Origin of the sequence: Pseudomonas sp. UBA7530, from assembly GCF_002479365.1 — a bacterium.
Taxonomy (GTDB): domain Bacteria; phylum Pseudomonadota; class Gammaproteobacteria; order Pseudomonadales; family Pseudomonadaceae; genus Aquipseudomonas.
On record NZ_DLMS01000001.1, the window covers coordinates 624,805 to 682,475 of the forward strand.

53 protein-coding genes (2 of these 53 only partly in view) are annotated in these 57,671 nt (G+C 63.3%); 23 read left to right on the plus strand and 30 right to left on the minus strand.

Features of this window, described 5'->3' with window-relative positions:
• Positions 1–891: the 3' portion of a guanine deaminase gene (gene guaD / locus B2U07_RS02985; RefSeq protein ID WP_275544740.1), read on the plus strand. Its footprint begins 414 nt before the window's first position; only the last 891 of its 1,305 coding nucleotides appear in the window; its start codon lies beyond the left edge, outside the window; the stop codon is at positions 889–891.
• A 352-nt stretch (positions 892–1,243) separates the two neighbouring features.
• Here guaD and B2U07_RS02990 read toward each other — a convergent pair whose 3' ends face one another.
• Positions 1,244–2,011, minus strand: coding sequence for a GntR family transcriptional regulator (locus tag B2U07_RS02990; protein ID WP_275544738.1), 768 nt, complete (start codon positions 2,009–2,011; stop codon positions 1,244–1,246).
• A 589-nt stretch (positions 2,012–2,600) separates the two neighbouring features.
• On the opposite strand from B2U07_RS02990, the gene B2U07_RS02995 reads away from it, so the two are divergent.
• Complete coding sequence (locus tag B2U07_RS02995) at positions 2,601–3,941, plus strand: NCS2 family permease (protein WP_197858250.1); 1,341 nt, start codon at positions 2,601–2,603, stop codon at positions 3,939–3,941.
• Between the two features lie 467 nt (positions 3,942–4,408).
• Here the strand turns inward: B2U07_RS02995 and uraH are convergent, their stop codons facing one another.
• Positions 4,409–4,762 carry a hydroxyisourate hydrolase gene (uraH, locus tag B2U07_RS03000; RefSeq protein ID WP_197858249.1) on the minus strand — a complete coding sequence of 118 codons (354 nt, stop codon included), beginning with the start codon at positions 4,760–4,762 and terminating at the stop codon, positions 4,409–4,411.
• Positions 4,763–5,164: 402 nt separating this feature from the next.
• Here uraH and puuE point away from each other — a divergent pair, with 402 nt between their 5' ends.
• The 7 genes from puuE (at position 5,165) to B2U07_RS03035 (ending at position 13,172) form a co-directional block, all read left to right on the plus strand.
• Complete coding sequence (gene puuE, locus B2U07_RS03005) at positions 5,165–6,091, plus strand: allantoinase PuuE (RefSeq protein ID WP_275544737.1); 927 nt, start codon at positions 5,165–5,167, stop codon at positions 6,089–6,091.
• A gap of 11 nt (positions 6,092–6,102) precedes the next feature.
• On the plus strand, positions 6,103–6,618 hold the full coding sequence (uraD, locus tag B2U07_RS03010; protein ID WP_275544736.1) for a 2-oxo-4-hydroxy-4-carboxy-5-ureidoimidazoline decarboxylase: 516 nt from the start codon (positions 6,103–6,105) through the stop codon (positions 6,616–6,618).
• Positions 6,619–6,662: 44 nt separating this feature from the next.
• Complete coding sequence (locus B2U07_RS03015) at positions 6,663–7,166, plus strand: ureidoglycolate lyase (protein WP_275544735.1); 504 nt, start codon at positions 6,663–6,665, stop codon at positions 7,164–7,166.
• Between the two features lie 47 nt (positions 7,167–7,213).
• Entirely contained in the window at positions 7,214–8,551 is a 1,338-nt protein-coding gene (locus tag B2U07_RS03020; RefSeq protein WP_275544734.1) for a urate hydroxylase PuuD, read from the plus strand.
• A gap of 236 nt (positions 8,552–8,787) precedes the next feature.
• Positions 8,788–10,305: a nucleobase:cation symporter-2 family protein gene (locus B2U07_RS03025; RefSeq protein ID WP_419096306.1), complete on the plus strand. Its 1,518-nt coding sequence runs from the start codon at positions 8,788–8,790 to the stop codon at positions 10,303–10,305.
• Positions 10,306–10,388: 83 nt separating this feature from the next.
• Positions 10,389–11,249: an outer membrane protein OmpK gene (locus tag B2U07_RS03030; protein WP_275544732.1), complete on the plus strand. Its 861-nt coding sequence runs from the start codon at positions 10,389–10,391 to the stop codon at positions 11,247–11,249.
• A 456-nt stretch (positions 11,250–11,705) separates the two neighbouring features.
• Positions 11,706–13,172, plus strand: coding sequence for an NCS1 family nucleobase:cation symporter-1 (locus tag B2U07_RS03035; RefSeq protein ID WP_275544731.1), 1,467 nt, complete (start codon positions 11,706–11,708; stop codon positions 13,170–13,172).
• Between the two features lie 4 nt (positions 13,173–13,176).
• Here B2U07_RS03035 and B2U07_RS03040 read toward each other — a convergent pair whose 3' ends face one another.
• Both B2U07_RS03040 and moaA read right to left on the minus strand, forming a co-directional pair.
• The gene (locus tag B2U07_RS03040; protein WP_296275714.1) at positions 13,177–14,016 is read right to left on the minus strand and encodes a substrate-binding periplasmic protein; all 840 of its coding nucleotides are present in this window, start codon (positions 14,014–14,016) and stop codon (positions 13,177–13,179) included.
• A 43-nt stretch (positions 14,017–14,059) separates the two neighbouring features.
• The gene (gene moaA / locus B2U07_RS03045) at positions 14,060–15,055 is read right to left on the minus strand and encodes a GTP 3',8-cyclase MoaA (protein ID WP_275544729.1); all 996 of its coding nucleotides are present in this window, start codon (positions 15,053–15,055) and stop codon (positions 14,060–14,062) included.
• 210 nt (positions 15,056–15,265) lie between these two features.
• On the opposite strand from moaA, the gene B2U07_RS03050 reads away from it, so the two are divergent.
• Positions 15,266–15,910, plus strand: a complete 645-nt coding sequence (locus tag B2U07_RS03050; RefSeq protein WP_275544728.1) for a TetR/AcrR family transcriptional regulator — start codon at positions 15,266–15,268, stop codon at positions 15,908–15,910.
• 146 nt (positions 15,911–16,056) lie between these two features.
• Here the strand turns inward: B2U07_RS03050 and B2U07_RS03055 are convergent, their stop codons facing one another.
• Both B2U07_RS03055 and B2U07_RS03060 read right to left on the minus strand, forming a co-directional pair.
• Positions 16,057–16,491 (minus strand): GlcG/HbpS family heme-binding protein, encoded by a 435-nt coding sequence (locus B2U07_RS03055; protein WP_275544727.1) that lies wholly within the window; start codon positions 16,489–16,491, stop codon positions 16,057–16,059.
• A gap of 182 nt (positions 16,492–16,673) precedes the next feature.
• Positions 16,674–17,588 (minus strand): LysR family transcriptional regulator, encoded by a 915-nt coding sequence (locus B2U07_RS03060; protein WP_013715037.1) that lies wholly within the window; start codon positions 17,586–17,588, stop codon positions 16,674–16,676.
• Positions 17,589–17,699: 111 nt separating this feature from the next.
• Here B2U07_RS03060 and gcl point away from each other — a divergent pair, with 111 nt between their 5' ends.
• From gcl to B2U07_RS03100, 8 genes are all read left to right on the plus strand, one after another.
• Entirely contained in the window at positions 17,700–19,475 is a 1,776-nt protein-coding gene (gcl, locus tag B2U07_RS03065; RefSeq protein WP_296275718.1) for a glyoxylate carboligase, read from the plus strand.
• A gap of 114 nt (positions 19,476–19,589) precedes the next feature.
• On the plus strand, positions 19,590–20,372 hold the full coding sequence (gene hyi / locus B2U07_RS03070) for a hydroxypyruvate isomerase (protein ID WP_275544725.1): 783 nt from the start codon (positions 19,590–19,592) through the stop codon (positions 20,370–20,372).
• Between the two features lie 57 nt (positions 20,373–20,429).
• The gene (locus tag B2U07_RS03075; protein WP_343252182.1) at positions 20,430–21,398 is read left to right on the plus strand and encodes a 2-hydroxy-3-oxopropionate reductase; all 969 of its coding nucleotides are present in this window, start codon (positions 20,430–20,432) and stop codon (positions 21,396–21,398) included.
• A 414-nt stretch (positions 21,399–21,812) separates the two neighbouring features.
• Entirely contained in the window at positions 21,813–23,126 is a 1,314-nt protein-coding gene (locus B2U07_RS03080) for a glycerate kinase type-2 family protein (RefSeq protein ID WP_275544723.1), read from the plus strand.
• Between the two features lie 82 nt (positions 23,127–23,208).
• Positions 23,209–24,624, plus strand: coding sequence for a pyruvate kinase (gene pyk / locus B2U07_RS03085; RefSeq protein ID WP_275545333.1), 1,416 nt, complete (start codon positions 23,209–23,211; stop codon positions 24,622–24,624).
• Between the two features lie 261 nt (positions 24,625–24,885).
• Positions 24,886–25,785: an urea transporter gene (locus tag B2U07_RS03090; RefSeq protein ID WP_275544722.1), complete on the plus strand. Its 900-nt coding sequence runs from the start codon at positions 24,886–24,888 to the stop codon at positions 25,783–25,785.
• A 116-nt stretch (positions 25,786–25,901) separates the two neighbouring features.
• Positions 25,902–27,503, plus strand: a complete 1,602-nt coding sequence (locus tag B2U07_RS03095) for a hypothetical protein (protein ID WP_275544721.1) — start codon at positions 25,902–25,904, stop codon at positions 27,501–27,503.
• Positions 27,504–27,735: 232 nt separating this feature from the next.
• Positions 27,736–28,761 carry a DNA topoisomerase IB gene (locus B2U07_RS03100; protein WP_197858231.1) on the plus strand — a complete coding sequence of 342 codons (1,026 nt, stop codon included), beginning with the start codon at positions 27,736–27,738 and terminating at the stop codon, positions 28,759–28,761.
• A gap of 894 nt (positions 28,762–29,655) precedes the next feature.
• On the opposite strand, the gene B2U07_RS03105 is transcribed toward B2U07_RS03100, so the two are convergent.
• Genes B2U07_RS03105 through B2U07_RS03115 form a run of 3 tightly spaced genes read right to left on the minus strand, consistent with a single transcriptional unit; the run spans position 29,656 to position 35,253 of the window.
• Positions 29,656–31,131, minus strand: coding sequence for an efflux transporter outer membrane subunit (locus B2U07_RS03105; protein WP_296275723.1), 1,476 nt, complete (start codon positions 31,129–31,131; stop codon positions 29,656–29,658).
• Positions 31,128–34,172, minus strand: a complete 3,045-nt coding sequence (locus B2U07_RS03110) for an efflux RND transporter permease subunit (protein ID WP_296275725.1) — start codon at positions 34,170–34,172, stop codon at positions 31,128–31,130. Before B2U07_RS03110 ends, B2U07_RS03105 begins: the two co-directional genes overlap by 4 nt.
• Positions 34,173–34,176: 4 nt before the next feature.
• Positions 34,177–35,253 (minus strand): efflux RND transporter periplasmic adaptor subunit, encoded by a 1,077-nt coding sequence (locus B2U07_RS03115; RefSeq protein ID WP_296275727.1) that lies wholly within the window; start codon positions 35,251–35,253, stop codon positions 34,177–34,179.
• Between the two features lie 488 nt (positions 35,254–35,741).
• Between B2U07_RS03115 and B2U07_RS03120 the strand changes: the two genes are divergently transcribed.
• Positions 35,742–36,413, plus strand: coding sequence for an AraC family transcriptional regulator (locus B2U07_RS03120; RefSeq protein WP_296275729.1), 672 nt, complete (start codon positions 35,742–35,744; stop codon positions 36,411–36,413).
• On the opposite strand, the gene B2U07_RS03125 is transcribed toward B2U07_RS03120, so the two are convergent.
• The gene (locus B2U07_RS03125; RefSeq protein ID WP_296275731.1) at positions 36,402–37,301 is read right to left on the minus strand and encodes a sterol desaturase family protein; all 900 of its coding nucleotides are present in this window, start codon (positions 37,299–37,301) and stop codon (positions 36,402–36,404) included. The two genes, B2U07_RS03120 and B2U07_RS03125, sit on opposite strands and share 12 nt — an antisense overlap.
• 251 nt (positions 37,302–37,552) lie before the next feature.
• On the opposite strand from B2U07_RS03125, the gene B2U07_RS03130 reads away from it, so the two are divergent.
• Together B2U07_RS03130 and B2U07_RS03135 are read left to right on the plus strand one after the other, a co-directional pair.
• Positions 37,553–38,419: an ion transporter gene (locus B2U07_RS03130; protein ID WP_296275733.1), complete on the plus strand. Its 867-nt coding sequence runs from the start codon at positions 37,553–37,555 to the stop codon at positions 38,417–38,419.
• A gap of 83 nt (positions 38,420–38,502) precedes the next feature.
• Positions 38,503–39,960, plus strand: coding sequence for an SLC13 family permease (locus B2U07_RS03135; protein ID WP_296275735.1), 1,458 nt, complete (start codon positions 38,503–38,505; stop codon positions 39,958–39,960).
• A gap of 310 nt (positions 39,961–40,270) precedes the next feature.
• Here B2U07_RS03135 and B2U07_RS03140 read toward each other — a convergent pair whose 3' ends face one another.
• From B2U07_RS03140 to ccmA, 12 genes are all read right to left on the minus strand, one after another.
• Positions 40,271–40,810, minus strand: a complete 540-nt coding sequence (locus tag B2U07_RS03140; protein ID WP_296275737.1) for a hypothetical protein — start codon at positions 40,808–40,810, stop codon at positions 40,271–40,273.
• 170 nt (positions 40,811–40,980) lie between these two features.
• The gene (locus tag B2U07_RS03145; protein ID WP_296275739.1) at positions 40,981–41,361 is read right to left on the minus strand and encodes a hypothetical protein; all 381 of its coding nucleotides are present in this window, start codon (positions 41,359–41,361) and stop codon (positions 40,981–40,983) included.
• Positions 41,362–41,536: 175 nt separating this feature from the next.
• Positions 41,537–41,902, minus strand: a complete 366-nt coding sequence (locus B2U07_RS03150) for a hypothetical protein (RefSeq protein ID WP_296275741.1) — start codon at positions 41,900–41,902, stop codon at positions 41,537–41,539.
• On the minus strand, positions 41,899–43,110 hold the full coding sequence (gene ccmI, locus B2U07_RS03155; RefSeq protein ID WP_296275743.1) for a c-type cytochrome biogenesis protein CcmI: 1,212 nt from the start codon (positions 43,108–43,110) through the stop codon (positions 41,899–41,901). The genes B2U07_RS03150 and ccmI overlap by 4 nt, the downstream gene beginning before the upstream one ends.
• Positions 43,107–43,595 (minus strand): cytochrome c-type biogenesis protein, encoded by a 489-nt coding sequence (locus tag B2U07_RS03160; protein ID WP_013715017.1) that lies wholly within the window; start codon positions 43,593–43,595, stop codon positions 43,107–43,109. Before B2U07_RS03160 ends, ccmI begins: the two co-directional genes overlap by 4 nt.
• Positions 43,592–44,131, minus strand: a complete 540-nt coding sequence (locus B2U07_RS03165; RefSeq protein ID WP_296275746.1) for a DsbE family thiol:disulfide interchange protein — start codon at positions 44,129–44,131, stop codon at positions 43,592–43,594. The genes B2U07_RS03160 and B2U07_RS03165 overlap by 4 nt, the downstream gene beginning before the upstream one ends.
• Positions 44,128–46,101, minus strand: coding sequence for a heme lyase CcmF/NrfE family subunit (locus tag B2U07_RS03170; protein WP_296275748.1), 1,974 nt, complete (start codon positions 46,099–46,101; stop codon positions 44,128–44,130). Before B2U07_RS03170 ends, B2U07_RS03165 begins: the two co-directional genes overlap by 4 nt.
• Complete coding sequence (gene ccmE, locus B2U07_RS03175) at positions 46,098–46,589, minus strand: cytochrome c maturation protein CcmE (RefSeq protein WP_296275751.1); 492 nt, start codon at positions 46,587–46,589, stop codon at positions 46,098–46,100. The genes B2U07_RS03170 and ccmE overlap by 4 nt, the downstream gene beginning before the upstream one ends.
• On the minus strand, positions 46,586–46,762 hold the full coding sequence (ccmD, locus tag B2U07_RS03180; protein WP_079783423.1) for a heme exporter protein CcmD: 177 nt from the start codon (positions 46,760–46,762) through the stop codon (positions 46,586–46,588). The genes ccmE and ccmD overlap by 4 nt, the downstream gene beginning before the upstream one ends.
• Positions 46,759–47,514, minus strand: coding sequence for a heme ABC transporter permease (locus B2U07_RS03185; RefSeq protein WP_197858217.1), 756 nt, complete (start codon positions 47,512–47,514; stop codon positions 46,759–46,761). Before B2U07_RS03185 ends, ccmD begins: the two co-directional genes overlap by 4 nt.
• 60 nt (positions 47,515–47,574) lie before the next feature.
• On the minus strand, positions 47,575–48,246 hold the full coding sequence (gene ccmB, locus B2U07_RS03190; RefSeq protein ID WP_013715011.1) for a heme exporter protein CcmB: 672 nt from the start codon (positions 48,244–48,246) through the stop codon (positions 47,575–47,577).
• A complete protein-coding gene (gene ccmA, locus B2U07_RS03195) occupies positions 48,243–48,887 on the minus strand; it encodes a cytochrome c biogenesis heme-transporting ATPase CcmA (RefSeq protein WP_296275753.1) in 645 nt (214 codons plus the stop codon). The genes ccmB and ccmA overlap by 4 nt, the downstream gene beginning before the upstream one ends.
• A gap of 229 nt (positions 48,888–49,116) precedes the next feature.
• Here ccmA and B2U07_RS03200 point away from each other — a divergent pair, with 229 nt between their 5' ends.
• Together B2U07_RS03200 and B2U07_RS03205 are read left to right on the plus strand one after the other, a co-directional pair.
• Complete coding sequence (locus B2U07_RS03200; protein WP_296275755.1) at positions 49,117–50,646, plus strand: flagellar hook-length control protein FliK; 1,530 nt, start codon at positions 49,117–49,119, stop codon at positions 50,644–50,646.
• Positions 50,643–50,984 (plus strand): EscU/YscU/HrcU family type III secretion system export apparatus switch protein, encoded by a 342-nt coding sequence (locus B2U07_RS03205; RefSeq protein WP_296275757.1) that lies wholly within the window; start codon positions 50,643–50,645, stop codon positions 50,982–50,984. The genes B2U07_RS03200 and B2U07_RS03205 overlap by 4 nt, the downstream gene beginning before the upstream one ends.
• A gap of 103 nt (positions 50,985–51,087) precedes the next feature.
• Here B2U07_RS03205 and B2U07_RS03210 read toward each other — a convergent pair whose 3' ends face one another.
• The 8 genes from B2U07_RS03210 to B2U07_RS03245 form a co-directional block, all read right to left on the minus strand.
• On the minus strand, positions 51,088–51,510 hold the full coding sequence (locus B2U07_RS03210; protein ID WP_296275759.1) for a DUF2802 domain-containing protein: 423 nt from the start codon (positions 51,508–51,510) through the stop codon (positions 51,088–51,090).
• 3 nt (positions 51,511–51,513) lie between these two features.
• Positions 51,514–51,993, minus strand: coding sequence for a chemotaxis protein CheW (locus tag B2U07_RS03215; protein ID WP_003243242.1), 480 nt, complete (start codon positions 51,991–51,993; stop codon positions 51,514–51,516).
• 95 nt (positions 51,994–52,088) lie between these two features.
• Positions 52,089–52,913, minus strand: a complete 825-nt coding sequence (locus tag B2U07_RS03220; RefSeq protein WP_296275760.1) for a CheW domain-containing protein — start codon at positions 52,911–52,913, stop codon at positions 52,089–52,091.
• Between the two features lie 86 nt (positions 52,914–52,999).
• Complete coding sequence (locus B2U07_RS03225; protein ID WP_275544703.1) at positions 53,000–53,788, minus strand: ParA family protein; 789 nt, start codon at positions 53,786–53,788, stop codon at positions 53,000–53,002.
• 82 nt (positions 53,789–53,870) lie between these two features.
• On the minus strand, positions 53,871–54,680 hold the full coding sequence (gene motD / locus B2U07_RS03230; protein ID WP_296275762.1) for a flagellar motor protein MotD: 810 nt from the start codon (positions 54,678–54,680) through the stop codon (positions 53,871–53,873).
• Between the two features lie 12 nt (positions 54,681–54,692).
• Positions 54,693–55,433 (minus strand): flagellar motor protein, encoded by a 741-nt coding sequence (locus B2U07_RS03235; RefSeq protein WP_013715003.1) that lies wholly within the window; start codon positions 55,431–55,433, stop codon positions 54,693–54,695.
• 25 nt (positions 55,434–55,458) lie between these two features.
• On the minus strand, positions 55,459–56,586 hold the full coding sequence (locus B2U07_RS03240; protein ID WP_275544701.1) for a protein-glutamate methylesterase/protein-glutamine glutaminase: 1,128 nt from the start codon (positions 56,584–56,586) through the stop codon (positions 55,459–55,461).
• Between the two features lie 45 nt (positions 56,587–56,631).
• Positions 56,632–57,671, minus strand: partial view of a chemotaxis protein CheA gene (locus tag B2U07_RS03245; RefSeq protein WP_296275764.1) — the final stretch only. Its footprint extends 1,189 nt past the window's final position; 1,040 of the gene's 2,229 nt are visible here — the last part of the coding sequence; its start codon lies beyond the right edge, outside the window; it ends in the stop codon at positions 56,632–56,634.

A 57,671-nucleotide genomic window follows, 5' to 3' on the forward strand; every position in this document is an offset into this window, starting at 1 on the left:
GTGCACCCGCAGTCGGTGGATGCTTTCTTCGAGCAGGCCGACAAGCTCAACGTGCGCATGATCGCCGGCAAGGTGCTGATGGATCGCAACGCCCCGGACTACCTGACCGACACAGCCGAAACCGGCTACTCCGAGAGCAAGGCCCTGATCGAGCGCTGGCACGGCAAGGGCCGCCTGCACTATGCCGTCACCCCGCGCTTCGCCCCGACCAGTACGCCGGAGCAACTGGAGCTGGCCGGCAAGCTGCTGGGCGAGTACCCGGACCTGTACATGCACACCCACCTGTCCGAGAACCGCAAAGAAATCGAATGGGTCAAGGAACTGTTCCCCGAGCGCAAGGGCTACCTCGACGTTTACGACCACCACAAGCTGATCGGCCCGCGCGCAGTATTCGCCCATGGCGTGCACCTGTGCGACGACGAGTGCAGGCGCCTCGCCGAAACCGGCTCGGCCGTGGCCTTCTGCCCGACGTCCAACCTGTTCCTCGGCAGTGGCCTGTTCGACTTGAACAAGCTCGAAGCTCATGGCGTGCGCGTCGGCCTGGGTACCGACGTCGGCGCCGGCACCAGCTTCAGCCAGCTGCAATCGCTGAACGAGGCGTACAAGGTGATGCAGCTGCAGGGCAAGAAGCTCGACCCGTTCAAGTCGCTGTACCTGGCCACCCTGGGCGGCGCCAATGCGCTGTATTTGGACGACAAGCTGGGCAACTTCCTGCCCGGCAAGGACGCCGACTTCCTGGTGCTCGACTACAACGCCACGCCGCTGATCAGCTACCGCATGCAGCAGGCCAGGAGCCTGGAAGAACGCCTGTTCGCCCTGACCATGCTCGGCGACGACCGCGCCGTGAAAGAGACCTTCGCCGCCGGCGTCTCGGTGCACCAGCGCAGCTGAGGCCGATGATCTGCGCACCCTTGTAGGAGCGGATTTATCCGCGATCAGGCTGTAAGCCATGCTCGGCAGCATCGCGAATAAATTCGCTCCTACAGATTTGAGCGGGACTTTCACCAAGAGGCACGATCGCGTAGAAGCCGGCTTGCCGGCGATCAACTCAGCACGGATCACCGAGGCGAGGGCCTTACCGCTCTCGTAGGAGCGGATTTATCCGCGATCAGGCTGTAAGCCATGCTCGACAGCATCGCGAATGAATTCGCTCCTACAAATGCGCCTCGCCTCAGCTACATCGTCTCCACAACGAAAAAACCCCGATGCGCGAACATCGGGGCTTTCATTTCAGAGTGGCGAATCAGCGATTGGCAGCGTTGCGGCCGGGCTTCTTCTTCGTCTGCAACAGATGCGAGAACACCGCGTGCAGGTCGTCCGAGGCGCTTTCCTCGTCCAGGTTCAGCTTGCTGTCGATATGGTCCATGTGATGCATCATCAGGTGCACAGCACGCTCGGTATCGCGCGCCTCGATGGCGTCGATCAGCTGATTGTGTTCGTCGTAGGAGCAATGCGAACGGCTGCCGCTTTCGTACTGGGCAATGATCAGCGAAGTCTGCGACACCAGGCTGCGCTGGAAGCTGACCAGCGGCGCATTACGTGCGGCTTCGGCCAGTTTCAGGTGGAACTCGCCGGACAGACGGATACCCGCACCACGATCTCCACGGGAGAAGCTGTCCTGTTCGTCCTTGACCATCTGCCGTAGCTCAGCGAGCTGTTCAGCGGTGGCGTGCTCGACGGCCAGCTCGGTGATGGCACGCTCGACCAGACGACGTGCATAGAAAATCTGCCGGGCCTCTTCAACGCTAGGGCTGGCCACCACCGCACCGCGATTCGGCCGCAGCAGCACCACGCCCTCATGGGCCAGGCGCGACAAGGCGCGACGAATGATGGTGCGGCTGACGCCGAAGATCTCACCCAGCGCCTCTTCGCTCAGCTTGGTGCCGGGCGCCAGGCGTTGCTCAAGAATCGCATCGAAAATGTGGGCATATACGACATCGTCCTGAGTCCCGCTGCGGCTGCTTTTACCCGCGCGCGGCTGCTTCTTCAGAGGCTGCAATTGATCGTTCATTCTGGCTCGCGTCAATGAGAGTCGGCGACAGTGCGACTCTACTGTGTTCTACCCGGTAGCTGACAAGCACCGAGCGAAAAAACATCAGAAAAGAATGGAGGCAATTGTACACAAGTCAATCCGCCACTACACCATGCGTTGTATGACGTCATAGCTGCTATCGGCCGCTCGCTGACCAGGGTGAGTGCCGAAGATCAAATTCTTTCCTTATATATAGCTGCGTTGTCAGTTCGTTAGCAGCTAAGGGTTTCCTTATCCGATGGATCGATGCGTACGCGAGTAAAAGCGTCAAACCCGCAACCCATCTATCTTATTGTTTTTAAAGAATTTAAAGCAGATTCCAGAATGATTGTCGCCTAATCCGTGCGCATCCGGGCCAGACCGTACGACTGGTGCGATTAATGCAACATTAAAAACATTAATTGCATTTTTTGTATACAACATCATAATCGCGCCTGAGTGACTTCTTGACCGCTCGGTCAACAACTTAGCCAGGAAGCACCACCAAAGACACCGCCTGCCTCAGAGAGCATTGTTCTTGCGCAACGCTCTGGGCGGTACACAACAAGAGAGATGAGGAGTACCCGCTGTGGAAAGCGTCAAACAAGAACAACACGCGAATCAACTGGCAAGGGGTGGCCTGCTCGACCGCTTCTTCAAACTGACCGAGCACCGCACCACCATAAAGACCGAACTGCTGGCGGGCCTGACGACCTTCGTCACCATGGCCTACATCATTTTCGTCAACCCCAACATCATGGCCGGCGCCGGCATCGACCATGGCGCCGCCTTCGTCGCCACCTGCATCGGCGCAGCCCTTGGCTGCTTCCTGATGGGCCTGTACGCCAACTGGCCGGTCGGTCTGGCGCCGGGCATGGGGCTGAATGCCTTCTTCACCTACACGGTCGTCGGCGAGATGGGCTACAGCTGGCAGATCGCATTGGGCGCAGTGTTCATCTCCGGTGTGCTGTTCATGATCATGAGCTTGTCGAAGATTCGCGAATGGCTGCTCAACAGCATCCCGATGAGCCTGCGCTTCGCCATGGGCGCCGGGGTCGGCCTGTTTCTCGGCCTCATCGGCCTGAAGACCGCCGGCATCGTCGTCGACAGCCCGGCGACCCTGCTGACCATGGGCTCGTTCGGCAATCCGACGGCGCTGCTCGCAGCCGTGTGCTTCCTGCTGATCGCCGTGCTCAGTCATCGCAACGTGTTTGGCGCGATCCTGTTCAGCATGCTCGGCGTGACCGCCATCGGCTGGGCCCTGGGCCTGGTGGAATATGGCGGTCTGGTGTCGATGCCGCCGAGCCTGGCGCCGACCTTCCTGGCGATGGACATCGCCGGCGCGTTCAATGTGGCGATGATCAGCGTGATCCTGGCCTTCCTGTTCGTGAACATGTTCGACACCGCCGGCACCCTGATGGGTGTGGCGCATCGCGCCAACCTGGTAGACGAAGACGGCAAGATCCACAATCTCTCCAAGGCACTGAAAGCCGACTCCACCTCCAGCGTCGTGGGCGCGATGGTTGGCTGCCCGCCGGTGACCAGTTACGTCGAGAGCGCTTCGGGCGTCGCCGCCGGGGGCCGCACCGGCCTGACCGCCATCACCGTCGGCCTGCTGTTCCTCGCCGCGATGTTCTTTGCGCCACTGGCCGGCATGATTCCCGCCTATGCCACCGCGGGCGCGCTGATCTACGTGGCGATGCTGATGATGAGCGGCATGGCGCACATCGACTGGAAGGATCACACCGACACCATTCCGGCCATCGTCACAGTGGTGATGATGCCGCTGACCTTCTCCATCGCCAACGGCATCGCCCTGGGCTTTCTCACCTACGCCACGCTCAAGCTGCTCACCGGCCAGCGCGACAAGGTATCGCTGAGCCTGTACGTGCTGTGCGTCATCTTCATCGCCAAGTTCGCCTTCCTCTGACGACAAGCTCGAGGCGATGATCAAAAGCTCATCGCCGTAGCAGTCATTCAGAACAAAAGCTTCGCGGACAAGTCCGCTCCCACAGAACACAAACAGTGCTTTTGTGGGAGCGGACTTGTCCGCGAAGATCTTTGGTAGCAGCAGCCCGATCCGGCAAAAACGCAGCGCCCCTGTAAAAGTAGCCGCAGCATTTCTGTTGACTGACAGCTATCAGTCCCAAATTTGTATTGGAACTAGGTCAACGTGCATCGGTAGGGGCCGCACGCAGCGCCATGGAGTTCACCCAACTTGGTGCCCGCAAGCACGCTCCGCCCCCTGGGCGTCACCTGACCACACAACAACATCGGACAGGTCTTAGCCTTGGCAAAAACATTCGCGCAAAAAAAAGCCCGCAGTGTGAGCGGGCGTAAGGACTCAAACGAGTCTGAGGGTGACAAGCATTCGTCTGGCGGACGGCCCGCCAATCATCAGCTACCGCGGTAGGTGGAGTAGCTGTAGGGAGAAATCAGCAGCGGCACGTGGTAATGCTCCTGACCGGCATCGATGCCGAAGCGCAGCACGACCACATCGAGAAAGGCAGGCTCAGGCAGTTTCACGCCACGGGCGCGGTAGTAGTCGCCGGCATGGAAGTGCAGTTGATAGACGCCCGTGCGGTAATCATCGCCCTGCAGCACCGGTGCATCGCAACGGCCATCGTGGTTGGTGGTAACGGTGTTGATCAGTTCCAGCTGCGCGCCTTCGACGCGGTACAGCTCGACCTTGATGTCACTGCCTGGGCAGCCATGTGCGGCATCCAGTACGTGTGTAGTCAATCGTCCCATGGGTCTCGGATGCTCGTGGCGACCAGCGCCCGGCGAACATCACACCTCCTCTACTTTGTTGAAATCGGCTCGTCGCAGTGCACCGACGCGATGGCAGGATAGCACGCAGTCAGAATATAAAACACTTTAATCAAAAATTGTACACAATAAATCCAGTAGCCATACCCGAAACGCACCAAAGCGGTTCACTATTCACCCCATCCCCAGCTAGTAATCACGGCACAACCCGCGCGCATTGCTGGCCATCCGGTCAATTTCTCTATGGCCACGCACAGCGAAGAAAATGATGAAAAGTCGATTTACAAACAGCAATTAACTTTGTATACAATTACTCATCCCGGTCGCGTAGCCGTCGATTATCCGGCACGCAGTGACCGCAACGCTCCAGATAGGAAGACTGCAGTGAATGCTGATTACCCACGCGACCTGATCGGCTACGGCGCAAAACCACCCCATCCGCAATGGCCGGGCGACGCTCGTATCGCCCTGTCCTTCGTGCTCAATTACGAGGAAGGCGGCGAGCGCAACATTCTGCATGGCGACAAGGAATCCGAGGCTTTCCTCTCCGAGATGGTCGCCGCGCAGCCACTGCAGGGCCAGCGCAACCTGTGCATGGAGTCGCTCTACGAATACGGCAGCCGCGCCGGCGTGTGGCGCCTGCTCGATCTGTTCAGGAAGCACGACATCCCGCTGACCATCTTCGCCGTGGCCATGGCCGCGCAGCGCCATCCCGAGGTGATTCGGCAGATGGTCAACGCCGGTCACGAGATCTGCAGCCATGGCTACCGCTGGATCGACTACCAGAACATGGACGAAGCCACCGAGCGTGAGCACATGTTCGAAGCCATCCGTATCCTCACCGAGCTCACCGGTGAACGTCCGCTGGGCTGGTACACCGGCCGCCTGGGCCCGAACACCCGACGCATCGTGCGTGAGGAAGGCGGTTTCCTCTATGACTCCGATACCTACGACGACGACCTGCCCTACTGGGACCCTGCCAGCAGCGCAGACAAACCGCACCTGGTGATTCCCTACACCCTCGACACCAATGACATGCGCTTCACCCAGGTGCAGGGCTTCAACAAGGGCGACGACTTCTTCGAATACCTCAAGGATGCCTTCGACGTGCTCTATGCCGAAGGCCAGGCCGGCGCGCCGAAGATGCTGTCGATCGGCATGCACTGCCGCCTGCTTGGCCGCCCGGCGCGCCTGGCCTCGCTGGCGCGCTTCATCGACTACGTGAAAAGCCATGACAAGGTCTGGTGCGCCCGCCGCGTCGACATCGCCAGACACTGGCACGCCAACCACCCCTTCCGCGCGCCCGAATGAGAGAGCCGTCCATGAGCCGTTTCCAAACCCTGACCCCGTCCCAGCTGAGCCGCGAGGAGTTCGTCGCAGCCTTCGCCGACATCTACGAGCACTCGCCCTGGGTCGCCGAGAAAGCCTACGACCTCGGCCTGGACGCTTCGGTAGACGAGATCGACGCCCTGCACCAGCGCATGGCCGACATCCTCCTGTCCGCTAGCGCCGATGCGCAGTTGGCACTGATCAACGCCCACCCGGATCTGGCCGGCAAAGCTGCCGTACGCGGCGAACTGACTGCCTCCAGCACTGCTGAACAGTCCGGTGCCGGCATCCATGAATGCAGCGCCGAGGAGTTCGCCCGTTTCACCGAGCTCAACGACGCCTACAAGGCCAAGTTCGGCTTTCCCTTCATCAAGGCCGTCAAGGGCAGCAACCGCCACCAGATCCTGGCCGCCTTCGAGGAGCGCATTCACAACACGCCGGAGCAGGAATTCGCCACCGCCCTGGCCGAGATCAACAAGATCGCCCTCTTCCGCCTGCAGCAGCTTTAAGCCTGCAGCAGCCCCGACAATCGAACAGAACAAGTAGAACAGCCATGCGTAGCCTGACCATCGAGCCCCTGAGCAAAGAAGCCTTCGCCCCCTTCGGTGACGTGATCGAAACCGAGGGCAGCGACTTCTTCATGATCAACAACGGTTCCACCCGCCGCTATCACAAGCTGGCCACCGTGGAGACCGCACAGCCGGAGGACAAGGCCATCATCAGCATCTTCAGCGCCGAAGCACTGGAGATGCCACTGACCATCCGCATGCTGGAACGCCATCCGCTGGGCAGCCAGGCTTTCATCCCGCTGCTCGGCAACCCCTTTCTGATCGTGGTCGCGCCACTTGGCGATGTACCTGTATCAGGGTCCGTCCGTGCCTTCCTCAGCAATGGCAGGCAGGGCGTCAATTACCATCGCGGCGTCTGGCACCACCCGGTGCTGACGATCGAAAAGCGGGATGACTTCCTGGTGGTTGATCGCAGTGGTTCCGGTAACAACTGCGATGAGCATTTCTTCAATGAGGACGAGCTCCTTCTCCTCAAACCCCACCAATAAGAGAAGCCCGGGGCTGGCGTGCCTCCCCCGGGGAAGAGGTACGAATCGTGGAAGCACATTTCACCGAGTGGCTAAACCTGGGCATCCGCTGGATCCATATGATCACCGGCGTCGCCTGGATCGGCGCATCCTTCTATTTCGTCTGGCTGGAGAACAACCTCAACCGCAGCAACCCGCGCGACGGCCTGTCGGGCGACCTCTGGGCGATACACGGCGGCGGCATCTACCACCTGGAAAAGTACAAGCTGGCCCCGCCGAAAATGCCGGAGAACCTGCACTGGTTCAAATGGGAGGCCTATTTCACCTGGTTGTCGGGCGTCGCCCTGCTGCTGGTGGTGTATTACCTCAACCCCAGCCTGTACCTGGTCAAGCCGGGCGTCGAACTGTCTCCGGCGATGGGCATCGCCATCGGCCTCGGCTCCATGGCGGTCAGCTATGTGATCTACCACTTCCTCTGCGATTCGCCGCTGGGCAAACGCCCCGCCCTGCTCGGCGCCGTGCTCTTCGTGCTGATCATCGCGGCGGCCTATGGCTTCAGCCAGATTTTCAGCGGCCGCGCGGCCTACATCCATGTCGGCGCCATCATCGGCACCATCATGGTCGGCAACGTGTTTTTCACCATCATGCCGGCCCAGCGTGCACTGGTTAAGGCGATCGAAACCAACACGACGCCAGATCCGCTGCTGCCGGCCAAGGGCTTGCTGCGTTCGCGCCACAACAACTACTTCACCCTGCCGGTGCTGTTCATCATGATCAGCAACCACTTCCCGAGCACTTACGGCAGCCAGTACAACTGGGCAATCCTGGCCGGCATCGCGATCCTGGCCGTGCTGGTGCGTCACTACTTCAACACCCGCCACGACAGCAGCAAATACGTCTGGACCCTGCCGGCCGCAGCCCTGGGCATGATCTGCCTGGCTTACGTCACCAGCCCGCACAGCAAATCGGTCAGCGCACCGGCAACGGCTCAAGCCCCGGCGATCAAGTACGCTCCCGTACCTGCCACGGGACGCCCTGGCAACCCCGCCACGCCCAGCGAACCCGCTACGCAAGACGCCCAGGCCAAGACCGACGCCAGCGCGGAGTCGCCAGCGGCCGCCGATAGCGCGGCACCTGCCACCAGCAGCGACTTCGCCAAGGTCGAAAACGTGATTCACGAGCGCTGCACCGTGTGCCATTCAGCCAGCCCCAGCAGCCCGATGTTCAGCGCTGCACCGGCTGGCCTGATGCTCGATACCCCGGAGCAGATGAAGGCGCAGGCGGCCAAGATCCACGCCCAGACCGTGGCCACGCAGATCATGCCGCTGGGCAATATCACCCAAATGACTCAGGACGAGCGCGACCTGATCGGCAGCTGGATCGCCGAGGGCGCGCAGATCAACTGATTGCCACACATGTCGCGCCCGTGACTGGCGCGGCATCTTTTTACACCCATGAACCGCCGGCAGCGTGAGCTGACCGGCGGTTCATTTTTTGTGCACAATCGATAAATAAATTGTTTTTAACCATGTCCACAAGTTGCTATAGTCGGGAACATTCTGACCGAATAGACAAATTTCTATCGGGCAGGACGAGAGGTGCCGTGAAGCCTCGTGCAAGCCCATGACCGTATAAAAACAAAATGGCAGGCTACGACATGACCACAGACAGCAACACCCAAGCTCCCGCTGCGCCCGCCGGCAACAGCGACCTGATCTACCAGCTGGACGACACGCCCGCGTTCGCCCCAGCCATCTTCGCGGCGCTGCAGCATGTGCTGGCCAGCTTCGTCGGCATCATCACCCCCACACTGATCGTCGGTAGCGCTCTGGGCCTTGGCGCCCATGTACCCTATCTGGTGAGCATGGCCTTGTTCGTTTCCGGCCTTGGCACCTTCGTTCAGGCCAAACGCATCGGCCCGATCGGCTCCGGCCTGCTGTGCCTGCAAGGCACCAGCTTCGGCTTTCTCAGCGTGGTGCTCAGCGCCGGATTCATCGTCAAAGGGCGCGGCGCCAGCGAGGAGGAAATACTCGCCACGCTGTTCGGCATCTGTTTCTGCGCCGCCTTCGTCGAGATCGCCTTCAGCCAGTTCATCAACAAGCTGCGCAAGGTCATCACCCCGGTGGTGACCGGCACCATCATCTGCCTGATGGGCCTGTCGCTGATCAAGGTCGGCATGACCGACCTGGCCGGCGGCTACGGCGCACCGGATCTCGGCGCATTGCATCATTTCGCCCTCGGCGGCCTGGTGCTGGGCACTATCGTCGTGCTCAACCGCGTCTCGTCGCAGGTCCTGCGCCTGTCCGCGGTGATCATCGGACTGACGCTCGGCTTCGCCGTTGCCTGGTTCACCGGCCGTGTAGATTTCGCCAACATGGCCGATGTGCCGCTGATCAGCGTGCCGCAGCCGTTCAAGTACGGTTTCGGTTTCGACTGGATCGCCTTCGTGCCCATCGCCGTGATCTTCCTGATCACTCCGCTGGAAACCGCTGGCGACCTGACTGCCAACTCGATCATCTCCAGGCAGCCGGTCAAGGGCCCGCTGTACATGCGCCGGATCAAGTCCGGGGTACTGGCCGACGGCTGCAACTCGGCGGTCGCCGCCATGTTCAACAGCCTGCCGATGACCACCTTCAGCCAGAACAACGGGGTGATTCAGCTCACCGGCGTGGCCAGCCGTCATGTGGCCTTCTACATCGCCGGCATCCTGGTTTTGCTCGGCCTGTTCCCGGTGGTGGGCGCGGTGCTGCAACTGATGCCCAAACCGGTGCTCGGCGGCGCCACCTTGATCATGTTCGGCACCGTCGCGGTGGCCGGCATCAAGATTCTCAGCGAAGCCGGTCTGCACCGCCGTAACGTGCTGATCGTGGCCATTTCCCTGGGCCTGGGCCTGGGCGTAGCTGGCGTGCCGGAGGTGCTCTCGCACATGCCGGACGTGCTGAAGAACATCTTCGGCTCACCGATCACCATCGGAGCCTTCAGCGCCATTGTGCTGAACATTTTCCTGCCAGACGAACAGCAGGAAGTGGAAGAGGACGACTACGACCCCGAGGCGCACCTGCACACCGTGCTGCAGAACCGCCAGGACGACGATAGCGTCGACGACGGCAACCTCAAGACCCTAAGCCGCGACCTCACCCCGGACGCGCGCACCAGCTGACCCGTTAACCGCGTCATCGATTCCACTCCCGGCAGCCTGCTGCCGGGAGGCACCTGCTTGCACCTCAAAAACAAGGACAATTCATGAAACTCAAGCATCTGCCTCACTGCCTGGCCCTCTCTGCCGGACTGCTCTGCGGCCAGCAGGCGCTCGCCGGCGACCTGCTGCTCTGGCAGGACAACAGCCTGTCGTACCTGTATGGCGAGAACTTCCAGCGCATGAACTTCAATGGCGAAGAGCAGCGCACCCAGACCACCTTCACCTTCGAGCACGCCAGCGGCTGGGCCTGGGGCGACATCTTCTACTTCCTCGACTACATCCGCGCCGACAATGTGCAGACACGCGGCAGCTTCGACAATGGCACCTTCCGCCAGCACGACCGCAACACCTTCTACTACATGGAGTTCTCGCCGCGCGTCAGCCTGAGCTGGCTGACCGGGCAAAAGCTGGCTGCCGGCCCGATCAAGGACGTCTACGCCGCCTTTACCTATGAAAAAGGCGAAGGCGGCCCGGGGCCGGAGAACTACCTGTACGGCATCGGTCTGGACTGGGAACTACCCGGCTTCAATTACTTCAAGACCAACCTGTATCAGGTGAAGATCAACAACCACACCTTCTTCAAGGATGCCGACAGCAACGGCTACGCCACCCAGCTGACCGTCAGCGCGGCGTACCCTTTCAGCCTGGGCGATCAGGATTTCGTGGTCGACGGTTTCGTCGACTGGCGCTCGCCGTCGCGCGACGCCGGCACCCAGACCTCGGTCGGCTCCTCGATCCAGGTCAAGTGGGATGCGGGCAAGGCCCTGTTCGGCAAGGAGCGCCAGCTCTATGTGGGCAGCGAAATCAACATGTGGCGCGCCAAGTATGGCGTGAAACCGGTGGATGGCACGGGCGACCGCTTCGACCAGACCGCCGTGCAGGCACTGGTCAAGTATCACTTCTGACCATTGCCGCAACGCACTTGGCCAACGTCGGTAGGGACGGCGGCCAGGTAAAAGGGGGATGGGCGCTTGCGCCCCTCCCCCTTTTTCTTTAACGGGAGATCGACAAGTACCCTGGAAGTCGCACCAACCCGGCACTCAAGCACCAACCCCGGCACCGAATCGGTGCACGATTTGACTGGCGTAACCGGCTTTTCGATCAACATCTTGCAAGCACACAACTGACCAGAAGGTCAAGTTTTTGATCACAAAAATTCAGTTTTTTGTGTGCAATTTCTTCAAAAGCCATATTCAACAACGACTTTTATGTGTACAACACAAGCAGGTTCCTACCGAAACACTGTTTAAGTGGCTGTATACATGGAATCAGTCACGCAACGCATACAGGATCGGAACGAAACCTGCAGACAAATCTCCTCATAGATCGCCGCGGCGCAAGAACAAAACTGGGAGCTGTCCATGTCCAACACCGAAGACTTTCGCATCAAGCACATCGACCCCTCGCTACACAATGAGGACCTCGCCCCATTGGCTCCCGAGAAACGCACCTGGGGCTGGTTCGAGATTTTCAACGTCTGGTCGAATGACATTCAAAGCCTGTTCGGCTACACCCTGGCGGCGACGCTGTTCATTTCCTACGGCCTCAATGGCTGGGCGGTACTGGCGGGTATCGTGCTCGCCGGCTTCATCGTCATGGGCCTGGTGCAACTGACCGGCAAACCCAGCGTCAAGTACGGCATCCCCTTCCCGGTGTTCGCCCGCGCCAGCATGGGTGTACGCGGCGCCAACTTCCCCGCCTTGGTGCGCGGTATCGTCGCCATCTTCTGGTACGGCGTGCAGACCTACTTCGCCTCCACGGCGGTGGCGCTGCTGCTCAACTCGCTGCTGCAACCTCAGGACCCGGCCGTATACATGGGCCTGACCGCCATCGGCTGGCTGTCCTACGTGATCGTCTGCCTGTTCCAGGTGGCGTTGTTCGTCTGCGGCATGAGCTGGATCACCCGCTTCCTCAACTGGGCCGGGCCGCTGGTCTACGTGGTGATGATCGCGCTGATGGGCCTGATCTGGTACAAGGCCGGCCCCAGCCTGCTCAGTGAGCTGGGCAACATCTTCAGTGGCACGGGCGAGTACAAGGCCGGCCCGGTGGCCGCGTTCTTCGCGGTAGTCGGCACCATGGTCGCCTACTTCGCCGCGGTGGTGATCAACTACGGCGACTTCGCCCGCTTCGTCAAAAGCGAAAAGCAGATGACCATCGGCAACTTCCTCGGCCTGCCGGTGAGCCTGGCGTTCTTCTCGCTGATCGCCCTGGTGATCACCGCCGGCACCGTGGTGGTGTTCGGCGAGACGCTGACCAACCCCACCGATATCGTTGCGCGGGTGGACAACCTGACCCTGACCATCATCGCCGCGCTGACCTTCTTCGCCGCGACCGTGGGCATCAACCTGGTGGCCAACTTCATTCCGCCAGCCTATGACCTGGCCAACCTGGCGCCGGCGCACATCAGCGCCCGCACCGGCGGCTTCATCACTGCTGGTATCGCCTTCTTCATCGGCGCGCTGTGGGTGGCCTTCATCAGCAGCGTCGGCATCGCCGCCTTCGTCGACACCCTGGGCGCCGTGCTCGCGCCGCTGTACGGCATCATCGTCGCCGATTACTACCTGGTGCGCCGGCGCAAGCTCGACCTGCAGCAGCTGTTCAGTGCCGAGGTCGGTTCGGCCTACTACTTCGATGGCGGCTGGAACCGCAAGGCGATGCTGGCCTTTGCCATCGGCTCGGTATTTTCCGTGGCCTCGGTCTGGGCGCCTGCCCTGAGCATGCTGTCGGGCTATGCCTGGCTGCTCGGCGCCCTGCTCGGCGCGGTGCTGCACTACGGGCTGATGCACGGCCAGGCGCAGGCACTGAAGCGCGCGGGCGCCGCTGCCTGAACCGTCAGCGTGTGGACGAAGCCGGCGCCTGTGCGCCGGCTTTGGCTTTCTGGCGCTCGAGAAAATCCACCTTCCACTGCTCCAAGCCTATGTAGTCGCTGTCCAGGTTGGCTTCTACCCGATGACTTGCCTTGAGCGCCGCGACCTGAACCGAGCGCTCGGCAAGAAATTGATCGAAACGGGCGATCAGTTGCGGATGACGCTGGCTCGACAGATGGAAACTGCCGCGGGTGTGCAGCAAGCTGGGATCGAACACCAGCGCACCGGGCCGCGCGCGGACGTTGTCCAGATAATGCGTGGCCACCACCACATTGAAATAGGCGCCATCGGTGTCCTGCTTCAAGGCCTGGCGAATCATCTGGCGCAGATCGTCGCTGTAACTCAGCTGAATCTGCCCGCTGTCGATGGAATTCTCGTAGCCCCGCGGCGTCCAGCCCTGCACCATCGCCAGGCGGTGAATGCTTTCCAGCGCCTGGCCCTGGCGCTGCGGCGCGACCAGCACACCATCGACGTAATCGACCACGGCCCGGCTGTAATGCATCGCCATGCCCGCCTTTTGCGCGCCGGCCCAGTGCGGGCTGTCCGGGTACTTGAAGTCGATCTCGCCGCGCTGCAGGGCCGGAAGCAGCTGATCCACCGGCAGCGGCCTGTAGGTCAGGCTGACGCCGCTATCGGCGGCGAAGGCATCCAGCACCTCACGCGCGAAGCCACGGTATTGCCCATCGGCATCGACGCTGTAGTGCGGCGCGAAAGGCAGGTCCTCGACGCCGACCACATAGGTCTGGGCCAGGACATTCGCGCTCATCAAAACGGTAGATAGCAGACACAGTCTTACGGGCTTCATGCAGAGCCTCCTTATTGTTTTTGTGAGAAATCCGAAAGCGGATCTATCCGCCGGTCATGCTCATGAAGCGCACCACCTGAACCTGCTCGTCGGTGGCGAAGTGGTGTCGCTCGGGCTTCAGGCGCAGCGCCTCGACCAGCGCCTGGCGCAGACGCTCGCCGTCACCCGGATGGGCGCGCAGCAGACGCTTGAGATCCAATGCGTTGTCATGGCCAAGGCAGAGCACCAGCTTGCCCTCGGCAGTAACTCGCACGCGGTTGCAGTCACCGCAGAAGTTGTGACTATGCGGCGAGATAAAACCGACTCGCGTATCGCTGCCGACCACCTGCCAGTAGCGCGAGGGGCCGCCGGTTACCGTACTGCTGCGCACCAGCGAGTATCGCTGCTCGATGCGCTGGCGCACCTCGTCGCTGGAGCAGAACGTCTGTTCGCGGCTGTGGCTGACCACACTGCCCAGCGGCATCTCCTCGATGAAGCCGATATCCAGGCCACGGTCGATGGCGAACTCGACCAGATCCAGCACCTCGTCGTCGTTGCGCCCGCTCTGCACCACGCTGTTGAGCTTGATCCTGTCGAAGCCGGCTGCACGCGCCGCATCGATACCGGCCAGCACCTGGTAGAGTTTGTCACGCCGGGTGAAGGCGGCGAAGCGCTCGCGCCGCAGCGAATCCAGGCTGATGTTCAGCCGGCGCACACCGGCCGCACGCAATTGCGGCGCCAGCTCGCCGAGTTGCGAACCATTGGTGGTGATCGCCAGGTCCTCCAGCTCGTCACGCTCGCCCAGGCGCTGCAGCAGGCTGAGCAGGTTCTTGCGCACAAGCGGCTCGCCACCGGTGATGCGAATACGCCGTACGCCAAGGCCGATAAAGGCGTCGGCCACGGCGTAGAGCTCTTCCAGGCTGAGAATCTGCGCACGCGGTGCGAACTGCATGTCTTCGCTCATGCAGTAGGTGCAGCGAAAATCGCAGCGGTCGGTCACCGACAAACGCAGGTAGGTGATGCGTCGACCGAAGGGATCGACGAGCTGACTGGTATTCACGTTGGTCTCCTGCAGCGTCGCGCGCCGAGACTTTGCTCATGGAGGTAGCTGTACGGGATAAGAACAGAAAAGCGATTTTCTGTACACAAAAATTTGACCCACAAGTCAGTTAAGCGCTGCGCAGCCCGTGGCTGCTGGCTTGAGCCTCGCGCAAAGCCAGTGCTACCATGCCCGACCGCCGCTCGGCGGCAGAGGAAAACACAGGGCCTTATGACCAGCATTCGCGAGCGCAACAAAGAGCTCATCCTGCGCGCAGCCAGCGAGGAGTTCGCCGACAAGGGCTTCGCCGCCACCAAGACCAGTGACATCGCGGCCAAGGCAGGCCTGCCCAAGCCCAACGTCTACTACTACTTCAAATCCAAGGAAAACCTCTACCGCGAGGTCCTGGAAAGCATCATCGAACCGTTGCTGGCTGCCTCTGCCCCCTTCAACCAGCCGGGCCACCCGAGCGAAGTCCTGACGGCCTACATCCGCTCGAAGATCCGCATCTCCCGCGAGCTGCCGCATGCTTCCAAGGTGTTCGCCAGCGAGATCATGCACGGTGCGCCGCATTTATCACCGGAACAGACCGAACAGCTCAACGCCCAGGCCAAACACAACATCGCCTGCATCCAGCGCTGGATCGACCAGGGCCTGATGGCCAAGGTCGACCCACATCATCTGCTGTTCAGCATCTGGGCCGCGACCCAGACCTACGCCGACTTCAACTGGCAGATTTCCACCGTCACCGGCAAGGCCAACCTGGACGACGCCGACTACGAAGCCGCCGCGCAGACCATCATTCGTCTGGTGCTCAAGGGCTGCGACGTCAACCCGATGCCATCGACGGCCTCCGAACTGGTAACCAGCGCCTGACGCTTTCGAGTCAATTGCGCAGTGGGAGGCGCTTTAGCGGCGACGCTTCGATGTCCCAGTCGCGACTGAAGCCCCTCCCACAGTCGTAGCCCGGATGCAACCCAGGGCATCGCGCAGCCGCGATCAAGGCGGTGCGCAAAGCCTCCCTACGCTCCCGCATCCGCCTTCAAGCCAAGAGCTTCAAGCGCGCTGACCGCACACTGCTCATCGATGTCCGAGGTGTCGCCGGTGATGCCGACCGCGCCGATCACCTGCCCCTGCGCGTCACGGATCAACACGCCGCCAGGCGCCGGCACCAGGCTGCCCTGGGCCAGATTGTTCACCGCACCGATAAAGGCCGGGCGCTGCTGCGCATCGGCGGCGATCAGGCGCGAGCCCTTGCCCAGCGCCAGTGCACCCCAGGCTTTGCCGATGGCGATCTGCGGACGCAGCAGGCTGGCACCATCCTCGCGCTGCAGGCTGATCAGATGCCCGCCGGCATCCAGCACCGCCACCGTCAGCGGCGCAGCGCGAAGCTCACGCCCGACGGCAAGCGCGTTGTGGGTAATGCTCACGGCTGTGGACAGGTTGAGCGCATTCATAAGGATTCTCCGAAAACCGAACGGGAAGTCGCCGCACGCACCAATGACGACGTGCGACATGAGAAAGCGCCTTATGCAATAGCCGAACAGAGGGATTGTTTCAACATAAAAGAACAAAACAAATCAAAAATGTACACAATTTCAGTTTTCTTGAATAACAAGGCAAGTATCGAATTAACCGGTCAACCTCCTCGTACTTCCCAGTACCCCGGCGCGTTGTAGATGTCCTTCAGATAGTCGATGAAAAAGCGCACCTTGGCCGGCAGGTAGCGCTGCTGTGGGTATACCGCCTGGATGTCATAGGCCGGGATTTCGTAATCATCGAGCACCGTGACCAGCTCGCCGGCCTTCAACTCCGCCTGAATTTCCCAGGTTGAGCGCCAGCCGATTCCCAGCCCCTGCTTGACCCAGTCGTAGAGCAGTTCGCCGTCGTTGCAATCGAGGTTGCCGGCCACTTTCACCGCCACCTGGCGCCCGTCGCGCAGGAAGGTCCAGCCGCGCTGCTGGCCACCCTGCAGGTTGAACGCCAGGCAATTGTGCCGCGCCAGATCTTCGAGGGTGCGCGGCACGCCATGCAGTTCGAAGTAACTGGGCGCGCCACAGACCACACGGCGATTGGGGAAGAGCTTGACCGCAACGTAGTTGGGGTCGGTCACCTCGCCGATGCGGATGCCCATGTCGTAACCCTGGCGCACCAGATCGACCAGGCTGTCGGTGAAGTTGAACGACAGCTTCAGGTCCGGGTAGCGCTTGAGAAATGCCGGCGCATGCGGCGCGATATGCCGTCTGCCGAACGCGGCAGGCGCGGATACCACCAAATGCCCGCGCACCGACCTGCCCCCACGGGCCACGCTGGCATCGGCCTCGTCGAAGTCCTTGAGCAGTGCGCGGGCGCGATCGAGGTACTGCTCACCGAGGTCGGTCAGCTGCAGACCACGCGTGGAGCGATGCATCAACTTGACGCCCAGGTGGCGCTCCAGCGCGTCCAGGCGGCGCCCCATGACCACCGGGGTGACGCCTTCACTGAGCGCAGCTGCGGCGAAGCTGCCATTGTCGGCCACCAGAACGAAACTTCGGATAAGGGTATGACGGTCCATTCGGTACTCCAAGTATCGACAGAACTGAAGTATCCAACAATTCCGCCGCACCGGTACAGCGGTCATCCTTGCTCCCAAGAAGAAAAACCACTGACTCGGAGAACAATGGTCATGGCCAGAATGAGAGCAATCGAGGCAGCCGTACTGGTGATGCGTCGCGAAGGCGTCGATACCGCGTTCGGCGTCCCCGGCGCCGCCATCAACCCCCTGTATGCCTCCCTGAAGAAACTCGGTGGCATCGATCACGTCCTGGCCCGTCACGTCGAAGGCGCTTCGCACATGGCCGAGGGCTACACCCGCACCAACGCCGGCAATATCGGCGTGTGCATCGGCACCTCCGGCCCCGCCGGCACCGACATGGTCACCGGCCTGTACTCGGCCTCCGCCGACTCCATTCCAATCCTCTGCATTACCGGCCAGGCGCCGCGTGCACGCATGCACAAGGAAGACTTCCAGGCGGTCGACATCACCAGCATTGTCGGCCCGGTGACCAAATGGGCCACCACCGTGATGGAACCCGGCCAGGTGCCTCGCGCCTTCCAGCGCGCCTTCCATGAAATGCGCAGCGGCCGCCCCGGCCCGGTGCTGATCGACCTGCCGTTCGACGTGCAGATGGCCGAGATCGAGTTCGATATCGACGCCTACGAGCCGCTGCCGGTAGCCAAGCCGAGCACCAGCCGCGTCCAGGCCGAGAAGGCCATCGCCATGCTCAATGACGCCGAGCGCCCGCTGCTGGTCGCCGGTGGTGGCATCTTCAACGCCAATGCGGCGGACAAGCTGGTCGAATTCGCCGAGCTGACCGGCGTACCGGTGGTGCCGACGCTGATGGGCTGGGGCGCGATTCCGGACGATCACAAGCTGATGGTCGGCATGGTCGGCCTGCAGACCTCGCATCGCTACGGCAACGCCACCCTGCTCGCTTCCGACCTGGTGTTCGGCATCGGCAACCGCTGGGCCAACCGCCACACCGGCTCGGTGGACGTCTATACCGAGGGCCGCAAGTTCATCCATGTTGACATCGAACCGACGCAGATCGGCCGCGTGTTCAACCCGGATCTGGGCATCGTTTCCGACGCCGGTAACGCACTGAATGCCTTCCTCCAAGTGGCCCGCGAGTGGAAAGCCGCCGGCAAGCTGAAGGATCGCAGCGCCTGGGTCGAGTCGTGCCGCGAGCGTAAGCGCACCCTGCAGCGCAAGACCCACTTCGACAACGTGCCGGCCAAGCCGCAGCGCGTGTACGAGGAGATGAACGAGGCCTTCGGCAAGGACACCTGCTACGTCAGCACCATCGGTCTGTCGCAGATCGCCGGCGCGCAGTTCCTGCACGTCTACAAGCCGCGCCACTGGATCAACTGCGGCCAGGCCGGCCCGCTGGGCTGGACCATTCCGGCGGCCCTCGGCGTGGTCAAGGCCGACCCGACCCGCAACGTGGTGGCGCTGTCCGGCGACTATGACTTTCAGTTCATGATCGAAGAGCTGGCTGTCGGCGCGCAGTTCAACCTGCCTTACATCCACGTGCTGGTGAACAACTCCTACCTGGGGCTGATTCGTCAGGCGCAGCGCGGCTTCGACATCGACTACTGCGTGCAGCTGGCGTTCGAGAACATCAACGCGCCGGAGCTCAATGGGTATGGCGTCGACCACATCGCCGTGGTCGAGGGCCTGGGCTGCAAGGCGATCCGCGTGTTCGACCCGAACGAACTGCAGAACGCCTTCGCCGAAGCCAAGCGCCTGATGGCCGAACACCGTGTACCGGTGGTGGTCGAGGTGATCCTGGAGCGTGTCACCAACATCTCCATGGGCACCGAGATCAACGCCGTCAACGAGTTCGAGGAACTGGCCGAGCGCGGCGTCGACGCCCCGACCGCCATCTCGCTGCTGGATTGATCAGTACGCCGGGTGTGCCACGCGCACCCGGCCATCACGACGTAGCCCGGATGCAATCCGGGAAGACCGCAACACCGCCCCGGATTGCATCCGGGCTACGACAAGGAGCACACCATGCCCCGTTTTGCTGCCAACCTGTCCATGCTGTTCACCGAAGTGGACTTCCTGGACCGTTTCGCCGCTGCCGCCGAAGCCGGTTTCAGCGGCGTGGAATACCTCTTCCCCTATGACTTCACGGTGGAAGAGATCAAGGCCCGCCTGGACGCCAACAAACTGGAGCAGGTGCTGTTCAACCTGCCGGCCGGCGACTGGGGCAAGGGCGAGCGCGGCATCGCCTGCCACCCGAACCGCATCGAGGAGTTCCGCGCCGGCGTCGACAAGGCCATCGCCTACGCCAAGGTGCTGGGCAACAAGCAGATCAACTGCCTGGCCGGCATCCGCCCGCAGGGCGTGGATTGCGCCACCGTCGAGAAAACCTTCGTCGACAACCTGCGCTATGCCGCCGACAAGCTGGCCGGTGCCGGCATCCGCCTGGTGATGGAAGCCATCAACACCCGCGACATCCCCGGCTTCTACCTCAGCACCACCAAGCAGGCCCTGGACATCCGCGACAAGGTCGGCAGCACCAACCTGTACCTGCAGTACGACATCTACCACATGCAGATCATGGAAGGTGACCTGGCCCGCACCGTGGAAAACAACCTGGCCGCCATCAACCACGTGCAACTGGCCGACAACCCGGGCCGCAACGAGCCGGGCACTGGCGAGATCAACTACCGCTTCCTCTTCGAGCACCTGGATCGCATCGGCTACCAGGGCTGGATCGGCTGTGAATACAAGCCGGCCACCACCACCGCTGCCGGCCTCGGCTGGATGAAGGCGCATAACGTGATCTGACGGCTGCACCTGTAGGAGCGGATTCATCCGCGAAAGCGGCAGTGAACCCACCACTGCATTCGCGGGCAAGCCCGCTCCCACAGGCCTGCGTCGCCCCCAACATCGAGACAGACAAATACAAAGAGGCAAATTCTCATGGCAAAAATCGGATTTATCGGCACCGGCATCATGGGCAAACCCATGGCCCAGAACCTGCAGAAAGCCGGTCACACCCTGTTCCTTTCCGAGCATCACGACCCGGCTCCGGCCGACCTCGTGGCTGCCGGGGCTGTCGCGCTGGCCAACCCGCAGGAAGTCGCGCAGGAAGCCGAATTCATCATCGTCATGGTGCCGGACACCCCACAGGTCGAAGACGTGCTGTTCCGCGCAGACGGCGTTGCCAGCGGTGTTGGCAGCGGCAAGGTCGTGATCGACATGAGCTCGATCTCGCCCTCCGCCACCAAGGCCTTCGCCGAGAAGATCAAGGCCACCGGCGCTGCCTACCTGGACGCCCCGGTGTCCGGCGGTGAAGTCGGCGCCAAGGCCGCGACGCTGTCGATCATGGTCGGCGGCTGCCCGAACGCCTTCGAACGCGCGCTGCCGCTGTTCCAGGCCATGGGCAAGAACATCACCCTCGTCGGCGGCAATGGCGACGGCCAGACTGCCAAGGTGGCCAACCAGATCATCGTCGCCCTGAACATCCAGGCAGTGGCCGAAGCGCTGCTGTTCGCTGCCAGAAACGGTGCCGACCCGGCCAAGGTGCGCGAGGCGCTGTCCGGTGGTTTCGCCGGCTCGAAGATCCTCGAAGTGCACGGCGAGCGCATGATCAAGGGCACCTTCGACCCGGGCTTCCGCATCAGCCTGCACCAGAAGGACCTCAACCTGGCGCTGTCCGGCGCTCGCGAGCTGGGCCTGAACCTGCCCAACACCGCCAATGCCCAGCAAGTGTTCAGCACCTGCGCGGCCCTCGGCGGCAGCGGCTGGGACCACTCTGGCCTGATCAAGGGCCTGGAGCATATGGCCAACTTCAATATCCGCGGCGAGTAACAGAGCGCCCTCTCCCCCGGCCCCTCTCCCGCATGCGGGAGAGGGGAGACAAGCGGCTCGGCGTTGCACGGAGTTTTGGGGTACGCCAAACCAGTCCCCCTCTCACTTGTGGGAGTGAGGGACAAGCAGCTTGGTGTTGCACGGATTTCGGCGTACGCCAAACCAGTCCCCTCTCCCACTTGTGGGAGTGAGGGACAAGCAGCTCGGCGTTGCACGGAGTTTCGGCGTACGCCGGACCAGTCCCCTCTCCCATTTATGGGAGAGGGTTAGGGAGAGGGGCTTTGCTTCTGGCCCACCCTTTCGACCTTCCTGGCAGGAGGTGTCACGGCCCGATTGCCAGGTTGGTCGATTCCATTCCCCAGATGCTGCGCGCGGCATCTGCGGACTGGAATCGATCCGCAAGAGACCACCACCATGACCTTCGACCCGCAAAGCCTGCTGCGTGACCTGTTCGCCACCGCCATCGCTGCTGCCCATCCGCGCCAGGTACTGGCCGATCATCTGCCTGCCGACCGTAGCGGCCGCGTCATCGTCATCGGCGCTGGCAAGGCCGCCGCGGCCATGGCCGAGGTGATCGAGCAACAGTGGCAGGGCGAGGTCAGCGGCCTGGTGGTGACCCGCTACGAGCACGGCGCCGATTGCAGGAAGATCGAAGTGGTGGAGGCCGCGCACCCGGTGCCGGACGATGCCGGCGAGCGCGTCGCCCGCCGCGTGCTGGAGCTGGTGTCGAACCTGTCCGAAGACGACCGGGTGATTTTCCTGCTTTCTGGCGGCGGCTCTTCGCTGCTGGCGCTGCCGGCAGAGGGCATCAGCCTTAAGGACAAGCAGGCGATCAACAAGGCGCTGCTCAAATCCGGCGCCACCATTGGCGAGATGAACTGTGTGCGCAAGCACCTCTCGGCGATCAAGGGCGGCCGCCTGGCCAAGGCCTGCTGGCCAGCCACGGTCTACACCTACGCCATCTCCGACGTGCCCGGCGACGAAGCAACGGTGATCGCCTCCGGCCCCACCGTGGGCGATCCGACCACCTCGGTCGACGCCCTGGCGATTCTCGCCCGTTATCAAATCGACATTCCCGCCAACGTGCGCGCCTGGCTGCAGGACCCGCGCTCGGAAACGGTCAAGCCGGGCGACCCGGTGCTCGCCCGTAGCCACTTCCAGCTGATCGCCACCCCGCAACAGTCGCTCGACGCGGCTGCGGCCAAAGCCGAAGCCGCCGGTCTGCCGGTGCTGATTCTTGGCGATCTGGAAGGCGAGTCGCGCGACGTGGCCAAGGTGCATGCCGGCATCGCCCGCCAGGTGCAGTTGCACGGCCAGCCGATCAAGCCGCCATGCGTGATCCTTTCCGGCGGCGAAACCACCGTCACCGTGCGCGGCAACGGCCGTGGCGGACGCAACGCCGAATTCCTCCTCAGCCTCACCGAGAGCCTCAAGGGCCTGCCCGGCATCTACGCGCTGGCCGGCGACACCGACGGCATCGACGGTTCCGAAGACAACGCCGGCGCCATCATGACGCCCTACAGCTACGCCCGTGCCGGCATCAAGGGTCTGAGCGCCCGAGACGAACTGGACAACAACAACGGCTATGGCTACTTCGCCGCCCTCGACGAGCTGATCGTCACCGGCCCGACCCGTACCAACGTCAACGACTTCCGCGCCATTCTGATCCTGGGAACATCGGAAACTGCAGGTGAAGAACCACTGGGCGCCTCCCTGAAGGACGGGTGAAAACCGCCAGAGCGCTGGTGGCGGGTTGCACCCGCCCTACGCCGCAACGCCATCGACAAAACTCATGACCAAGGCCTGCCAGATGACTCCCGACAAGAAAGTAAAGATCCTCGCCACCCTCGGCCCGGCGATCCGCGACGCCGCGCATATCCGCCAGCTGGTGGAAGCCGGGGTCAACCTGTTTCGCCTCAACTTCAGCCACGGCGAGCACGCCGACCACGCCCAGCGCTACCAGTGGGTACGCGAGGTAGAGCGCGAGCTGAACCAGCCCATCGGCATCCTCATGGACCTGCAGGGGCCGAAACTGCGCGTCGGCCGCTTTGCCGAAGGCAAGGTGCAACTGGTCAACGGCCAGAGCCTGCGCCTGGATCTGGACACCACACCCGGTGACGCCAACCGGGTCAACCTGCCCCACCCGGAAATCATCGAAGCCCTGCAGCCGGGCATGAGCCTGCTACTGGACGACGGCCGCCTGCGCCTGAAAGTGACCGGCAAGCAGGCCGATGCCGTAGTCACCGAAGTGGTAGCCGGCGGCGAGCTGTCCGACCGCAAGGGCGTCAACGTACCCGAGGCGGTGCTGCAACTGTCGCCGCTGACCGAGAAGGATCGCCGCGACCTGGCCTTCGGGCTGGAGCTGGGCGTGGACTGGGTGGCGCTGTCGTTCGTGCAGCGCCCGGAAGACATCGTCGAGGCTCGTGAGCTGATCGGCGGCAAGGCCTTCCTGATGGCCAAGATAGAGAAGCCCTCGGCGGTGCAGCATCTCGAAGAAATCGCCCGTCTGTGCGACGCCATCATGGTGGCGCGCGGCGATCTGGGCGTGGAGGTGCCGGCCGAGAACGTGCCGCGTATCCAGAAGGACATCGTGCGCACCTGCCGCCAGCTCGGCCGCCCGGTGGTGGTCGCCACGCAGATGCTCGAATCCATGCGTTTCTCCCCGGCGCCGACCCGCGCCGAGGTCACCGATGTGGCCAATGCCGTGGCCGAAGGCGCCGATGCAGTCATGCTGTCGGCCGAGACGGCCTCCGGCGACTACCCACTGGAAACCGTGCAGATGATGAGCAAGATCATCCGCCAGGTGGAAAATGGCCCGGACTACCAGACTCAACTCGACGTCGGTCGCCCGCAGGCCGAAGCCACCGCCAGCGACGCCATCAGCTGCGCCATCCGCCGTATCAGCTCGATCCTGCCGGTGGCGGCCCTGGTCAACTACAGCGAGTCCGGTGCCAGCAGCCTGCGCGCCTCACGCGAGCGACCGAAGGCGCCGATCCTCAGCCTGACGCCAAGCCTGACCACCGCCCGCCGTCTCACCGTGGCTTGGGGCATCTACTCGGTGGTCAACGAGCGCCTGCGCAGGGTCGAAGAGGTCACCAGCACCGCGCTGGAGATCGCCCAGGCCCAGGGCATGGCCAAGCGCGGTGAAACCGTAGTGATCACCGCCGGCGAACCCTTCGGCCAACCCGGCAGCACCAACAGCCTGAGGATCGAGACGCTGCATTGAGCCGGTGATTCTCGACGCAATAAAGAACCGTAGCCGGATGAAATCCGGGGAAAGCTCGACTCCTGATTCCCGGATTTCACCCGGGCTACGCGCTGTATTGATTCGTAGGGTGTCGCGGGGCCGCCTAGGCCGTGCACACCTTGCTTCCTTTGGCGGTGCGCACAGCGCGCCCTACATGGCTCCTCCAAGCGACACGAACAACTCCCCTCTCCCGCTTGCGGGAGAGGGGCTGGGGGAGAGGGATCTCTTGGCACACACATCATGCCTCCACTACCCACCTCACACCCTGCCCTGCAAAGCCTGCGCGCCCTGCTCTGCGGCTTCGCCCAGATTTTCCTGCAACAGCACCCAGGCTCCGGCGCGCTGGTGGCGCTCGCCATCCTCAGTGGCGCTCCCGAGCTGCTGCCCGGCGCGCTGCTCGGTGGCCTCAGCGCGATGCTGGTCGCGCAACGCCGCGGCTACCCGCAAGCGGACATCGCCATCGGCCTGTATGGCTACAACGGCATTCTGCTCGGCCTGCTGCTGAGCCTGAAACTGCCATGGACGCCGTTGCTGCCCGTGCTGGTCATCGCCAGCGCTGCCCTGTCCAGCCTGCTGCTGGCGCCCTGGATGCGGCGCATGCGCCGGCAGGGCTGGCTGCCCGCCTTCACCCTTCCCTTCGTACTGCTCGGCTGGCTGCTGCTGGCGTTGTTCGCCCCGGCCGATCAGCCACTTTCAGTTCCATCGCACTCAGCTGAGTTCGACGCTGTACAACTGCTGCAGGCCATTTTGCGCGGCCTCGGCCAGGTGATCTTCCTCGACTCGCCACTGGCCGGCCTGTGCCTGCTGATCGGTCTGCGCCTGGCCGATGGCCGCACGGCGCTCTGGGCGCTACTAGGCTCCAGCAGCGGCCTTGCCCCGGCGATAGCGCATGGCTGGCCCAGCGATGCCGCCCTGGCCGGACTCTATGGCTACAACGCCACCCTCGCCGCCATCGCCCTGGCCCAGGTCTATCGCTGCCCATTGGTCCCCGCAGCGGGAATCCTGCTGGCCCTGGTCCTGCAACCGGCGTTCAGCGCACTGGGCCTACCAGCGCTGACCATGCCGTTCATCCTCGCCTGCTGGCTAGTCAAAGCCTGCGCGCTGAGCTGGCAACGGGCAGTAAGGAACGGGGTCTCATGACGCAGCGCTGAAACGCGATACACAGCAGATGAACTCAGGCCAGGGATAGCGCTCAGAGTCTTCAGCCGCCAGGTTTATCGGCGGCCAGACAAAAGTAAGCACAGGGAGCGTTGCCCATGATCTTGGAAAACAAATCAAGCGGATTGTCCGCTTTCGCGCTTGCACTATTGGCCGGCTCGCTATCGCCAGCAGCGAGCGCTACGGACGCCGAATTCAACGCCACGCTTTCCGAGGCGGCCACTCGAGTGGTGACGGCGAGAACGGTCAAGGAACTTTGCGACGAACGCAGCCCGCAAAGCGAAAGCGCGCGTCGAGATGCCCTGGCAAGCTGGAGCAATCGCAACGACATCGCCGACTACGACCAGGTCATAAGCGAACTGGTGCGCAATAGCGAAGCGTTTCGCAAGGAAATGGAAGGCAACCTCACGCGTGCCCGTACCCAGATCGCCTCCCCGCTCGCCGCGGACCCCGCGCCCTGTGCGGACCTGGCAATATTCCTCGCTGACGAGAAGTACGCCATCAAACCCCTCGTGCGCAAGCTGCGCCGCTTGGCAGGCAATTACGGGCTGGACCTGGCGCGAGCACCAGCGGACTCAGCGCAAGCTAACCTGCAGGTCAGGGGGTTGGCGCACCTGACGGTGCTGGCCGACGCCGAAATGGCCAGCGTCGGCTCCTACGAGGGGGCGCTTGAGGATCGCGACCTGCGCAAGGCACGTGAAGACCGCCTGGAAACCTATCTGCAGAACCAGGGCGCGGTCGCCGGTTACGGCCGTGTGGTTGCCGACAATCGCCTGCGCGAGTGGCGCGGGGCTCGCCAATCGCGCTTCTCGCTGTCCTGCCGCAGCTTCAAGGACGACACGCACAAAACGCGGATGAACGAGGCGCTTGGCCAGGACCGCGTCGTCATCGGCCAGGTACGCAACGTCATCGATGGCAAGAATGCCGAGATCTCGCTGCGCGAGTGCCAGATACTCACTCTGGAACAAACTCAAACGCCCCTCGCCAAAGCCGATGACCAAGCCGGTCTCGTCCACCGGCCGCCGGAGGCCAACGAGGTTTTCGCCGGGCCGGGTAAGGGTATCGCCATGGCCGAGGTCGATCGCGTGCTCTACGTCGCGGACTTCGCGCACCGTCTGGACGGTTTCGGCAATGGCTACACCAGCCGCGACGAGGACATCTACGTCCTGCTGTCGGACGCGAGCGCCTACCGCCATACCTGGAAATTCCCCTTTACAGACCTCGATGTGAGCGCCTCGAAGAGCCGTGAGCCGGAGAACTGGCTTACCTGGTCAAAGAGCTGGACAGGCGAGATCACGTTGTCGCGTGACGGAGAAAAGATCGATCTCTCCAAAGCACAGGAACTGGCGCCGCTGCCGGCCGATACGCGGCTCGATCACAGTTATTATTTCCTCAATGTCGGTATGGGCGGCGCTCGCAGCGACCGCTCCTTCGTGTTCCGCCCGGATGGAACCGTCACGCACAAGCGCAGCGGCTTCGTCGCGGGAAGATTCGCCACCAGCTACATCATCACTGGCAGCAATCGCGACGACAGCGTCACCTCGAACTATCGCTTCGAGGATTACGCCCTGGTGCTGTCGAACCCGCAGGGAGAGGAGCGCCGCTTCTTCGCTGTGCTCGACAATGCCGACAAGAGCAAGCCGGAGGATGTCATCGTCGACGGTCAGGTCTACTGGACGCGCAAGAAGGACGAGCGCTAGCGCGCGGCAAACGCTGGGCCGTGCGTGAATCATCCAGAGGAGCCGTGATCGCGCAGATCATGCCGACGCGGCCGATCCTGCGCCCTTTGTTCGGGTAAAGACTGAACTCCCGCCGCGTTCGGCGGGCTAATGGATATCTGCCACGACGAGCGACGCCCATGCCCGACCTTGTCCGCTGCCCTGCCATCGCCCTTTCGCCTCTTGCCTGCGCGCCTTGTCGGGAGGTGCGTCGATGAGTCTGGCGCCTGGCGACATCGAGCTACCCGCCGACCTGCGCTATGTCGACGACAGCATGCCAGGCATCAGCCGTCGCAAGCTGCGTGGCAAGTTCTGCTATTTCGACAGCCAGGGCCAGCGCATCCGTGACCCGCAGGAGGTAGCCCGCATCGATGCCCTGGCGGTGCCGCCAGCCTACACCGAGGTATGGATCTGCCCATTGGCCAACGGTCATCTGCAGGCAACGGGCCGCGACGCCCGCGGACGCAAGCAATACCGCTACCACGCCCGCTGGCGCGAAATCAGGGATGCCGACAAGTACGCCAGCCTGCTGGCCTTCGGCAAAGCCCTGCCGGCACTGCGTGAAGCCCTGCAGCAGCATCTGAACCTGCGCGAACACCGCCGAGAGAAAGTGCTGGCGACGGTGATCCTGCTGCTGGACAACACCCTGATCCGCATCGGCAACGCCCGCTACGCGCGGGACAATCGCTCCTATGGCCTGACCACCCTGCGCAATCGCCACGTCGAAGTGCAAGGCAGCACGATACGCTTTCATTTTCGCGGCAAGAGCGGCATCGAGCATGAGGTGAAGATCAGCGACCGGCGTCTGGCGCGTATCATCCAGCGCTGCCTGGAACTGCCCGGGCAGCACCTGTTCCAGTATCTGGACGAGCATGGCGAACGTCGGGCGGTCACCTCCACCGACATCAACGATTACCTGCGTGAACTCACCGGCGCCGACTTCACCGCCAAGCACTACCGTACCTGGGCCGGCAGCGCGCTGGCCCTGACGCTACTGCGTGAACTCGAATGGCAACCCGATAGTGCGGCGAAGAAACATGTGGTGGCCATGGTCAAGGAGGTTGCCCAGCAGCTGCGCAATACGCCGGCGGTCTGCCGCAAGTGCTACATCCACCCCGCGCTCCTCGACGCCTTCCATGCCGGTGAGCTGTCCAGCCTACGCCTGGCGACGCCGCGCAAGGGCCTGCGCGCTGAAGAAAGCCTGTTGATGCGCTTCCTGGAAAAACTGCCGATGACCTGAGCCTGATACCTGGCGGTGCTCAACCTGACGGACGCAGAGCGTCCTGGGCGGCATTCCCACCGGAGCGTGGGAACGATCAAAGCGCCTTGTGTAGGAGCGAATTCATTCGCGATTTGCGGCGAAAGCCGCACCTGCCGCGTCGGTCACGCGTGACGGCCATGTACTTGGCATGTGGGCGCTTTTCGTATCGCCGACCTCGGGGCATGGATCAGATATCGAGAATGCCATCATCGCGGCTGAAGCCGCTCCTACAGCCTCGGTATATCGATGTTCAACCCACCGGCCTGGAATCCGGCGCTATCACTGCGCAGAGCTGACCTCACCCGGTGCCGGCCTTGCGCGTGTCCAGCACCTAGAGCAACCAAAGCGCCTTGTGTAGGAGCGAATTTATTCGCGATTCGCGGCGAAAGCCGCGCCCGCCGCGTCGGTAATGCGTGGCGGCCATGTAGGTTGGCGTGTGGGCGCTTTTCGTATCGCGGACCTCGGGGCATGGATCAGATATCGAGGATGCAAACATCGCGGCTGAAGCCGCTCCTACAGCCTCGGTATATTGATGTTCAAGCGAGTCGCCTGCCCTGGCCCTGGAATCCGGCGCTATCACTGCGCAGCGCCGACCTCACCCGATGCCGGGCTTGCGCGTGTCCAGCACCCAATGCAACCAAAGCGCCTTGTGTAGGAGCGAATTTATTCGCGATTCGCGGCGAAAGCCGCGCCGGCCACGCCGGTCACGCGCAGCGGCCATGAACTCGGCCTGTAGCCGCTTTCCTATCGCCGACCTCGGGCATGGAACGGATATCGAGGATGCCATCATCGCGGCTGAAGCCGCTCCTACCGCCTCGGTATATCGATGTTCAAGCGAGTCGCCTGTCACACTGGCCTTGGAATCCGGTGCTATCACTGCGCAGCGTTGGCCTCGCTCGGTGCATGCGCAGCTTCTGCGGCCTCCGCGTTCCAGCCGCCACCTAACGCTACATACAGCGCAACCTGCGCCGTCGCCAGCGCGGTCCGGCCTTCCAGCGCCCGTTGCCGGGCTTGCAGCGCGCCACGCTGGGCGTCCAGCACCTCGCTCAGGTTCACCTCGCCCAGCTCGTAGCTGCGCTGCGCCAGCCGATGCGCGCGCTCGCGATGGTCGCGGGTGCGGCTGAGGGCTGCGTGTCGGCGTTGCTGGCCGGCGATGCGCGTCAGGCCGCGCTCGACTTCCTCCAGCGCGCCGGCCAGGGCCTGCTCGAAGGCGATGTAGGCGGTCTCGCCCTCGGCATCGGCCAGCTCGATGGCCGCGCCGCGGCGTGAGTAGTCCAACAGCGGCAGGCCGAAAGTGGCACCCACCTGCGCAAAGTTCGAGGCGCTGGAGAAAGTGTCGCCCAAGGCGAAGCCGGAGCGGCCCACGGCGGCCTGCACCGCCAGTTTCGGGAACAGGTCACGACGGGCGGCCAGCGCCTGAAGCTCGGCGGCGTCCAGCCGCGCAGCCTCGGCGATCAGATCCGGACGGCGGCGCAGCAGGTCGATAGGCTGGCCGGGGGCGATACGCGGCTCGGCCAGCGGCACCGCAGCACCGGCGGCAAGCTGAGTGGCAGTACTGCCCGGCGGTTCGGCGAGCAGCGTATCCAGGGCCAGTTGCGCTTCGGCCAGGTGAACGTCCAGCTCGCCCAGGTCGGCCTCCAGCGACGCGCGCTCGGCGGACGTCGCCTCGACGTCCAGCCGAGTGACCTCGCCGGCATGAAACAGCAGCCCGGCGATACGTTCCAGCTCGCTGGCCACTTCTATGCCTTCCACCAGCAGGTCGCGCTGACCCTGCAACGCGCGCAGCTGCAGATAGCCCTGGGCGGTGTTGGAGGCCACGGCCAGGCGCGCGGCCACCGTCTGCGCCTCGGCCGAGCGCAGCTGCTGGGCCGCGCTGTCGCGCCGTGCGCGGGCGGCGCCGAACAGATCCAGCTCCCAGGTCGCCTGCAGGGCCAGGTCCCAACTGTCCAGGGTGATTGGATCGTCATCCGGGATGAAGTCGGCCATCGGGCTGCCGGGTTCAGCCTCCTGGTCGTTCTCGAGCCATTGGCGGCTGGCCGACCCCGGCAGGTCGAAGCTTGGCAACAGGCCGGCGCGCGACTGGCGCAGTTGCGCACGGGCGCTGTCGACCCGTGCCATGGCCAGGCGCACGTCATGGTTGCGCTGCATGGCGCGGCCGACCAGTGCGGTGAGCTGAGGGTCGTCGAACTGGCGCCACCACGCGGCCAGCTTTTCGGCATCGACCGCGGACGCGCCAGCGGCGCTGTACCAGGTTGGCGGCAGTTGCGGCACCGGGTATTGCGGTGCACTGGAACAGGCGCCCAGAGCCAGGGCGAACAGCAGCGGGCCGGCCATGCGCTTGGCAGTCATGCGGTTTCCTCCGGACGCACTTTCATCAGCAACAGATACAGGCAGGGAACGGCGAGCAAGGTCAGTAGCGTGGCGAAGCCCAGGCCGCCCATGATAGTCACCGCCATGTTGGCGAAGAACGGGTCGAACAGCAGCGGCACCATGCCCAGCACCGTGGTGCCGGCGGCCATCGTCACCGGCCGCAGACGCGAGGCCGAGGCCTCGATGATGGCGGTCAGGCGCGGTACCTCGGCGGCGATCTGCCGGTCGATCTCGTCCACCAGCACCACGGCGTTCTTGATCAGCATGCCGGTCAGGCTGAGCAGGCCGAGCAGCGCCATGAAGCCGAAGGCCTGGCCGGTGAGCAGCAGGCCGAAGCTCACCCCGCAGATTGCCATGGGCACCACCGCCCAGATCATCAGCGGCTGGCGCACCTTGGCGAACAGCAGCACGGTGACCAGCACCATCGCCAGATAGGGCACCGCCAGCGTACCGGCCAGCGCCTGCTGGGCGTCGGAGGACTGCTCATAGTCGCCGCCCCATTTCAGGCTGTAGTTGAGCGGCAACTCGATGTCCTCGATCAACGGACGGATGCGCGCGTGGGCCTCGTTGGTGTTTTCGCCGTCACGCGGTTCGGCGCGGACGGAGATGGTGCGCTCGCGGTCGTAGCGCACGATGATGCTGTCCTCGCGGCTTGGCTCGACGCCGTCGGCCACCTGCGCCAGCGGCACGTAGCCGTTACCGGCCGGGCTCCAGATCAGCCGTTGCAACAGGTTGTCGCTGTCGATGCGGTCCTGCTGCGCGGCGCGCAGCAGCACGGGAATCAGCTCGTCGCGCTCGCGCAGCAGGCTGACGCGCTGGCCCTCGCTGCCAGCAGCCAGGGCGCGCGCCACCGCCTGGCGAGTCAGCCCGGCATCGGCGAGGCGATCCAGCGCCAGTTGCGGGCGCAGCACCAGTTCCGGCTGGCGCCAATCGTCACGCACATTTAGCACCTGGCCCTGCTCCTGCAGGCGCTTGCGTCCTTCGGCGGACAGCGCGCGCAGCACCTCGATGTCCGGGCCGCTGATACGTGCTTCCAGCTTGGCCTCGGCGTTGGGGCCGAACATGAACTGTGCGGCGCTGACGTCGGCCGATGGATAACGCTGAGGTAACTCCTGATTGATCTGCCGGACCAGGCTGGCGATCCGCTCGGCATCATCGGTACGCACGAGAAAGTGCATCAGCGAGGCGTTGGGCTGCTCCGGCATGTAGGTCAGCATGAAACGCGAGGCCCCGGCGCCGATGAAGCTCGACACCTCGCTCACGCCGTCCTGCTCGGCCAGGTACTGCTCGACCTCGCTGGCAGCCTGCGCAGTGTCGCGGATATGCGTGCCTTGCGGCAGGAACAGGTTGACGTAGAACAGCGGCGTGCTCGACGGCGGGAAGAAGCTCTGCGGCAGGCGGGTGAAGATCACCGCGCTGATCATCGTCAGCACCAGCAGCGCACCAATGGTCAGCCAGGGCCGGCGCAGCACGCCTGCCGCCAGCCGCCGGTAGCGCGCATACCAAGGGCCGCTGTAGGCAGCGTCGGCATCTTCCTCCCCGCTGGCCTTGCGCAACAGGTAATGGCCGAACAGCGGCACCAGCAGCAAGGCCAGCAGCCAGCTGAGCAACAGCGAAACGGCGATGACGAAGAACAGCGAAAAGAGGAACTCGCCGGTGGTGTCCTGGGACAGGCCAATGCCGGCGAAGGCGAGGATGCCGATAATGGTCGCGCCGAGCAGCGGCCATTGCGTCTGTTGCAGCGTCTGCTGCGAGGCCTCGAGGATGCTCTTGCCCTGACGCTGGCGCACCAGCATGCCGTCGCAGACCACTACCGCATTGTCCACCAGCATGCCCATGGCGATGATCAACGCGCCGAGGGAAATCCGCTCCAGCTCGATACCCATCAGCCACATCACCAGCAGCGTGCCGAGCACGGTAAGAAACAGCACCGCGCCGATGATGACGCCGGCGCGCAGGCCCATGGCCAAGCACAGCACGCCGACCACGATGGCCACCGAGAGGAACACGTTGAGCGCGAAGCTGTTCACCGCATCGTCGACGATACGGTGCTGCTCGTACAGCGGGTGAAGCTCGGCACCCAACGGCATGCGGTGCCGGACGCCCTCGAGTACCGCTTCGACGCTTTGCCCGACCTCGACGATGTTCGCCCCGGACACCCCACTGATGCCCAGCGTCAATGCCGGCTGGCCGTTATGGCGAATGATCTGCTGCGGCCGCTCGGCATAGTCGCGCGAAAGTCTGGCAATGGCGCCCAGCTCGACCCGCTGCGAGCCCTGGCCGACCGACAGCGCGCGCAACTCCTCGAGCGAGTCGAAGGCCCCGCTAGGGCGCAGGCGCACGAAGAACTCGCCGGCAGTGACGCCGCCGGCATCCACAGCAGCATCGGTGTCGGCCAGGGCGGCGGCGATCTCGTCCGGGTCGACGCCCAGTGCCGCCAGTTGCGCCTGATCGACCTCGACCAGGATACGCTCCTCCTGCACACCGGCGATCTCCACCTTGCCGACACCGTCGGCGGCGAGCAGCGCTCGGCGCAGATCCTTGGCTGTTTCGTGCAATTCCTTGAGCGTCAGACCGTCGCCGGTCAGCGCGTAGAAAATGCCGTAAACGTCACCGAAGTCGTCGTTGACCTGCGGCGGCTCGATGCCGGGCGGCAGATCGCCCTGGGCATCGTTGACCTTGTTACGCAGCTCGTCCCAGATCTGCGGCAGCGCATCGCCGGCGTAGCGGTCCTGCATCTCCACGCGAATCTCGGCGATGCCCGGCATCGAGCGCGAGCGGATCTCCTTGATCTGCGACATCTGCTGGATGGCGCTTTCCAGTGGCTCGGTGACCTGCTGCTCGACCTCCAGCGCGGTGGCGCCGGGGTATTGCACGTTGACGATGGTCTGCTTGATGGTGAACTCGGGGTCCTCCAGGCGACCGATCTCGAAGAAGGCGAGGATGCCGCCGAACAGGCAGGTCAGCACCAGAATCCAGATATTGACGCGACGAGTAATGGCGTAGCGGGCGAAATCCATTGGCTCAGTTCCGCTCCTGCACTTTGATCGGCTGCTCCTCGTGCAGCTTGCTGCCGCCAGCGACGATAATCGGCAGCTGCGCCTGCAGGCCATCGCCGCGGATCAATGCCTGGTCACCTTCGACCTCCTGCAACTCCACCGCCAATCGCCGGGCGCGGCCATCGGCGGCCTGCCAGATGTAGTGGCCGCCGTCGCTGTCGGCCTGCAACGCCGACAGCGGCAGGCGGAATTGGTCCTGGCTCGCCTGCGGCCGGGGTGGCCGCTGCACGCTGACGCGCATGGCCATGCCCGGCAGCAAGTTGTAGTCCTCCGGCGGCTCGCCCTGCAGCACCAGCCGGTAGGTGCGCGCGCCCTCGCGCGGCTGAGTGCTGTGCTCCTTGTAGCGCAGCGGCAGGCTCACGTCGGCGATCACCAGCTGCCCTTCGGCCTTGAGCTCGGGCCCGAGCGGAATGCTCAACGCGGCAATTTCCGGCAGATCGACGCTGACCTCGATATGGCGGTTGTCCTGCATCTCGAACACTGGCGTGCCCACCGCCACCACCATGTTCGGCTCGACCAGACGGCGCGCCACGACGCCATCGAACGGCGCGCTCAAAGTGCTGCGTTCGAGGTCGCGCCGGGCGCTGTCGCGCGCCACCCGCGCCGCCACGGTATTGGCTTCCAGCGCCTCGATAGCGGCGGGGGCAAGGATGCCTTCGGCGAGCAGCGTACGCTTGCGCGCCAGATCTGCCTGCAACTGGCGCAGGCGTGCCTCGGCTTCACTCAGTTGCAGTTGGTAGTCGACGCGATCCAGCTCGGCCAGCGGTTGCCCGCGACGGATACGGGTGCCTTCATCGATCAGGATCCGCTCAATGCGCCCGGCCACCTCAAACGACAGTTGGGTGGTGGTCACGCTCTGCACCACTCCGGAGAGGCGCAGCGCCTCAGGTTGTGGCTCGGCCGGCTGCAGCGGCTCGACCAGCGCCACCCGCGGCGGCTCGGAGGCCGGCTCATCCCCGGAGGAGCAGCCGCCAAGCAGCAGCGCGCAGGCGATGATCGTCAGATAGGTCTTGAGCGGGGGAAATGCTGGCGTCGACGTCATCGGGACTCCTGTCTGATGGGATTGACGACCGCGAGTGCGGGTCGCAAGGACTGACAGTAGAACATCGCTACAACGCAGGAGTTCGCCAGCAAATCGTTGCCAATCTCGTGACCAGCCAGTCACGCGGATAGCGAGCGCAAGATGAGGGACGGATAACGAGAGGTCGCAGCCTGCGCCTCCCCCATCGAGGTCGCGGTAACAGCGGATGCCGGATCGGCCTCCATTGAATGGCTGGCTGCCCGTCCTCTCCGACTGCCAGCCCGGTCTTTATCCGCACTCGACGCTGCGTGACGACGGCGCTGTCATCGGCGCCTGGCGCTGGCAGCGCTGCATGAAGCGAGCGCCAGAAGAGCGTGCGTCGCCTGGGTAAACTGATACATCTGATTAACCATGCCCGCCCCGCGCGGTATGATCCGGGCCGACCCAGCCACCATTGCCTGTATGAACATATCGCGCACGACCCTCGCCAACCTCGCTCGGCGAGCAGCATGAATACCGTCTGGCAAGGGCGCCTGTGGCTGGCCAGCGACTATTGCCTGCTCGATGGCTGCGCGGGTGACACCCAGGCGCATGCTCATTACGCCCACCAGCTGATGCTGGCCCACGACGGTGAACTACGCCTGATGGTCGGCGGCCAGTTGCTGCAAAGCCAGCGGCTGCTGGTGCCCTCGATGCAGCCGCATGCCTTCATCGAGCCCGGCCAGCCCATGCTGGCGCTGTACACCGAGCCGCTGTCGTTCCGCCTGGAGCACTTGAAGGATTGGCAAGCCGAGGCCCCAACCCAGCCGCAGGCACTGATCGAGCGGTTGCGCCACTGGCCAAGACCGCCTCTGGACACACGCGTGGAGCAGGCGCTGCTTGGTATCGACGCGCTATTGCAGGAGAAAATCGACGCCACAGAGCTGGCAAGCCAGGTTCGATTGTCATTGAGCCAGCTGGAGCGCCTGTTCGGTGATCAGGTCGGTCTTTCCATCCGCCGGCTGGTACTCTGGCGGCGGCTGCGCCTGGCGTTGGCCATGGTGCTGCGTGGCAGCAATCTGACCGCAGCCGCACATACGGCGAACTTCGCCGACTCGGCGCACTTCTCGCGCACCGTTCGCAGCATGTTCGGCATCCAGGCGCGAGCGCTGCACAACCTGCAACTGCAACTACTCGACTGAGCGGCGCAAGCCCAGCGGCAGAACGGGCGCGGGTACATGTCCAGCGCGATCAATAAAGGGCTCGGCCAGCTGCGCCAGGTACTCGTCAGGGTAGTCCGGCTGGCTGCCGATACCCAGATCCTCGCTGGCCACTTCGTAGCTGGAGTGGAAAGCCGTGCCTAGCAAGCGATCCCAGAAACTGAAGAACAGCGCGAAATTCACATCCCCCGCTCTGCCGTAGCGCAGGTGATGGAAACGATGTACCGGCGCCCAGGCGAACAGATGGCGTAATGGACCGATGCGCATATCCACATTGCTGTGCTGCAGCAGCAATTGCACGCCAATGGCGAATGCCAGCACCCCGGCGATGTCCACCGGCATTCCCACGAGAACCAACGGCAGCGTACCCGCCAGGGCTTCGAGCCCCAGATGCAATGGGTGCTTCATCAGGCCATTGAGGCCATACATGCGCTGCACCGAATGATGCACCGCGTGCAGGCGCCAGAGCCATGCGCTGCGATGGCTGAGCCAGTGCATCAGGGTGATGCCAAGGTCGGCCACCACAATCGCCATCAGCACCTGCAACCAGAATGGCCAGGCATGTGGCCACAGATCAGGCCCTGGCAACAACGCAGCAAGCAGCGGGATGCCGAGTACGCCCAGGCTGTTGAGGCTTTCGTTGACCAGTGCATGCAGGCGATCGCGCCCCGCATCACCGCGCGGCTGATTCCATTGAGGTCGATAAGGTGCCTGGCGCTCGGCCACTGCGGATAGACCGATGGCCAGTAGCAACAGTACCGGCAGGCAGCCCAGGCCCAAATGCCAGTAACCGACCAGATAGATCGCCAGAGCGGTCAGGCCGAAGCTGAAACAGGGGGCGTAAAGATAACGAAGCAGTGCATCACGCATGGTGTTCTCCTTGATGATCGGAGCCCACAGCCTGCTGCCTGGCAGGCCTTGCGCGCTTGAACAAACCACGCATGCCTGCCTGCAGCCGGACTTATCGAAAGCGGCCAACGCCATCCATAGTCGCGGTGAGCAGCCGCGACAGGAGCCGCCACAGGGGGGCGAGTAAGGCAGAGCAACAACTAGGGCCACGGTCTTGCCCTCGCTCCTCCTTCCTGCCTAGGCTGTGCCCTTCGTTTACTTCGGAGCTTGCCATGGATAACCGGCAGAGCTGGCGCCAGCGCCTCTACATCATCATCTTCGAAACCAGCACGCCGGCGGCGCAACGCTTCGACAACTGGCTGCTGGTGAGCATTCTCGCCAGCCTGGTGGTGGTGATGCTCGACAGCATCGAACACTTTCATAGCCGGTACGCCGAGGTTTTCAGCCTATTGGAATGGCTCTTCACCATCCTTTTCGCAATCGAATACGGCTTGCGTTTGTACATCTCGCCCAAGCCTATGCGCTATGCCTTCAGTTTCTTCGGAATGGTGGATCTGCTGGCGGTACTGCCAGCCATACTGACGCTGATCTTTGCCGATGCGCAGTACCTGATGATTGTTCGCGTCATCCGCCTGATCCGAATTTTCCGTGTCCTCAAGTTGCGTCAGTATCTGTCTCAGGCGAATTTCCTGATTGTGGCGCTGCAAGGAAGCAAGCAGAAGATCATCGTGTTTCTGGTGAGTGTTTCCACGCTGGTGACCGTGTTCGGCGCGCTGATGTACGTCATCGAGGGGCCGGCTCACGGTTTCACCAGTATTCCGATGGGCATCTACTGGGCAGTGGTAACACTGACCACCGTGGGCTTTGGCGATATCACCCCACAGACGCCCGTCGGCCAGATGCTGGCCACCATGGTGATGATTACCGGCTATTCGATCATCGCCGTCCCGACCGGGATCTTCACCGCCGAACTGGCCAACGCCATGCGCCAGGACGGGCTGATGGAACATGACTGCCCGCATTGCCGGAAGAACCGCCACGAATACAGCGCGGCATTCTGCAGCCGCTGCGGCGGGCCGCTGTTCAGCCGGCGGACCGGGCCCTCAGCCCCGCCGCAGAGCGCGCCTGAAACAGACTGAAGCAAAACCGATTGGCCACCGCGTGGTCATAAAGTCGCCCTGTGGGCTATAAAGCCCGACTTTTTAGCTGAAGGAAGCGTGCCATGGCCGTTACCACCAATGAATCCACGGCACCCGCCAAGGCAGCCTGGATTGGTCTGATCCTGGGTCCATTGCTACTGCTCGTGTGCCTGATCACCGAGCCGCCAGGCGACCTGTCCAGCGCCGCCTGGGCCACTATCGGCCTGACCCTGCTGATGGCCACCTGGTGGTCGACCGAAGCCATTCCGATTCCGGCCACCTCGCTACTGCCGATCCTGCTGATCCCGGCGCTGGGCATCGACAGCCTCAATGCCGCCACCGCGCCCTACGCCAACCCGACCATCTACCTGTTCCTCGGCGGCTTCGTCCTGGGCCTGGCCATGGAGCGCTGGAACCTGCACAAGCGCATCGCCCTGATGACGCTGCTGGCCATGGGCAGCAAGCCGAGCAAACAGATCGCCGGCTTCATGATGGCCACCGCGTTTCTCAGTATGTGGGTTAGCAACACCGCCACCACCATCATGATGTTGCCCATCGGCCTGTCGGTGGTCGGCATGCTCACCGGCGAGAAGAACGAGGGCGACACCGAGCGCGAACGCTTCGCCACCGCCCTGCTGCTGGCGATTGCCTATGCCGCCAGCGTCGGCGGTATCGCCACTCTGATCGGTACACCACCCAACGCCCTGCTCGCGGCCTTCCTCGCCGACAACTACGACGTGCAGATCGGCTTCGGCCAGTGGATGCTGCTTGGCGTGCCGGTGGCGGTAATCATGCTGGCGTTCATCTGGTGGTGGCTGACCCGTGGCGGCTTCAACCTGGCCGGGCATGACAGCACGCAACTGATCCGCAGCGAACTGGCCGAACTCGGCCCGCTGAGCCGCGGCGAGAAGCTGGTGGCACTGGTATTTCTGGTTACCGCGCTAGCCTGGGTGTGCCAGCCGCTGATCGCCGACTGGGTATCGGGCGTCAACGACACCAGCATCGCCATCGCGGCAGCGCTGGCGCTGTTCATCATTCCGGTGGACACCAAGCAGCGCGTATTCCTGATGGACTGGGAAAGCGCCAGCAAATTGCCCTGGGGCGTGCTGCTGCTGTTCGGTGGCGGCCTGTCGCTGGCTGGCGTGATCCGCAGCACCGGCCTCGCCGAGTGGATCGCCCAGAGCCTCGGCGCGCTGGGCGCCCTGCCAGTGATCGCGATGATCGGCGTGGTAGTGCTGGTGATCATTTTCCTCACCGAAGTCACTTCCAACACCGCCACTGCCGCGGCCTTCCTGCCGCTGCTCGGCGCCCTTGCCGTGTCGCAGGGCATGCCGGCCGAACTGCTGGCGATTCCGGCTGCCATCGCCGCCAGCTGCGCCTTCATGATGCCGGTGGCGACGCCGCCCAACGCCATCGTGTTCGGCACCGGGCATATGAAGATACAGTCGATGATCAAGGCGGGCTTCGCCCTCAACCTGTTCGGCGTGGTGCTGGTGACGGTGATCTGCTACCTGCTGGTTGGCATGATCTGGGCGCAATGAACCTGATCACTGCCAGCAAAAACGGCGCCTTCGGGCGCCGTTTTTTATGGTGCTTCACTGTTCGCGGGGAAGATACGCTTGGTAGCGGACTGGCAATTAAGTGTTAGTTGTCGATGACTTGGCACTATCCGTTAGCGCGTCGCCTGTTCTGATGGGTTTCGCCCCTTACGGGCGAGTCAAGGTGTGGCGCCCATAAGGAGCGCAACCTAACCGTCAGCAGGCGCGGTAATGGATAGTGCCAATACCGAAAGCACGCACTTAATTGCCATCCGGTATCAAACCCGCACCTCTCCCAAACTATGCGAAGAACTTAGAAAATACTGTCCCAGCTCCTGGTGGTGAACGCGCTGATATCTATATATTCACCGCTCCAGGACTTGAACGTCAGCGTGCCATTAAAATCCGGGTAGACCGTCTTTTTTTCATTCAGCAACCATAGCTGCAAATTTTCAATCGGCTTCGAGGTCACTTTCAAATCGCCACTCTCTGGCGCCATATGCGGCAAGCTATAAACAGCGCGCTTTAGTTGCCCGTGATAGCGGTAGATCATTGGACTGCGATAATCTTGCGTATTCGGGCGGTAATACTGGTTATAACCGACAATACTGATTTCATTACCGCTAAAGCTGACAAACATGAAATTAGGGGTTTCACTGGTGATCAGGCTGTTATCCGCCAGCATTCTCGACGCGTCTTCGCGACTTAGCAGGCTGTTATCTCTGCGATCAAGGCCGGTGTAAACATGAAGACCCTGCAGATCGGTCATGGCTTGCAACAACAGCTCTTTCGAGGGCGTCGGGTGCATCCAGCGCACCGAACGAGACGTACAGCCGCAGACAACCAACAGCATGATCAGACATATCGCTAACCGACTTGCCGTAGCGGGAGCCAAATATGAAGGTCTCAGCACAGCACCAGCCCTCGCTGTTTTAATTGCAGATTCAGCGCCTCGATTTCAGGCTGCTCGGTCGTTACACAGATAAAACGCGGATTTTCATGTAAATAGACCTTGCCATCGCCCTACAGCATGCCGACCTCCAGCAATTGCAACCCAGACTGCCGCAGTTGCTGTTGCAAGACCGGCAGATAAAAGCCGCCGGCATCGTACATGAACTCTTCGCGACTGATTTGCTGAAGCGGAAAACCCTGCTCATCGTAGAGACTGTCGGTAGACAAGGTAATACCGGCCTGCTGAACCGGCGCTAACGCATTGAGTCCATCAACACCCCAGGGATCGAACTCCTTCCATTCGACGTAACAGAGATAACGCTCACCCAATAACGCGTCCAGCCAATAGATTTGCTTGTACTCGCCCTGCCGCTCATCAACTACAGGTATCGTTCTTCCCGAGAATCCCGGGATGGCTTGCGCCAAAGCGGTTAAAAGTGCTCCATCACTCATGTCTTACTCCTTAGCTATGCAGGTGAATATTTGACTCGTGTAAATGGTTGAAGCGAGCAGTCGGACATTGTCGCAAAGGAGCGTGCGGCAATGTGAGCCGAGATGCATCCAATGAAACTGACGGACTAGATGAAAAACGGCGCCCGCGGCGCCGTTGAAGGCCGAGGCAGATGCCTCAGCGAGATTGATAGTGCCGGTACAACCCCGGCGGAATGCCCGAGCTGTCAGTACCCTTCCACGGGCCACCTGCTTGCGGCGACCAGCTCCAGCCCCCGTCCCAGCGGTAGTAGATACGCTCGCGGTAATAAAGGTCCCGCGTTCCTTCGACCACATAGACACCCAGTGCCGGGTTCCAGTGGCTTTTCACGCCGGGTGGCGGTGCATAACGCGGATGCGAGGGCTGCTGCACCGGCGGCAACTGGCCAGCCGGGGTACCGGGTTGCTGCACTGGTGGCGGCTCGCCGCCCGGCGCACTCGGTTGTTGCAATACGCAACCGCTCAGGCCAAGCCCGAGCGCGCAGACCAGCACCAGGCGCTTCACTGTGCCTGCCCGTCGCGGCTGTCGATCAGCAACGTCTGCACGTCACGGGCGGTGCTGGCGACCGGGCCGGTCTGGCCGCTCCACTCGCCCTGGGTGGCATTGCCCGCGCGGGAAACCCGCGCCACCAGTTGCACCTGGTCGAATTGTGACATCTTCAGTTCCGGCATCATCGCATCCACATCCGAGAGACTGATCTGCACCGGCAGGTCGGAGACCTTCAGGCGTTTGGCCGCCAGCGGCATCGGCGGGCCGCTGAGTGCGCGGGCGAAGATGAACACGGCATCGTCCGGCTGCACGTTCTGCTGCACCTCGGGCGACAGCGACACGCTGACTTCCAGCGCATGCACCTTGGCGCTCGGCTCGGCGGCAGCGCTGGGCTGCTCGCCCTCGCCCATCTGCTGCCGGGCGCGTTCGATACCGCCGGCGATGGCCGCGCGGGACGGGTCCTGCTCCGGCAGCACCGCGACCAGACGCTCCCAGTAGCGCACTGCATCAGCATAGCGCTGACTTTCATAGGCCGCGATGCCAAGCAGGCCCAAACTGGTGACTTCTTCCGGATCGGCCTTCAACGCCTCGTCGGTGAGCGCCTGCAATTGCGCGTTCCACTGCTTGCCTTCGGCAAAATACAGCGCCTGCGCCCATTGACCGAGCAGTTCCGGGGCACGCCCAGCGATCTCCACGGCGCGCTCGAAGGCCTTGGCGGCGTCGCCGGCACGCTCCTGTGCCATGTAAGTACGGCCGAGGAAGTACCAACCTTCGGCGGAGTCCGGCTGCTGCTTGACGGTCTGTTCCAGGCGCGCTGTCATCTCCTCGATACTCTGCGGCTGCATGGCAGCCATCTGACGGGTCTGCTCGACCTGGTCGAGCGCGCCCCAATGCAGGTACAGGGCCACGCCGAGCACCGGCACCAGCAACGCCGAAACCAGCGGGATCTTGCCACCGAGCACACCACTGCGGCGCTGTACGCCTTCGGTGTCGTCGAGCAGCTCGCGCGCGGCTTCGGCGCGACCGGCCTGCATCTGCGCGTCATCAAGCACGCCGGCCTGACGCTGGGCTTCCAGCTCCTGCAGGCGCTCCTGATAGAGGGTAACGTTGAGTGCGGTACGGTCTTCTTCGGCCTGCAGCTTGCGAATGCGCAGCACCGGAATCAGCAGAAACGCCAGGGCAGTCAGCAACAGCAGCCCGGCGGGCAACCAGAAATCGATCATTGGTCTTTCTTGTCCTGAGAGGCTTGGGCGAGCAGCGCGTCGAGACGCGCCTGCTCATCAAGGGAGAGGCCAGCGGCGGAGCGATCCTTCTGCTGGCCACGGCGGCGCAGGACGATCACCCCGAGCACACCGAAGCCAATCAGCAGCAGGCCGGCCGGGCCGTACCAGAGCAGCAGCGTGCGGCTGGTCAGCGGTGGCTTGTAGAGTACGAAGTCGCCATACCGGGATACCAGAAAGTCGATGATCTCCTCGTTGCTCTTGCCCTCTTCGAGCATGCGATAGATCTCGCCGCGCAAGTCCATGGCGATCGGCGCATCGGAGTCGGCGATGTTCTGGTTCTGGCATTTCGGGCAGCGCAACTCCTCGATCAGGTTGCGATAGCGCTGGCGCTCGGCCTCGTTGGCGAACTCGAAGGTATCGATGGCGGCATGCGCGCTGGCCAACAGGCCCAACGCCAGACCGGCGGACATCAGCAAACGCTTCATGGCTGGGCCTCGTCGACCAGTTCCTGATAGATCGGCGCCAGTTTTTCGCGCCAGATGCGCTCGTCGATGGCTCCGACATACTTGTGGCGGATGATGCCCTTGGCGTCGACGAAAAAGGTCTCCGGCGCGCCATACACCCCCAGATCCAGCCCCAGGCTGCCCTTGGCATCCTCGATATTGAGCTGATAGGGGTTGTGCAGGTCACGCAGCCACTTCTGCGCCGGCTCGCGCTGATCCTTGTAGTTGATCCCGTGGATCACCACGCCGGCCTCGGCCAGCTTGTTCAGCACCGGATGCTCGTGGCGGCAGGCCGGGCACCAGGTGGCCCAGACGTTGACCAGCGCCGGCTTACCCTTGAGGTCGTCCGCGGTCAGGGTGCGCTCGGGGTTGTCCAGAGCCGGCAGGCTGAAGGCCGGGAACGGCTTGCCGATCAGCGCAGAGGGCAGCTCTGACGGATCGAGGAACAGACCGCGATAGAGGAATACGGCAATCGCCAAAAAGGCCAGCAGCGGCAACAGCAGGAGCAGGCGTCTCATGCGCTGGCCCCCTGCATGCCCAAGGCGTCGCGCACGCGGGTGCGGACCTTGATGCGGTAGCGTTTGTCGGCCGCAGCGAGGAAACCGCCAAAGCCCATCAGCAGCGCGCCGAGCCAGATCCAGCGCACGAACGGTTTGATGTGCACGCGCACCGCCCAGGCGCCCTGCTCCAGCGGCTCGCCGAGCGCGACGAAGAGGTCACGGGTGAAGCCGGCATCGATGCCCGCCTCGGTCATGGTCGCCTGCTGCACCGTATACAGGCGCTTCTCCGGGTGCAGCACCTTGATCTGCCGCTCGCCGTCGAACACGCGAATAGTACCTTTGTCGGAGATGAAGTTGGGGCCTTCGTGATGCACGGCGCCTTCGAACTGGAAGCGATAGCCAGCCAGCTCCACCGACTCGCCCAGCGCCATGCGCAGGTCGCGCTCGTAGCTGCCCAGGCTGGTCAGCACCACGCCGAGGGCGCATACGGCAAACCCCAGGTGCGCCATCTGCATGCCCCAGTAGCTGCGACCGAGACTCGGCAGTCCCTTGATCAGGCCCTTGTGGCGCGTCTTGTCGAAAATGTCACGCACGCCGCCGAGGATTACCCAGAACGCCAGCAGACAAACGGCCAGCACCGACCAGTGGAAATCACCGTGCAGGAAGGTCGCGGCTACCGCCAGCACCACGCTGGCGACCAGCACCGGCGTCAGCATGCTGCCCAGCCACTTCAGCGGCGTATCCTTCCAGCGCACCAGCACGCCGACGCTGATCACCGCCATCAGCAGCGCCATCAGCGGCAGGAACAGCGCGTTGAAGTAAGGCGGCCCGACCGACAGCTTGGCGCCGGTCAGCGCGTCGAGCACCAGCGGGTAGAGGGTGCCGAGCAGGATCATCGCCGCCGACACCACCAGCACGATGTTGTTGACCAGCAGCAGGGTTTCACGCGACCACAGGCCAAAGCCCACCTGGCTCTTGACCACCGGCGCGCGCACGGCGAACAGTGCCAGCGAACCGCCGACCACCACCAGCAGGAAGGCGAGGATGAACACGCCGCGCTCCGGGTCGGTAGCGAAGGCATGCACCGAGGTCAGCACGCCGGAACGCACCAGGAAGGTCCCCAGCAGGCTGAGCGAGAACGCGGCGATGGCCAGCAGCACCGTCCAGCTCTTGAACACGCCGCGTTTTTCCGTCACGGCCAGTGAGTGGATCAGCGCCGTACCCACCAGCCAGGGCATGAACGAGGCATTTTCCACCGGGTCCCAGAACCACCAGCCGCCCCAGCCCAGTTCGTAGTAGGCCCACCAGGAACCGAGGGCGATACCAATACCGAGGAAGGCCCAGGCGACGATGGTCCACGGCCGCGACCAGCGCGCCCAGGCGGCGTCCAGCTTGCCGCCGAGCAGTGCGGCAATGGCGAAGGCGAAGGCCACCGAGAAGCCGACGTAGCCCATGTACAGCATCGGTGGATGCACGATCAGGCCGAAGTCCTGCAGCAGCGGGTTGAGATCGCGGCCATCGGCGGGCGAGTTCGGTAGCAGGCGCTCGAATGGGTTGGAGGTGACGATCAAAAACAGCAGGAAGCCAACGCTGATCATGCCCATCACCGCCAGCACGCGGGCGAGCATCTCTTCCGGCAGGTGGCGCGAGAAGATCGCCACGGCGAAGGTCCAGCCAGCCAGAATCAAGGCCCACAGCAGCAGGGAGCCTTCGTGAGCGCCCCATACCGCGCTGAACTTGTAGTACCAGGGCAGCGCGCTGTTGGAGTTGTTGGCCACGTAGGCGACGGAGAAGTCGTCGACCATAAAGGCATAGGTCAGGCACAGGAAGGAGAACAGCAGGAAAGCGAACTGACCCCAGGCGGCCGGCTGCGCCAGGCTCATCCACTGGTGGTCACCGCGCCAGGCACCGATCAGCGGCAGCGTCGCCTGTACCAGGCACAGGCACAGCGCCAGGATCATCGCCAGGTGGCCGAGCTCGGGAATCATTGCGTGCTCTCCTGCTTGTAGCCACCTTGCTTGGCGGCTTTGGCCTCATCGTGCTTTTGCATCATCCCGCTCTTTTCCAGCGCCTGCATGACTTCAGGCGGCATGTAGTTCTCGTCGTGCTTGGCCAGTACCTCGTCGGCCACCAGCACGCCCTGTTCATTGACGCGGCCCAGGGCAACGATGCCCTGCCCCTCACGGAACAGGTCCGGAAGGATGCCGCTGTAGCGGATGGTCACGCCATGGGCGCCGTCGGTGACGACGAAGTCCACTTCCAGCGAATCGGCCGAGCGCTTCACCGACCCTTCCTCCACCAGACCACCGGCACGAATGCGGGTATCGACCGGCGCCTCGCCATTGGCGATCTGGCTCGGGGTGTAGAACAGGTTGATATTCTCCTGCAGCGCGGTCAGCGCCAGCGCGACGGCGATGCTGACGCCACAGAGGATGGCCAGAACGATGTACAGGCGTTTCTTGCGAACCGGATTCACTTCGACTTCTCCCGGCGCAAACGGCGCGCCTCGTCTTGCAGGTAACGGCGGCGAGCCAGAATCGGCAGCACCACATTCAACGCCAGAATCGCCAGGCTGATGCCGTAGGCGCTCCAGACGTAGGGGCCATGGGTACCCATGGCGAGAAATTCGGAAAAGGACGAAAAGCTCATGCCTTGCCCTCCACCAGGTTCTGCACTTCGGCTTTCACCCAGCTGCTGCGCGATTCACGCTTGAGGACTTCCAGGCGCATGCGATACAGCAGCACGGCGCCGAAGAAGCAGTAAAAACCCAGCACCGCCAGCAGCAGCGGCAGCCACATCTCCACCGGCATCGCCGGTTTTTCGGTGACCTTGAAGGTGGCGGTCTGGTGCAGCGAGTTCCACCACTCCACCGAGTACTTGATGATCGGGATGTTGATCACGCCGACGATGGCCAACACGGCGCAGGCCTTGGCGGCGCTGTCGCGGTTGCTGATGGCGTTGCCCAGGGCGATCACGCCGAAGTAGAGAAACAGCAGAATCAGCATCGAGGTCAGGCGTGCGTCCCAGACCCAGTAGGTGCCCCAGGTCGGCTTACCCCAGATGGCCCCGGTGAGCAGCGCGATGGCGGTCATCCAGGCGCCGATGGGCGCCGCCTGCTGCAGGGCGACGTCGGCCAGCTTCATTTTCCACACCAGGCCAACCAGGCCGGCGATGGCCAGCGTCACGTATATCGATTGGGCCAGGAACGCGGCCGGAACGTGGATGTAGATGATGCGAAAGCTGTTGCCCTGCTGGTAGTCCGGCGGCGCGAAGGCCAGGCCCCAGACCAGGCCGGAGACGGTCAGCAACACGGCAGCGATGCTGAGCCAGGGCAGCCAGCGGCCACTCATCTCATAGAACCACTTGGGCGAACCCCATTTGTGAAACCACGTCCAGTTCATGCTCGACTCATCATTCAGGCCTGACTCGACTGTTGTCGGCCAGGTATCACGGTTCTTTTCTTATTCACCGACACTGATGGTCAGGCCGGCGGCAATCGCAAACGGTGTCAGGGTCACCGCCAGGGCGGTGAGGCTCGCCAGCCACAACAGGTGGCCGGTCGCCGGCAATCCTTGCAGGGCCGCCTGCAATGCTCCGCTGCCGAGAATCAGCACCGGGATGTACAGCGGCAGAATCAGCAGTGCCAGCAGCAGGCCGCCACGCTTGAGACCAACGGTAAGCGCCGCGCCTACCGCGCCGAGCAGGCTCAACACCGGGGTGCCGAGCAGCAGGGAGATCAGCAGGACCGGCAGGCAACGCCCGGGCAGACCGAGCATCAGCGCCAGCACAGGCGCCAGCAAAACCAGCGCCAGACCGCTGAATAGCCAGTGTGCCAGCACCTTGGCCAACACCAGAAGAGGCAGGGGGTGCGACGAAAGGACCCACTGCTCCAGCGAGCCGTCCTCGAAATCACTGCGGAAAAGCCCGTCCAGCGAGAGCAGCACGGCCAAAAGCGCTGCCACCCAGACCAGGCCTGGGGAAAGGGTTTGCAACAATTGCGTCTCCGGCCCTACCGCCAGTGGGAACAGCGCGATGACGATGGCGAAGAACACCAGCGGGTTGGCCAGATCGGACGGACGGCGGGCGAGCAGACGCATTTCGCGCGAAAGCAGCTGTGTGAAGACGTTGCTCATGCGGCGTACTGCCCCAGATCCAGATCGCGATAGGTCGCCGGTGTGTGTTGCAGGCTGTGGTGGGTGGTCAGCACCACCACGCCACCGCGCTCGCAGTGGCCGGCCAGGTGCGCTTCGAGTTGCGCCACGCCATTCTTGTCCAGCGCGGTGAAGGGCTCATCGAGCACCCACAGCGGCGGCGTATCCTCCAGATACAGGCGCGCCAGGGCCACACGCCGCTGCTGGCCGGCCGACAGGGTATGACAGGGAACGTCCTCGAAACCACGCAGGCCGACCGCTTCCAGCGCCTGCCAGATCGCCTCGCGGCTCGCTGGGCGATGCAGCGCGCAGAGCCAGGCCAGGTTCTCTTCGGCGCTCAAAAGGCCCTTGATACCGGCTGCATGGCCGATCCACAGAAGATTGCGCGCCAGCTCGCTACGCTGCTCGGCCAGAGCCTGGCCCTGCAGGAGAATGTCGCCGGCGGTCGGTTGACGCAGCCCGGCGATCAGACGCAACAGGCTGGTCTTGCCGCTGCCATTGGGACCGCTGATCTGCAGCATGTCGCCTGGTTGCAGGGCGAAATGCAGCTGTTCGAAGAGCATGCGCCAGTCCCGCTCACAGCTGAGCGCCACGGCTTCGAGAAGGGGAACAGGACGGGTCATCGATACCTGACAGGGCTAAAGTCGACGGTGCTCCGGCCGCTATACTGACGCGAGCCGGAAGTGCGATGCGCAGCGGGCCGGCATTATACATGGCGCATCACTGTCCCCGCAGTCAGCATTTTCGACAGGGTGTTAATCGCGTAGGGTGTGCCATACGCACCAGCAGTTGAAACCGATACGCATGGCGCCCCCGACAGCACCTGCAAAGGACGGAGCCTCAGCAAAGCCCATGAGCGAAATCAGCGGCCCACGCCCGCTCCCCCCCTCCCTGCCGGTGATTCGCAACGCTGCGACCGCTGCCGACATGGCCGTGCGCCTGCTGCAGCCGCTGGAAGGCATGCTGGCAGCCGGCGAAAGCGCCAAGGCCGAAGTGGTCGCGGTTCGCGAGCATGCGCAGAGCTTCCAGCTGCTGCTGAAACTCACCCTCGAAGGCGGCAAGCAGGCGACGCTGCAGGCCGAGAGCCCCAGGCCACTGGCTCAGGGCAGCGCGCTGATGGTCACCGCACTGTCCGACACCCGCCTGGCGTTGGCCCTGCAGGCAGGCGGCGACAAACCGCTGACCAGCCTCGATCTGCAGCAACTGCCGCCCGGCACTCTGGTCCAGGGCAAAGTCGTCAGCCGCGACGTTTTGCCGCCACAGGGCACGCAGACGGTCTATCGCCTGGTTGTGAATCTGCTCAACACCCCGCTTGCCGGTAACCAACTGGCACTCGACAGCCCGCTGCCACTGCCGCTCGGCAGCCTGCTCAGTGCCCAGGTCCAGGGCAGCCAGAGCCTCGCCTTCCTGCCGCTCAGCGGTCGTCTCGATCAGCTGGTACTGGGTCAGCAACTGGCTGCACAGCAAAACCGCCAGGCTTCGCTGGAGGGCTTGTTCAAGGGCCTGCAGAACCTGAGCGGCGGCGATGAAGCACTGCGCGGCAGCATCGACAAACTGCTCGGTGCGCTGCCCGACAGCACCCAGCTGAGCACTGCCAAGGGCCTGGCGCAGGCACTGGAAAGCAGCGGCGTGCTGCTCGAAGCCAAGCTGCTGCAGGGCCAGACCGGCGCCTTGCAGCAGGACCTGAAAGCCAACCTGCTGCGCCTGATTGCCCAACTCATGCCGCAACTGCCTGGTGGTGCCAGTACCCTCGCCGGCCTGCAGAATGCGCTCAACCAGAACCTGCCCAACCTCGCCCGGCAACTGCTCGGCGTGAATGCGGCAGGCTCGTCGCGACAGCAGGCACTGACCTTTCCCCTGCCCTCGCGCCTGCTGCAGAACTTGGATGGCGAGGCCGACCTGGAAACCCTGCTGAAACTCGCCGCGGCGGCCGTTTCACGACTGCAGACCCACCAGCTGTCGAGCCTGGCGCAAACCCAGGTCGATGCCAACGGTAATGTGCTGACCACCTGGCAGCTGGAGCTGCCCATGCGCCATCAGCAGGAAGTGATTCCCCTGCAAGTCAAATTGCAGCGCGAGGACAGCGGCAAGCCAGAGAAAACAGAGCAGAAGGAAACGCTCTGGCGCGTGGAGCTGGCCTTCGAACTCGATCATCTCGGCCCGTTGCAGGTGCGCGCGCAACTGCTGCGTGGCAGCCTGTCCAGCCAGTTGTGGGCGGAGCGTGCCGAGACCACCCACCTGATCAATGCCGAACTTGACCACCTGCGTGAACGCCTGCTGGCCGCCGGGCTGGAAGTCGGAGAGCTGGCCTGCAGCCAGGGCATGCCACCGCAGGGACCGAAGACCTCGCTGGAACAACGCTGGGTGGATGAAACCGCATGAGCCGCAAGCAGCAACCCGAAGCCCGACAGGCCATTGCCCTCAATTACGATGGGCAGAATGCGCCAGTGCTCAGTGCCAAGGGTGATGACGAACTGGCCGAAGCCATCCTCGCCATCGCCCGCGAGTACGAAGTGCCGATCTACGAGAATGCCGAACTGGTGCGTTTGTTGGCACGCCTGGAGTTGGGCGACGCGATTCCCGAAGCGTTGTATCGCTGCATCGCCGAGATCATCGCCTTCGCCTGGTACCTGCAGGGCAAGACCCCGCCCGGCTTCGAGGCAGACGCGCAACGCGACGTCACCCCGCCACTGCGTCAGCTCAAGGGGCCTTCGACCTGAGCACCCGCGCAGGCCATTGACGGTCACGCCCGCGAAGGCGTCGGTCCAGGAACGACGATTGATCGGGAGTATTCACGCCAGCGTTGCACTCAAGCGATAAGCGCTACTGTGCCTGGCCCGACCGGGGCTTGTGCAGACGACTGATCAGCTCCGCCTCGGCCTTGCTCAGGCCGCAGGATTGGGTCAGGTCCTGGACGCTGGCGCCCATGCCCACCAGGCGCGCCGCCTGAGTGAAGGACAGGCTGCTGGGGTCGCGCTGCTCGATCTGGCTGACCTTGTCCGGCAGCGGTGCCACCACACGGCGCAGCTCGTGTAGCTCCTCGCCCATGCGAATGCTGCCGGTCAGGTAGGTATCGAGGCGCTTGCTCAGCTCCTTGATCCGCGCATCGCGCGCGGCGTCACGCTTGGCCTGCTCGGCCAGCAGGCGCTGCTGGTTGCGATACAGGCCATTGCAGGCGATGCCCAGTGCCACGCATAGCAAGGCCACGAAGGCCAGGGCCGCAGCGAGCATGGCAAACTCGGACATGGCTCAGATGCTCTCCAGCTCCGACCACTCTTCTTCGGACATCATCTTGTCCAGCTCGACCAGGATCAGCAGCTCGCCGTTCTTGTTGCACACGCCCTGGATGAACTTGGCCGACTCGTCGTTACCCACGTTCGGTGCGGTCTCGATCTCGGACTGGCGCAGGTAGACCACTTCGGCCACGCTGTCGACCAGAATGCCGACCACTTGCTTGTCCGCTTCGATGATGACGATACGGGTGTTGTCGGTCACCGGCGCCGACCCCAGACCGAAACGCTGGCGGGTATCGATCACGGTCACAACATTGCCGCGCAGGTTGATGATGCCCAGCACGTAGCTCGGTGCCCCCGGCACCGGGGCGATCTCGGTGTAGCGCAGAACTTCCTGCACCTGCATCACGTTGATGCCATAGGTCTCGTTGTCCAGGCGAAAGGTCACCCACTGCAGAATCGGATCTTCGGCACCTTGTGCAGAACTTTTCTTCATGTCCCTAGCCTCGTCAAAAACCGCTCAGTGCGGCATGTGCGGGTCGACCCGCTTGTCATCAACTATAGAGCCCGTTGGCACGGGCCCACCAATTCTCAATGCACTTTTCCGCCATTCAGGCGTTTCGCCGCACCGCTGGCGATCAGCTCGGCCAGCGCCGCCACGTCGAGCAGCGCGCACATGTGCTCGATCACCGTACCGGCCAACCACGGCCGCTGGGTACGCTGACTGCGCCACTTGACCTCGCTGGGGTCCAGGCGAATCGAGCGGCTGACCTGATGCACCGCCAGCCCCCACTCGTAGCCCTGCACGGAAATCACGTACTGGAGGCCTTCGCGGAAGTCCTCACGATACCGATCCGGCATCACCCAACGCGCCGTGTCCAGGACCTTCAGGTTACCGGCCTGGCTCGGCAGGATGCCCAGGAACCAATCCGGCTGACCGAACAGCGGCGTCAGCTCCTGGCCTTCGAGCGGATAGATCGAGCCCAGGCAAATCAGCGGCACGGCCAGGGTCAACCCGGCAACGTCGAACAACAGACACTCGAAGGGTTCCTCGGCCCAGGCCGGACGACCATCGGCCAGCAACGCAGCCGGCTGCGGCGCCAGCTCGGCAAGGATGGCAACTTCCGGCGGTGCCTCTTCGATCACCGGCGCCTGTACCGGCGCCAGCAACTCCACCGGCGCGACGGCCGCCTTAACCTGCGGCTCGACCACCACAGCGAGCGCAACCGGCGCAACGACCGGAGCAACCGGCTCGACCAGCCGGGCATCGCGTACCTGCTCCTCGAGCACCGCAGCCTCGAACTCGTCAAGGCTGACGGACATCTCCAGCTCGGCAGCAGCGTCCTGAAGCAACCCATCAAGGTAGGACTGCAGGGCCAGCTGGGAACGTGTGGCGGTGGCGAGGTTACGACTCATGACAGGAACCCGGGATAAGATCTTGACAGCCTATCGGCCGCAGCCTGCTGCGACTTGAGTGACGCAGTTCAACACAGACGCTCATTTCAAGCCACCTGCGCCGCCGGCTGGTGACTGAGCAGGTGCTTGAGCAGCGCCCGATAGGCGATCACGCCACGGCTGTTGGCATCGAACTGCGAAGGCGTACGCCCTGCCCGGCTGGCATCGCGCAAGCGCGTATCGACCGGAATGTAGGCCTGCCACAGGTGTTCGGGATAGGTGTTGCGCAGCACCCGCAGCGTGCTCATCGACGCCTGGGTCCGACGATCGAACAGCGTCGGCACGATGGTGTAAGGCAGCGCCTGCTTGCGCGAGCGGTTGATCATAGCCAGCGTGGTGATCATGCGCTCCAGACCTTTGACCGCGAGGAACTCGGTCTGCACCGGGATCGCCAACTGCTGGCTGGCCGCCAGGGCATTGACCATCAGGACGCCGAGCAATGGCGGGCTGTCGATGATGGCGTGATCGAAATCCTCCCACAGCTGCGCCAGGCTCTTGGCGATTACCAGCCCCAGGCCGTTCTGTCCCGGCGACTGGCGCTCGAGCGTAGCCAGCGCGGTGCTCGACGGCAGCAGCGAGATATTCTCGTGGCTGGTGCCGTGCAACAGCTGCTTGGGCAGGCCTTGTGGCACATTGCCCTGGTGCAGGAACAGATCGAAGCAACTGTGCTCCAGCGTATCGGGGTCATGGCCGAAATAACTGGTCATCGACCCATGCGGGTCGAGATCGACGACGATCACGCGCTTGCCGGCGTCGGCCAACAGGCCCGCCAGCGCGATGGAGGTGGTGGTCTTGCCGACCCCGCCCTTCTGATTGGCTACTGCCCAGACTTTCATCTTCTCTCATCCTCCCGGCAAGAGGCGCTCAGGCCGAGAATGGCTGTCGCACGCACGCAGCAGGCGACTGGGATTTGACGGCTCACGACTGTGGAACCCCCGACGCAGAGGCCGGTGCAGGTTGCGTGCCAGCCTCGGACTGCTGGGTTGCGGCGCTGCTAGCGCCACGTCGCGTGTCGAGGTTGCGGGAAATCACCAGCACGACCCGACGGTTTCGCCCCCTGCCCTCTGCGGTGGCATTGTCGGCCACCGGCTGAAATTCGCCATAACCCACTGCGGCCAGACGCGAAGGATCGACGCCATCCATGGCCAGCATACGCACGATGCTCGACGCACGCGCCGAAGACAGCTCCCAGTTGGTCGGATACTGGGGCGTCTGGATCGGCAGGTTATCGGTGAAACCTTCGACCTTGACCGGGTTCTGGTACGGCGCCAGGATTTTGGCGACCTTCTCGATAATGTCGAATGCCTGGTTGTTCGGAATCGCGTCGCCGCTGGGAAACAGCAGGCTGGAGCTGAGCTCGATCTCGATCCACATCTCGTTGCCGCGTACGGTCAGCTGATCGCTCTGGATCAGATCACCAAAGGCCTCACGCACGCTGGAGGCGATGCTCTGCAAGTTCGAGTCCGAACTCGGGTCGTCCACCGCGGTGTTGTCCGGCTCGCTGGTACGCGGCCGTTCCTCACCGACCGGAATCGGCTTGATCGAGCGATCCGGCTGGTTGAATACGCCGGTTAGCGACTCCGAGAGGATCTTGTACTTGCCTTCGTTGATCGAAGAGATCGAATACATCACCACGAAGAAGGCGAAGAGCAAGGTGATGAAATCGGCGTAGGACACCAGCCAGCGCTCGTGATTCTCGTGCTCTTCATGTTGCCGCCTGCGCGCCATGCCATGCCTCCATCAGTCCATGAAGCCTTGCAGCTTCAGTTCGATGGAGCGCGGGTTCTCACCCTCGGCGATGGACAGGATGCCTTCGAGGAGCATCTCGCGGTAACGCGACTGGCGCAGCGCGATGGACTTGAGCTTGTTACCAGCCGGCAACAGCAACAGGTTGGCGAAGCCGACGCCGTAGATTGTAGCGACGAACGCCACGGCAATACCGCTGCCGAGCATGCTCGGATCGGCCAGGTTGCCCATCACGTGAATCAGGCCCATCACGGCACCTATGATGCCGATGGTCGGCGCGTAGCCGCCCATGCTCTCGAATACCTTGGCGGCCTGTATATCACGCGCTTCCTGGGTGTAAAGATCGACCTCCAGAATGCTGCGAATGGACTCGGGCTCGGCGCCATCGACTAGCAACTGCAAGCCTTTGCGCGCATAGGGGTCCGGCTCGGCATCGGCCACGGATTCCAGGCCCAGCAGGCCCTCCTTGCGCGCCACCATGCTCCAGCCAACCACGCGGTTGATGCCACCGATCAGGTCGATACGCGGTGGAAAGAAGATCCAGCGCAGGATACCCATGGCACGCTTGAACACCTGCACGGGCGCTTGCAGGAAAGCCGCACCCAGCGTACCGCCGATGACGATCAGCGCGGCCGGGCCGTTGAGCAACGCCCCGGCGTTACCGCCTTCCAGATAATTGCCGCCCAGAATGGCAACGAACGCCAGGATGACGCCGATTAGGCTCAGTACATCCATACGCATGTTCCCGGCTTAAGCATCGTCACTGGCAGGCCTCGGTCAGATGCCGGCCGATATCGTCCAGGCCGTAGACCGCATCGGCCAGGTTGGCCTTGACCACCGCCATGGGCATGCCATAGATCACGCAGCTCGCCTCGTCCTGCGCCCACACCTGGCTGCCGCCCTGCTTGAGCAGGCGTGCGCCCTCACGGCCATCGGCCCCCATGCCGGTCAGCACCACCGCCAGCACCTTGTCGCCATAGGACTTGGCTGCAGAACCGAAGGTGATATCGACGCAGGGCTTGTAGTTGAGGCGCTCGTCGCCCGGCAGGATTTTCACCGCGCCGCGCGCATCCACCATCATCTGCTTACCGCCTGGCGCCAGCAGCGCCAGGCCGGGACGCAGGATATCGCCGTCCTCGGCTTCCTTAACCTGGATGCGGCACAGCTTGTCCAGGCGTTCGGCGAAAGCCTTGGTGAAGGCAGCCGGCATGTGCTGGATCAGCACCAACGGCGCCGGGAAATTAGCCGGCAACTGGGTCAGTACGCGCTGCAACGCCACCGGGCCACCTGTGGACGTGCCGATGGCCACCAGCTTGTAAGCCTTGCGCTTGGGCGCAGACGAAACCGCTGCACCACCAGTACGTGCAGGAGCTGCGGGAGCAGGAGCCGGTGCCGCAGGTCGCGTCGAAACGGCCGGACGGCTAATCGGCGCCGCGCTCGGACTGGCCGCAGTCGGCGCCGGAGCCACCGCAGCCGAGCTGAAACGACGGTTGCTGCGCGCGATGCTGTGCACCTTCTCGCAGAGCATCTGCTTGACCTTCTCGGGGTTGCGCGAGATGTCTTCGAAGTTCTTCGGCAGGAAATCCACTGCGCCGGCGTCCAGCGCATCGAGGGTCACCCGCGCGCCTTCATGGGTCAGCGAGGAGAACATCAGTACCGGCGTCGGGCAGCGCTGCATGATGTTTCGCACCGCGGTGATGCCGTCCATCATCGGCATCTCGTAATCCATGGTGATCACGTCCGGCTTGAGCGCCAACGCCTGATCGATGGCTTCACGCCCGTTGGTGGCCGTGCCCACGACCTGAATGCTGGGGTCAGCAGACAGGATTTCCGAGACGCGCCGGCGGAAGAAACCGGAGTCGTCCACCACCAGAACCTTAACAGCCATACACACTCCTAGACGGCGCGAAGCCATGGCTCGCGCCGCGAAACATCAGAAACGTCGAGCGTAGCGCTTGAGCATGCTCGGTACGTCGAGAATCAATGCGATGCGTCCGTCGCCGGTGATCGTGGCGCCAGACATCCCGGGCGTGCCTTGCAGCATCTTACCCAGTGGCTTGATTACCACTTCTTCCTGGCCGACCAATTGATCGACGACAAAGCCGATGCGTTGACTGCCAACCGTGAGGATCACCACGTGGCCTTCGCGCTGACCTTCATGGAAGGCCTGCGGCACCAGCCAGCGCTTGAGATAGAACAGCGGCAGCGCCTTGTCGCGCACGATCACCACTTCCTGGCCGTCGACCACATTGGTGCGCGACAGATCGAGGTGGAAGATCTCGTTGACGTTGACCAGCGGGAAGGCGAATGCCTGGTTCTCCAGCATCACCATCAGCGTCGGCATGATCGCCAGGGTCAGCGGCACCTTGATGATGATCTTCGAACCCTGGCCCTTCTGCGAGAACACGTTGACCGTGCCGTTGAGCTGGGAAATCTTGGTCTTGACCACATCCATGCCGACACCACGGCCGGACACGTCGGAAATCTCGGTCTTGGTCGAGAAACCCGGGGCGAAGATCAGGTTGTAGCATTCGAACTCGTTGAGGCGATCGGCCGCGTCCTTGTCCAGCAGGCCCTTCTCCACGGCCTTGGCGCGCAGCACGTCGGCGTCCATGCCCTTGCCGTCATCGGTGATCGACAACAGGATGTGGTCGCCTTCCTGCTCGGCGGACAGCACCACGCGACCAGCGCGCGCCTTGCCGGCCTTCTCGCGCTCTTCCGGGGTTTCCACGCCATGGTCGACGGCGTTGCGCACCAAGTGCACCAGCGGGTCGGCCAGCGCCTCGACCAAGTTCTTGTCGAGGTCGGTTTCCTCGCCCACCAGTTCGAGGTTGATTTCCTTCTTCAGGTTGCGCGCCAGGTCGCGTACCAGGCGCGGGAAGCGGCCGAAGACCTTCTTGATCGGCTGCATGCGGGTCTTCATCACCGAGGTCTGCAGGTCAGCCGTTACCACGTCGAGGTTCGACACGGCCT

Coding starts and splice junctions, on each gene's coding strand:
- B2U07_RS03115 (WP_296275727.1), bottom strand. CDS start 35,253: ATGACGTCGACGCCAGCATTTCCCCCGCTCAAGACCTATCTGACGATC.
- ccmB (WP_013715011.1), bottom strand. CDS start 48,246: ATGAGCAACGTCTTCACACAGCTGCTTTCGCGCGAAATGCGTCTGCTC.
- ccmD (WP_079783423.1), bottom strand. CDS start 46,762: ATGAGCTTTTCGTCCTTTTCCGAATTTCTCGCCATGGGTACCCATGGC.
- B2U07_RS03095 (WP_275544721.1), top strand. CDS start 25,902: ATGATCTTGGAAAACAAATCAAGCGGATTGTCCGCTTTCGCGCTTGCA.
- hyi (WP_275544725.1), top strand. CDS start 19,590: ATGCCCCGTTTTGCTGCCAACCTGTCCATGCTGTTCACCGAAGTGGAC.
- B2U07_RS03030 (WP_275544732.1), top strand. CDS start 10,389: ATGAAACTCAAGCATCTGCCTCACTGCCTGGCCCTCTCTGCCGGACTG.
- B2U07_RS03055 (WP_275544727.1), bottom strand. CDS start 16,491: ATGAATGCGCTCAACCTGTCCACAGCCGTGAGCATTACCCACAACGCG.
- B2U07_RS03225 (WP_275544703.1), bottom strand. CDS start 53,788: ATGAAAGTCTGGGCAGTAGCCAATCAGAAGGGCGGGGTCGGCAAGACC.
- B2U07_RS03080 (WP_275544723.1), top strand. CDS start 21,813: ATGACCTTCGACCCGCAAAGCCTGCTGCGTGACCTGTTCGCCACCGCC.
- gcl (WP_296275718.1), top strand. CDS start 17,700: ATGGCCAGAATGAGAGCAATCGAGGCAGCCGTACTGGTGATGCGTCGC.
- B2U07_RS03110 (WP_296275725.1), bottom strand. CDS start 34,172: ATGGATTTCGCCCGCTACGCCATTACTCGTCGCGTCAATATCTGGATT.
- B2U07_RS03205 (WP_296275757.1), top strand. CDS start 50,643: ATGAGCCGCAAGCAGCAACCCGAAGCCCGACAGGCCATTGCCCTCAAT.
- B2U07_RS03130 (WP_296275733.1), top strand. CDS start 37,553: ATGGATAACCGGCAGAGCTGGCGCCAGCGCCTCTACATCATCATCTTC.
- B2U07_RS03040 (WP_296275714.1), bottom strand. CDS start 14,016: ATGAAGCCCGTAAGACTGTGTCTGCTATCTACCGTTTTGATGAGCGCG.
- B2U07_RS03025 (WP_419096306.1), top strand. CDS start 8,788: ATGGCAGGCTACGACATGACCACAGACAGCAACACCCAAGCTCCCGCT.
- B2U07_RS03120 (WP_296275729.1), top strand. CDS start 35,742: ATGAATACCGTCTGGCAAGGGCGCCTGTGGCTGGCCAGCGACTATTGC.
- B2U07_RS03090 (WP_275544722.1), top strand. CDS start 24,886: ATGCCTCCACTACCCACCTCACACCCTGCCCTGCAAAGCCTGCGCGCC.
- uraD (WP_275544736.1), top strand. CDS start 6,103: ATGAGCCGTTTCCAAACCCTGACCCCGTCCCAGCTGAGCCGCGAGGAG.
- B2U07_RS03050 (WP_275544728.1), top strand. CDS start 15,266: ATGACCAGCATTCGCGAGCGCAACAAAGAGCTCATCCTGCGCGCAGCC.
- B2U07_RS03125 (WP_296275731.1), bottom strand. CDS start 37,301: ATGCGTGATGCACTGCTTCGTTATCTTTACGCCCCCTGTTTCAGCTTC.
- ccmA (WP_296275753.1), bottom strand. CDS start 48,887: ATGACCCGTCCTGTTCCCCTTCTCGAAGCCGTGGCGCTCAGCTGTGAG.
- uraH (WP_197858249.1), bottom strand. CDS start 4,762: ATGGGACGATTGACTACACACGTACTGGATGCCGCACATGGCTGCCCA.
- B2U07_RS03160 (WP_013715017.1), bottom strand. CDS start 43,595: ATGAAGCGTTTGCTGATGTCCGCCGGTCTGGCGTTGGGCCTGTTGGCC.
- B2U07_RS03100 (WP_197858231.1), top strand. CDS start 27,736: ATGAGTCTGGCGCCTGGCGACATCGAGCTACCCGCCGACCTGCGCTAT.
- B2U07_RS03105 (WP_296275723.1), bottom strand. CDS start 31,131: ATGACTGCCAAGCGCATGGCCGGCCCGCTGCTGTTCGCCCTGGCTCTG.
- B2U07_RS03165 (WP_296275746.1), bottom strand. CDS start 44,131: ATGAGACGCCTGCTCCTGCTGTTGCCGCTGCTGGCCTTTTTGGCGATT.
- B2U07_RS03145 (WP_296275739.1), bottom strand. CDS start 41,361: ATGAGTGATGGAGCACTTTTAACCGCTTTGGCGCAAGCCATCCCGGGA.
- B2U07_RS03215 (WP_003243242.1), bottom strand. CDS start 51,993: ATGAAGAAAAGTTCTGCACAAGGTGCCGAAGATCCGATTCTGCAGTGG.
- B2U07_RS03060 (WP_013715037.1), bottom strand. CDS start 17,588: ATGGACCGTCATACCCTTATCCGAAGTTTCGTTCTGGTGGCCGACAAT.
- ccmI (WP_296275743.1), bottom strand. CDS start 43,110: ATGATCGATTTCTGGTTGCCCGCCGGGCTGCTGTTGCTGACTGCCCTG.
- B2U07_RS03135 (WP_296275735.1), top strand. CDS start 38,503: ATGGCCGTTACCACCAATGAATCCACGGCACCCGCCAAGGCAGCCTGG.
- B2U07_RS03200 (WP_296275755.1), top strand. CDS start 49,117: ATGAGCGAAATCAGCGGCCCACGCCCGCTCCCCCCCTCCCTGCCGGTG.
- B2U07_RS03240 (WP_275544701.1), bottom strand. CDS start 56,586: ATGGCTGTTAAGGTTCTGGTGGTGGACGACTCCGGTTTCTTCCGCCGG.
- motD (WP_296275762.1), bottom strand. CDS start 54,680: ATGGCGCGCAGGCGGCAACATGAAGAGCACGAGAATCACGAGCGCTGG.
- B2U07_RS02990 (WP_275544738.1), bottom strand. CDS start 2,011: ATGAACGATCAATTGCAGCCTCTGAAGAAGCAGCCGCGCGCGGGTAAA.
- B2U07_RS03220 (WP_296275760.1), bottom strand. CDS start 52,913: ATGAGTCGTAACCTCGCCACCGCCACACGTTCCCAGCTGGCCCTGCAG.
- B2U07_RS03170 (WP_296275748.1), bottom strand. CDS start 46,101: ATGATTCCCGAGCTCGGCCACCTGGCGATGATCCTGGCGCTGTGCCTG.
- B2U07_RS03210 (WP_296275759.1), bottom strand. CDS start 51,510: ATGTCCGAGTTTGCCATGCTCGCTGCGGCCCTGGCCTTCGTGGCCTTG.
- B2U07_RS03015 (WP_275544735.1), top strand. CDS start 6,663: ATGCGTAGCCTGACCATCGAGCCCCTGAGCAAAGAAGCCTTCGCCCCC.
- pyk (WP_275545333.1), top strand. CDS start 23,209: ATGACTCCCGACAAGAAAGTAAAGATCCTCGCCACCCTCGGCCCGGCG.
- B2U07_RS03235 (WP_013715003.1), bottom strand. CDS start 55,433: ATGGATGTACTGAGCCTAATCGGCGTCATCCTGGCGTTCGTTGCCATT.
- B2U07_RS03035 (WP_275544731.1), top strand. CDS start 11,706: ATGTCCAACACCGAAGACTTTCGCATCAAGCACATCGACCCCTCGCTA.
- B2U07_RS03185 (WP_197858217.1), bottom strand. CDS start 47,514: ATGAACTGGACGTGGTTTCACAAATGGGGTTCGCCCAAGTGGTTCTAT.
- B2U07_RS03140 (WP_296275737.1), bottom strand. CDS start 40,810: ATGCTGTTGGTTGTCTGCGGCTGTACGTCTCGTTCGGTGCGCTGGATG.